The organism is Bradyrhizobium sp. USDA 4369, from assembly GCF_054056435.1.
The window spans coordinates 7,380,060-7,437,730 of record NZ_JBSRYH010000001.1 but is presented as its reverse complement, the minus strand read 5'-3'; the positions used below and the strand labels follow the sequence as shown (position 1 = coordinate 7,437,730).

Sequence of the window (57,671 nt, the reverse complement as noted above, 5' to 3'; positions counted from 1 at the left end):
CGGGTGCCGAGGCCATAGAGAAGATGGGCAAGCCGGTGATGGATGATCGCGGTCATGCCGGGATAGCCGATCAGGATCTCCGGGAAACTCTTGGCGGCGGGGTCGCCGACGAAGGCGGCGCGCAGGTCGCTGATCAGGATACCACGCAGAGCCGGCAACTCGGCTGCGAAGCGGCGGGTCAACTCCACGGCGTCGGGGTGCCGGAAGCCCGGGATCAGCTCATCGCCGACGAACAAGGCGGCGCGGTGGATCTGGTCGGACAGCAGGTCGAGCGCAACGCTGAGGCGATGGCCGACGAAGTAGTCGATGTTCTCGCCATCGAGATCATATTGGCCATAGTGGCGTGGGAACAGGGCCTCGGTCAACGCGGAGACGACCTGCGCCAGCTTCTCGCGCGATGGCGGCCGGTGGATGACGCCATCCTTGCGGATGCTGTGCGTCTCCTCCCGCGACACGCGCAGCTCCGTAACCAGCCGATCGAGGCCCCAGCGTTCGCCTGCAGAGGTGGAGTTGTCCGGACCTGATCCCGTGGTGGGGCGAGAGCTCATGCCGTTGTCTCCATGCGCATGCGCGTCATCACCGGACATGGGTCAAGGGCACGCTGACCTCGGCGAGCAGGTCGAGATCCGCATTGCGGTCGACCTCGACATACTGGTCGTTCCAATACAGCAGACTCGACAATTTGGGCGCAAGCTCGACGCTGTCGGGGCGGCCGACGATGATCGCATGCGCATAGCGCTCGATGATCTCGTCGACCTCGCACGCGATCGCGGCCTGGGCGTGCTGCAGCAGCGGGACGCCGGCCGGGCCGCGCGACCAGTCGATGCCCTCGAACTTCTGCTGTCCCGACAGATGCGGCGTGCTGAAGCGGTCAGCGAGTGCGAGCTGGTCCGAGCTGAGGATGTTGATGCCGAACCAGCCGTCGCGAGCGATCAGCGGGAACGCTGACGACCGATTGCCGAGACTGATCATGAGCCGCGGCGGCTCTGATGACAGCGAGATCAGCGAGGCGATTGTTACCCCGGTGATCTCCTCGCCGCGGCCCGCGGTGACGACGCTGACGCCGGCCGCGACACGGCGCAAGGCCGAGTGGAAGTGTTGCGGATCGAACGCGGTCTCAGATACGAGATGAAGGTCACGCTTGCTCATCCGTCGCCTCCTTCGGGCACGCGCCGTATTGGTCGTGTCCCTCGTCGCGGCAGCGCCGTCGGTCAGAAGAAGCCCTTGGCCGGAAGCGGTGTGCCGTTGATCAGATATTGCCCGATCGCCCGTTCCTTGTAGGTGACAGGATTGTGCGATGACAGCGTCCGCGCGTTGCGCCAGTGCCGATCGAAATTGGTGGCCTTCTTGGTCGATGAGGCGCCGCCGACATCGAAGATCAGGCCGCCATTGCGGATGGCGGCATCGTCGGCGATGATCTTGGCCTGTGCCGAGAGCAGGGCGGCGCGGTGCGCGAGCTCCTCGGCATCGGCTCGCCCGGCATCGAATGCGTCGGTCGCCGCATCGAGTGCTTCGGCCGCGACGAGGACGACCGTTTCGGCGGCATGCGCTGCGCTCGCGATCTTGCCGATCGTCTGCTGGAGCAGCGGGTCGTCGGTCGGCTTCTCGTGCGGAGCATAATAAAATGTGCGCTTGCGCGAGCGGACCAGCGCGATCGCGTCACGCAGGGCGGCGCGGCTGATGCCGGCAACGGCAGCGGTCAGAAACAGCTGCGCGAACGTATTAGAGTAGGGCACGCCGTAGCCGATGTCCGGGGCGTCGAACACGATCTCCTGCCGCTTGACCCTGACGTTGCGGAAATGGGTGGTGCCGGTCGCCGTCAGGCGCTGCCCCATGCCGTCCCAATCGTCGATCAGCTCGATGCCGTCGCGATCGAGCGGGATGATGGTGGCGCCCGGACGACCATCCGGATCGGCAGCGCGCGCCAGCACGAGATCGGAATAGAGCGTCCCGGTGCTGTAATATTTGGTGCCGTTGAGGAGGTAATCGTCGCCATCCGGCGTGAAGGTCGTGTTTGGCGTGATGTTGCCGACCTGCGGACTGTCCAGTTCGGTCGTGGCAAGTCCGATGATCGCGCCGCCGGCGACCGCCTTCTGCCATTCGCGTGCCTGATCATCGCGTGGATTGCGCACCAGCCGCTCGACCACACTGAAGTGGTTGCGCAGGATGTGCGCCACATTGGCATCCGCTTCGGCGAGCCGGATCACGATCGCGAACAGATCGCGGATCGAGCTGCCCCCACCACCCGCCGCGACGGGTAGCCGCAGCGCGCCGAGGCGGGCCTGCTTGATCAGCGCAATCTGCTGGTGCGGCAGGATGCGCTCACGCTCGCGTTCCGGCTCGCCGTCGGCGATCGCGGCCAGCAGCGCATCGAGCGCGCCCGGTGCGGGAGGAAGCGTGGTCTCGGCGGTGAGCGTCTTGGTCGAAAGCGGCTTGTTCATGATGGTCTCGATGATGCCAGGAGAGGCGGAACGGCTTCAGCGCTGCGGCGCCGGATCCTCGATCCGGGCGAGATGGTCGGCGACCTTGACCGGCTCGGGCAGCACCTTGCGCTCGGCCAGCCAGTCCGCCGCCTTTTGCAGGTCGGCGACGAACTGCTTGTCGTTGACGGAGAAATAGCGGTACTGCCGGTTCATCGCGATGAACTGATCGCGCACCTGGTCGCTGTATTTGCCCGCCTTCTGCGCGATATATTCCGCGTCCTTGCTGTTTTCCGAGATCCATTTGCCTTCGGCGCGGAAGGCGTCGTTAACCGCGCGGACCAGCGCCGGATTTTCGGAGGCGAACTTCCGGGTGGTCAAATACGAGGTGTAGTCGATCTGGAATTCGAGGTCGCGGCCTTCCAGGAAGATGTCGTGGGCCTTGTAGTCGAGACGGGCGATGTCGACGCCTGGGCTCCACATCGACCAGGCGTCGACCTTGCCGGAGGCCAGCGCCGGCGCCGCGTCCGGCGGATTGAGATAGACGAACTTGACCTTGGAGCGATCGACCTTGTGCTTCTCGAGCGCGGCGACGAGCAGGAATTCGCCAAGGCCCGAGCGATTGACGGCGACCGATTTGCCGACCAGGTCCTCGACCTTGTTGATGCCGGAATCGTCGCGCGCGATGATCGCCGTGGTGCGTGGCACGTAGACGATGAATTGCGTGAACACCAGCGGGGAGCCCGCGATGATCGCCGCCAGCGCCGGAGTCGTGGAGCCGCCGAACGAGAAATCGGCGGTCCCGCCGGTGACGGCCTGCAAGGTCGGCGCGTGGTTCGGGAACGGCCCGAGCCATTCGACCTTGATGCCGTCCCTGGCAAGCAGCTTCTCGAACTCGCCGCGCTCCTTGGCAATCAGGTTGAGACCCGACAATCCCCAGGTGAGGCGCACCGTGTCGGTGACGCGCCCTGGCGCCGACCAGGCATCGTCGGTCAAGGTCAGTCCGGCGAGCGCACCGATCCCGAAGGCGGCGGTGCCGAGGAACTGGCGGCGGGAGAAGTCATCCGAAGACATGATCGATCCTTCCAAGAATCAGGCGGGAGCGTGTGCGGCGAGCACACCGAGTTCAGCCAGCAGGTCGCCGCGTGCGACCGTGCCATCGCGATGAGCGCGGTGCGCGAAGGCGATCCGCCCGTCCCGCATCACCAGGATGCGGTCGGCGAGCGCAATCGCCTCATCGACGTCATGCGTCACCAGCAGGACGCCGGGCCGGTGCGTGGCGATGAGCTCGCGCACCAGCGCGTGCATGCGAATGCGGGTCAGCGCATCCAGCGCGGCGAAGGGTTCATCGAGCAGCAACAGCTCCGGCTGCTGCACCAGCGCGCGGGCAAGGGCGACGCGCTGCGCCTGGCCGCCGGAAAGATTGCGCGGCCAGTCGTCGAGCCGGTCGCCCAATCCGACCTCCGCCAGCGCGGCGGCCGCGCGCGCACGTGCGTCTGGACCGTCGAGACCGAGCGCGACGTTGCGCCAGAGACTGTCCCAGGGCAGCAGGCGGTGCTCCTGGAATACCACGGCCGGTCGCTTGGGAGCGATGATCCGGCCGCCCTGGATCGGGTCGAGACCGGCCAGCGCGCGCAGCAGTGTTGTCTTGCCGCAGCCGCTCTCGCCCAGCAGCGCCACGAACTCGCCGCGTTCGATACGAAGGTCGAGGCCTTGGATCACGGTCCGGTCGCCATAGGCGCGGCGGAGGCCGTTGACGATCACGGCTGGTTCGGTCGGACGCTGCGCCGCTGCAGCCTGATGGACGCTCATCGACCGGCTCCGTAGTTCGGATGCCAGGCGAGCAGCCGTCGCTCCAGCCATCGCGCGATCAGGTCGGCCAGGACGCCGATCAGCGCGTAGATGACGATCGTCAGCACGATCACATCGGTGCGCAGGAATTCGCGGGCGTCCATCGCGAGGAAGCCGAGGCCCGATTGCGCGCCGATGGTCTCGGCGACGACCAGCGCGAGCCAGGCGGTCGCCAGAGCATAGCGCACACCTGTGAGGATCGAGGGCAGGGCGCCGGGAAAAATGATGCGCCGGATCAGTGCGAGCGGCGAAAGGCCCTGCACGCGCGCGAGTTCGATCAGCTTCGGATCGACCTGCCGGATGCCGAGTGTCGTGTTGATGTAGATCGGAAAGGTGACGCCGAGCGCAACGAGGAAGACCTTTTCGGCCTCGCCGACGCCGAGCCACACGATCACCAGCGGCAGCACCGCCAGAAAGGGGATCGCGCGGATCATCTGAACGCTGCGATCGATGAGGGCTTCTGCGAGGCGGGAGAAGCCCACGAGCAGGCCGAGAACGAAGCCGACGGCGCCGCCGATCGCAAAGCCGGCAGCCGCCCGCAACAGGCTGACGCCGAGATCATTGAGCAAGGTCCCCTGCGTCGTCAGCTTGTAGGCCGTGCGCAGGATCTTGCTCGGAGCCGGCAGCACCTGCGGCGACAGGTACCCGCCTTGGGCCAGCGCTTCCCAGATCACGACCAGAAGCGCCGGCGCCAGCCAGGACAATGCCTGCAGCGCAGCCGGGCCGATCGAATGACGCCGATCCGCGCCGGTGAGATGTCCGTCGGTGGCCGCCTGGGTCAGTTCGATCGGTCCTGCAGTCTGGTCGATATTGCTCAAGGTCGTGCAGTCCTCGCGATGTCATGTGCGTCGGCGTCATGTGCGTCGGCACGCGTGGCCTTTGACGCGCCGGGCTCTTCAAACCAGCCGGCGCCGCCGCTTCATGCCGCCAAACTTTCCCACGAAACATCGCGGACCGGAATAGAGCGGTATTCCAATTGTCGTCGCGGTTGGAGGTTTTCGATTTCCGTCGTGAGCCAAAAGCGGCAAGAACTTCTTTTCTGATTTTGTTAGTAGGAGAGCTGGAGATCGTGCCTCGCCGCGGGGGAGCGATCCGGACGCATTCGCGAGGTTCGACCATGGTTCATCCGCTTCGTTTCGGCATCTGGGCGTCGGTGCATGGCCCGCGCGCGGCCCATCAGGATCCGGAGGAGCCCTATGATGCGTCGTGGGAGCGCAACCGCGATCTCGTGTTGAAGGCCGAACAGCTTGGCTACGATGCCACCCTGGTGGCCCAGCACACGATCAATCCGCACAAGGAGGATCTCGATCAGCTGGAGGCCTGGAGCGCGGCTGCGGCGCTCGCCGCGCTCACCAGCCGCATCGAGATCATCACCGCCATCAAGCCATATCTCTTCCATCCCGTGGTGCTCGCCAAGATGGCGCTCGGCATCGAGAACATCAGCCGCGGGCGCTTCGCGATCAATCTCGTCAATGCCTGGAACCGGCCGGAGCTGGCGCGCGCCGGCATCGGCTTTGCCGAGCACGACGAGCGTTACGCTTATGGCCGCGAATGGATCAGCGTGGTGTCGCGGTTGCTGCAGGGCGAGCGCCTGACCTACAAAGGCAAATATTTCGACGTGCAAGACTACGCGCTGCGGCCGAAGGATCTCTATCGTGCGCGGCCGCGCATCTATGTCGGCGGCGAATCGGAGCCGGCGCGGGCGCTTGTGGCAGATCATGGCGATGTCTGGTTCATCAATGGCCAGCCGCTCGCCGATGTTGCCGCCCTGATCGACGACGTCGCCTGCCGGTCGAGAGGCGCGGCCGCGCCGCTTCGCTTCGGCTTGGCGGCGTTCGTGATCGCGCGGTCGACCGCGGCGGACGCCGATGCGGCGCATGAACGTCTGCTGCGGCTGGCGGAGAAGGATGCGCCGATGAAGGCGATCCAGAAGCAGAACACCGACCCCAAGGTCGTGATGATGCAGACCATGCAGAAGAGCGCGCGGGTGGGCAGCAATGGCGGCACGGCCGCCGGGCTTGTCGGCAGCTATGACGAGGTGGCCGATCGCATCATCGATTTCCATGCCGCCGGCATCGAACTGTTCATGCTGCAATTTCAGCCCTTCGAGGCCGAGATGAAACGCTTTGCAGCGGAGGTGATTCCGCGCGTGCGGCGTCGGCAGCAGGACCGGGGACGTGCGGAACGCGATTCCAGCCGCAGGGTGGGATAATCCGGCTTCGGAGAGTTGACGACGAACTGATTGCTTTTCCGAAGGTCGTCCCGCGTGGAGATATTCGCTCGCAGCCGCGCCACATTCGAAATTCCATTTCATTGACGATGTGCACACGCGAAAGCATCATCGTTTCATCATTGGGGCGCTGACGACAGCGCATGTTCAACGACACATCGACGCATTCCGCGAGGGAGTGCAGGCGCGGCGTGCCTGCGCGTCGGCGGAGCTTTGTCGGCAGGAGAGGGCGATGGACGACGTGAAGACGGCTGCACTCAACAGGCGCAGGCTGCTGCAGGCGGGGGCGGGTGCCGCCTTGGTGGCGCCGTTCGGCGGGCTTGCGCAGGCTTTGTCGCTGCGAGCCGCCCCCGAGATCGGCCTCTCGCAGTTTCCGATCTGCAGGACGGCGGCGGAAGGTGCGGCCCTCACCGGCGCGCCGCGCAAGCTGAAGCTGTCCTGGAATGCCGGCGCGGTCTGCCTGACGCCGGTCCCGGTCGCGATCGATCAAGGCTTCTTCAAGAAGCAGAATCTCGACGTCGAACTGATCAACTACAGTGGTTCGACCGACCAGCTGCTGGAAGCCATCGCGACTGGCAAGAGCGATGCCGGCCTCGGCATGGCGCTGCGCTGGCTGAAGCCGCTGGAGCAGGGGTTTGATGTCAAGATCGCTGCCGGCACGCATGGTGGCTGCATGCGCGTGATGGTGCGCGCCGACTCTGGGATCACCAAGCTCGCAGACCTCAAGGGCAAGGCGGTCGCGGTCGGCGATCTCGGTGGTCCCGACAAGAACTTCTTCTCGATCCAGTTGGCGCGGCTCGGCATCGATCCGGTGAAGGACGTCGACTGGCGAGTCTATCCGGGGGCAGTGGTCAACGTTGCGGCCGACAAGGGCGAGACTCAGGCGTTCCTGGCCTCCGATCCGCTCGCTTATCTCTGGCTCAAGGATCCGGCCTACAAGGAGGTCGCCTCCAATCTCGATGGCGAGTATCAGAACCGCGTCTGCTGCATCCTCGGGCTGCGCGGCAGCCTTGTGCGCGACGAGCCCGCCGTGGGGCTCGCCATCACGCAGGCGCTGCTCGATGCCGCGATGTTCACGGCGCAGAATCCGACCGAGGCGGCGAAGTCGTACCAGCCCTACGCGCCGAAGCAGGCGACGCTGGCCGATCTCGAAGGCATGGTGCGCTACCACACCCATCATCACCACCGGCATGGTCCGGCGCTGAAGCAGGAGCTGAAGGCCTACGCCGACGACCTCAAGGTCGTCTCCGTGTTCAAGCCGAGCACTGACACCAACAAATTTGCTGAGCGAATCTATGTCGACATTTTCTCTGTCTGACACCGCCGCTGGCGGACTCGAACGCGGCACCGGTCTGGTTGACAGGCTGCGTGAACTCGCGCCGGGCGTTGCTGCAGCACTGGCCTGGGCGCTGTTTGGCGCGTCCTGCCTGGTGCGGGAAGATGTCGGCGATTGGTTACGTACGAGGGATCTCGCCGTCGCGGCCTTCGTGATCGCGGCGCTGGTGCTGGTCGCCGGTCTCACCGCGTCGCGGCTCGGCCGCGCCGGCGTGGCCTTGCGCAAGCGCAGCCCCTGGGTGATCACGCTCGGCGTCTTCCTGTCGGTGTGGGAACTCGCGACAGCCAAATTCGCCTGGCTGCCGCTGCCATTCTTTCCTCCGCCGCAGGCCATCATCGAGGTCTACACCGACGATCTCCCGAAGCTGCTCGACAGCGCATGGGCGTCGGTCAAGCTGCAGCTCGGCGGCTATGTCATCGGCGCCGCCATCGGCTTCATCACCGGCGTCTCGATCGGCTGGTCGACCAGGATCGGCTACTGGGTGCATCCGGTGTTGCGCTTCATCGGTCCGTTGCCCGCCACGGCGTGGCTACCGATCGCGTTCTTCACCTTTCCGACCAGCTGGAGCGCATCGACCTTCCTGATCGCGCTGGCCACGGGTTTCCCGGTGACGGTGCTCACTTGGTCCGGGGTCGCCTCCGTGCCGACCGCTTATTATGACGTCGCGCGCACGCTGGGCGCCAAGCCCTGGTTCCTGGTGCTGAAGGTCGCAATTCCCGCGGCGCTGCCTCATGTGTTCGTCGGCCTGTTCATGGGGCTCGGCGCCTCCTTCGCCGTGCTGGTCGTTGCCGAGATGATCGGCGTGAAGGCCGGGCTCGGCTGGTATCTGCAATGGGCGCAGGGCTGGGCCGCCTATGCCAACATGTATGCGGCGCTGCTGGTGATGTCGCTGCTCTGCTCGGGCGCGATCACGCTGCTGTTCAAGACCCGTGACCGCGTGCTGGTCTGGCAGAAAGGTGTCGTCAAATGGTAGCCGTCGCTGAAGCGACACGAGCGCAGTTTCCTGGTGCCGCGATCGACATTGCGCATGTCGATCACGCCTTCGACATCGACGGCGCGGAGCTCAAGGTGCTCGACGACGTCAGCCTGGTCGTCGAGCCCGGCGAGTTCGTGGCGCTGCTCGGGCCGTCGGGCTGCGGCAAGTCGACCTTGCTGCGCCTGATCGCCGGCCTCGACAAGCCGCGCAGCGGCGCGCTGCGCGAGGACGATGTCAGCATCAAGGGCCCGCATCCCTCGCGTGTCGTCGTGTTCCAGGATCCGACCTTGTTTCCCTGGCGCACGGTCTGGGACAACGTCGCGCTCGGCCTGGAGGCGCAGGGCATCCTGACGAAGCAGCGGCATCGCGTCGATGCTGCGCTCGATCTCGTCGGCCTGTCCGATTTCCGCAACGCCTACCCGCATCAACTGTCCGGCGGCATGGCGCAGCGCGTCGCGCTGGCGCGGGCGCTCGTCAACGATCCCAAGGTACTGGTGCTCGACGAGCCGCTCGGCAAGCTGGATTCGCTGACGCGCATCGCGATGCAGGCGGAGCTCGTGACGCTGTGGCAGCGCAAGGGATTCACGACGCTGCTAGTCACCCACGATGTCGAGGAGGCGCTCGTGCTCGCCAACCGCGTCGTCGTGCTCAGCGACCGCCCGGCGCGGATCAAGGCCGACATCGTCGTGGACAGGCCCTATCCGCGGCATCGCGGCGATCCGCATCTCGCCGATCTGCGCCGTCAGATCCTCGGTCTCCTCGGATTGGAGGCGACATGGTAGCCGCTGTGGAAAGCATCCTGCCGCGCCAGACCGCGGCGGCAAATGAGGACGAGGTGATCACACGTGCGCTCCGGCTGGTGCCGGCGTTTGCCGAACGCGCGCCGGTGCATGATCGGGACCGCAGCTTCCCATTCCAGAACTTCCAGGATCTGTTCGAGGCGGGTCTGCTGTCACTGACGGTGCCGACCGCACTCGGTGGACACGGGGCCGGGGCAGGTCTCACGGCGCGTGTGCTCGGGATCATCGCCGAAGCCGATCCGTCGACCGCGCTGGTGCTGGCCATGCACTACATCCAGCATTTCGTCATGGCGCGGCATCAGGAATATCCGACGCGGCTCGCGCGCAAGCTGGCGCGCGACTCGGTCGAGCGCGGCGCCCTCATCAACACGTTCCGCGTCGAGCCGGCGCTGGGCTCGCCGTCGCGTGGCGGCCTGCCCGAGACGATTGCGCGTCGGACTGAGACCAGCTGGCGGCTGAGTGGGCACAAGATCTATTCGACCGGCGCGCCGATCCTGTCCTGGTACTCGGTGTGGGCCAAGACGGATGAGGCCGAGCCGCGGCTCGGCCTGTTCCTCGTGCAGGCGGGACTGCCCGGCATCAGCATCGTGGAGACCTGGGACCATCTCGGCCTGCGCGCCAGCGGCAGCCATGATGTCGTGTTCGACGACGTCGTTGTTCCGCTCGACCACGAGATCGAGCTGCGCAAGCCGGAGGACTGGCGCGTGCAGAACCCGACCCAGGCGCTGGTGCATGCGGCCTTTGTCGGCGCGATCTATGACGGCGTCGCCCGCGCAGCCCGCAACTGGATCGTCGATTTTCTCAAGACACGGACGCCGTCGAGCCTCGGCGCGCCGCTGGCGACCTTGGCGCGGGCACAGGAGGTGCTCGGCGCGATCGAGGCGCGGCTGCAGGTGAATGCGCGGCTGATTCATAGCGTTGCGCGCGATTTCGACGAAGGCCGCGTGATCAGCCCCTTAGAAGGTAATGTGATCAAGCTCACCGTGACCAATAACGCGGTCGCCGCGGTCGAGGATGCGCTGTCGCTGTCGAGCAACCACGGGCTCAGCCGCGCCAATCCGCTCGAGCGGCACTACCGCGATGTGCTGTGCGGCCGCGTGCATACCCCGCAGGACGATGCGACGCGGATGGCTGCTGGCCGTCTGGCGCTTGGACTCTGAAATTTCAGGAGAAGGGACCCATGTCCGACATCGAATTCATCGGCTTCATTTCCAACAACAACTCGTCCGAGACGATCGTGCGGCAGGGCCCGGTGCTCGATCCCGTGCACATCGAGACGGTCGCGAAAGCGCATGAGAATGCCGGCTTCGACCGCGCGCTGCTGGCGTTCCACTCGACCTCGCCGGACAGCCTGCAGGTGGCGCAGCATGTGCTGGGCGTGACGTCCAGGCTCAATGTGCTGATTGCGCAGCGGCCGGGCTTCACTGCGCCGACCTTGCTGGCGCGGCAGTTTGCGGTGCTCGATCAATTCTCCAGGGGACGCGTGGCGCTGCACGTGATCACCGGCGGCAATGCCGCCGAGCTGCGCCAGGACGGCAATACGCTGGACGACAAGAGCGAGCGTTACGCCAGGACCAGCGAGTTCCTCGACATCGTCCGGTCGCAATGGACCAGCGAGAAGCCGTTCAGCTATGCCGGCAAGTACTATCAGGTCGAGAACGCGTTTGCGCAGGTCAAGCCGTATCGCAAGGAGGGCATCCGGATCTATTTCGGCGGCGCCTCGGATGCCGCGATCGACGTCGCCGGCCGCCATGCCGACACCTATGCGCTGTGGGGCGAGTCCTACGCCCAGGTGCGCGAGCAGGTCGCCCGCGTCAGCGCCGCGGCCGCCAAGCACGGCCGGCCGGCGCCGCGCTTCTCGCTGTCGGTGCGGCCGATCCTCGCCGAGACCGAGGAGAGGGCCTGGGCCAAGGCGCAGGCCGTTCTCGAGCGCGCCACCGCGTTGCAGGACCAGACCGGCTATCGCAAGCCGGCCGACGGCCATGCCACCGATGGCGCGAAGCGCCTGCTCGCGATCGCCGAGCAGGGCAAGCGCGTTGACAAGCGGCTGTGGACCGAGATTGCCAAGCTCACCGGCGCCAACAGCAACACCACGGCCCTGGTCGGCACGCCGGAGCAGGTCGCCGAGGTGTTCGGCGATTATTACGACCTTGGCATCAGCCACTTCCTGATCCGCGGCTTCGATCCGCTGATCGATGCCATCGAATATGGCCGCGAGCTGATCCCCGCGACGCGGCAATTGATCGCCGCCCGGCAGCGCGCCAAGGGAGTGGCGGCGGAATGAAGCGTGTTCTCGTTATTGCAGGCATCTTGCTCGCATTCACCGCATCGGCGCTCGCGCAAGTCAGCTTGCGTGTCGGCGACCAGAAGGGCAATTCGCGCGCCGTGATGGAGGGCGGGCGTGCTCAAGGACGTGCCTTATACGATCGAGTGGAAGGAGTTCGTCGCGGCGGCGCCGCTCCTGGAGGCGCTCAGCGCCGGCGCGATCGAGACCGGGCTGGTCGGCGACGCGCCGTTCACCTTCGCTGCGGCATCGGGCGTGCCGGTCAAGGCCATCGCGGCGATCCGGCAGACCCAAGAGGGGCTCGCAATCTTGGTGCCGGAGACCTCGCGCATCAGGAGCTTCGACGATCTCAAGGGCAAGACGATCGCGACCGGCCGCGGCTCGATCGGTCATCAGCTTGTGCTCGCCGCGCTGGGGTCGCGCGGCTGGACCACCAACGATATCCAGCTCGTGTTCCTTCCGCCGTCGGACGCCAAGGTCGCCTATACGCAAGGCTCGGTGGATGCTTGGTCGACATGGGAGCCGTATGTGAGCCAGGAGGAGGTGCTGTTCAAGTCACGCCGCATCATCACCGGCGAAGGATTGACGCCCGGCCTGAGCTTCCAGGTGGCAACGCCAGCGGCGATCAAGGACAAGCGCGCCGCACTTGAGGATTTCGTGCAGCGCCTCACCGCCGCGCGCGCCTGGTCGCTCGGCAATGTCGAGAGCTATGCCGAGACCTGGGGCCGGCTGATGAACATTCCGCCGGCGGTGCCGCTCAATTGGCTCAAGCGCGCCAAGGTACGGATCGCGCCGATCGACGACAGCGTGCTCAGCGACGAACAGCGGACGATCGACCTCTACACGCGCAGCGGCCTCATCAAGGAGCGGCTCGACGCCGCTGCCATTCTCGATCGTTCGTTCGCCGCAGCAATCGCGAAGGGGGCGGGGCTCTGACGCCGGTCCGTTCTCGACGCTCCCTGGTCTGATCTCGTTCCAGCTCCTTTTACCGCAGTAAGTCCCGGTGTCATGGTCCGGTTCCAGCCGCAGGGAACGCCCCGGAGGCCCGCTTTTTTGCGCTTGCAGGCCCTGGGCGTTCCCATTACCTGCCGTGCTGCGGTCGCGGTCTGACGCCGGGTGAAACTCCGGCGTGGTCCGCGGCTGTTCGGATCAAGAGTTCGGATCGGCTCCCAGGTGCCTGAACAGACTTCAAAATACGGCTCAGCCGGAATCGGACGCTTCTCCGTGGCGCCTATGATGGATTGGACAGAGAGCATTTTGAAATCAGATAGTTAGGTCAAGGGCGTGTGCAAATCCTGTGCACGCATGTTCTACTATTCTTTCGTTTTCGTTCTCACGAAATTGCCGCCGGCGCTCGCCAGAGACTGTCAGTCCTGCATTGAAGCTTTGTCGGAATGCTGCTCTTGGCCGTCTGGTGTCGCGGAAATGCCGAGTGGCCGGCGATGTGAGCGAACGCCTTGTTCGTCTACACATCCGTTTGCGACGGCGAGGAATCGCCGGAGGGATGGTTGTGCATGAGCGTAGCGCCGCAGCTAAATGATTGATGGATCGTAAATTTTTGGAAGTCTGCGATCAAATGGGGGCGGAGAGTGGGGACGGTAGTGCGCGACAAATCGTGATCATCACGCCTGATCAGGCCCCATCACCGGTGGCAGTGCGCCAGGACGACAAGCCACCATGTTTCGCTTGTCCCACGCATCGAGTTCACCAATCGGATATAGGACCGCCTTCCCAATTTTGACGAAGGTCGGCCCAACGCGCATCGCTCGCCAATTCCGGAGAGTCCCGACGCTCACTGCGCCACGGTAGCGATCCGAGACTTCCTCTGGCGTCAGGTACTTCCGATCGTCCATTGCTGCACTCCCGATCACGCGACCATGACTGCAGTAATTCACGGTCCTGACCGGTCTTGGAAGCCAGACGCATAGTCCATAGGGAAATAGAAAGCGAACGGCGATACAAAGGCCTCTCATCAACGTCAACCCACCGTAGCGATGCCCGATGTGCTTAAGAGACGACATCTCTTTCGACGAGTCTAATCGACAGCTTTAGGCCGATATTCGTCGTCAGCCCGCGCCGACAGCAGGTCATGATCGAACGATACCACGCGGAACACGATAATGCCTATTCCTCCTCGTCAGCTGAAAACTCCCCGGTTGTTGTTTCGGGCCTCAAGCGCTGCTGAGGCTGATCGAGCCTATGAAATTCAGAAGGATTGGGAGGTAACGCGCATGCTTTCGTTGGCGAGATATCCGCCCGACCGACAGGAAGTAGAACAATGGTTCGCAGATCACCAACGGCAATGGGAAGTGGGCCAAGCATATCGATTTGCGGTCGTTTTAGACGGCAGGATGCTTGGGCTTGTAGATATCGATGGAGTCTCCGCGCGTGAGGCCACACTGGGCTATTGGCTTGATCGTGCCGTGTGGGGACACGGCTATGCCTTTGAGGCTGCGCGCGCCGCGGTGGAATTTGCTTTTGAAGAGCTCGGCCTTCTCAAATTGAAGGCCGGGCACGCGCAAGACAATACGGCCTCTGGATGCATACTTAACAAGCTCGGGTTCAATCGCCTGGAGCCCATAAAGCTCTATTCGCGGTCACGTGGCGAGTATATTTCCCAATGTTGCTATCAAAAGATGTCTGATCGGATCGACGTCTGAGTTGGGTCAAAGGCGGCCTTCCCTCGGGTCCGGCGACTTGCTTTCGGTCGAACATCAGCAGCGGGCAACCCCGGTGCCGGCCAGAACGGTTAGGATGGGCCAGAAGCGGACTTCGCTGGGCCAGCTGGCGGCGCCTTAGACGGATCAGATGCGGACGACACTTTAGCTTCGCGAGAACGTGGGGAATTCAGGTGCAGTGAAGTGTTCCGTTAACCGCACCTAGGCGTTGCAGTATGTCTGCGTCACACTATTATTGCCGGCATGATGCCGAGCTACATATTCGTTCCCGGTCCGCCAGTGCGCGCAGCCAGTTGGCAGCCGACGGCTGAGCTGCTGCGACAAGCGGGATGTTCCGTACAGGTGCCGGACGTCCTGGCTCACTGCGCGGCTCCGCCGCGCTGGCGCGCCTGGACGGAGCACCTGCTTGCCTGCATCGATGCCCAGAGTGGTGCGATCGTGGTGGCGCACAGCTCCGCATGCGCGCTGGCAGCGGAGCTGACCAGCAAGATGGCCGTGGGCGGTTTGATCCTCGTCGATGGCGACATCCCGCCCACGCATGGATCTGTTCGGCCGGTCAGGCCCGCTTTGCTCAAGTTCATCGCAGCTCTGGCCGACGAACGCGGAACGCTGCCGGTCTGGTCGCGATGGTTCGAGGACGACCCCGCTCGCGCGCGCCTTGTCGGCATCGACATCTTCCAGCGCAATGGTGCGGCATTCAGCCGTTTCGAGCAGGGGCTGCCACGTCTCCGGCTTGACTGGTTCGACGACGCCCTCGAACTCGAGGGCTGGGATCATGTGCCTGCCGCCTACATTCAGGCATCGCCGATCTATGATCACGCAACGGCGGAAGCCGATCGACGAGGATGGCCGTTTGCAAGGCTCCATGGTAGCCACCTGGATCCGGTTCTACGGCCGGATGTGATGGCGAACGCCATCATGAAAATGACCGGCCGTCTGGAGCAGCGTGCCGCGTCAGGCGAGCGCGGCGGCTCCGTCACCCATATGCAATTGATCCGCATGCCTCCGCTGGAAAACAGACGCCGTGACGCGAAGGAGGAAGCTGGCACGAACTTTCAGTCCGAACTCGGAGAGCGGGTAACAGAGCTGGCGCGCGGCAGGGGCCTTGAGGCCCGAAGCGCTGCAGGACCGCTGATATCGTGGCCCTCGATCATCCCAATGCACTGTGTGACGCTGACGTTCGGAGACTACGAGATCGCGATTTTCGCAGATCGAGTCGATCTGCTCGGCAGTGGGCTGTTCAAGCGTTTTGAGATCGACGATTTCAATGATCCTGATCGGCTGCGAGAGGCCGTCCTGAGCCTCCTTGGTGCCTTGCTGGACATGGACCGCGCCACTCTAGAAGTTAGCATCAAGACTGTTGTCGAGCAGCGGCTCGGTCTGTCGATCAGGATACGAAATGAGAATCCTTTGCCGGGAGTGTTCGCAATCGAAAGCCTCTGCGGCAGCTTCCCGGATGAGATCGATTGGCAGACCATTGCGAGCGAACTCGCGCGCCAAACCGGACACGCCGTTCTTTTCGTCGGTTATCGCTCGGCACGTCGCCCTGATCATCCGGAGGCCTTCATGGCGTTCCACGTTCCACATCTTACAGACGGATATCTGGAGGACGCCCGAAACAGGATCGAGCCCGTTGGCCCGGATGGAATGGCTTTCAAGCGGAACTGACTTGCAGGCAGGATGGGCACCGCCTCACTTCCGTGGGCCATGAGCGGACAGGTTCGGAGCAGGCCGAAAGGTCTGAGATGGGCAAATTACGGTCATTGGAGCGCCGACTGACGGTTCTCGTTCGTCGGTCCGCATGCTAAAAAGTGGAAGCGTGCGCTCGCCCGTAAGAAGGCCGATAATAGTTGAAAAACCCCTCCGCTACCCGTAACGGACCGCAGCAAAGGCAAACCAAAGAGTGGCTGTGGTGGTAGTAAAGCGGAGGCAGGGGAGCGCACGCACCTGCCGCTGGTAAGCAAGACCAATGTCCGCATCGGTCAAAAGCGGCCCAGCCCTTCGGGCGCCCACGCCCGCTTGCACCTCGACATTAGACATCGGGGACGCTGAGTCGGTGGGGGCCGAGATGGGCCAGAAGGGGACATTCCGCTAACCGGCCGGCCGTCTTCGTTTGCCGTCACTTCTGGCGGTTGAGGTGGCGACGGTCGCGATAGCTCCAGGTCTGCGCATCTGCCTCACCTTGACGTTTACAAGGCCTACACTCCTCGGACGCCAAGCCTCTTTGCAACAGATCGGTTCTATGCCCCCTCTAACAAGTCGCGCAATTTTGCCTTCAATCCGCTACCCCCTGGCCCATCGCCGATCTTTTCGAGCGCGAACCGTGCGAACCCTTGCGCCTCCGCGTTCTTGCCTGCAGCTTTTCTCATATGTCCGAGTGCCCAGGCCATCAGAACGCCTGTGTTGCCGAACCCCTTGAAGTCGCAGGTTTGCTCCGCAAAGGCTTCCGGCGTCACTGTGTTCAGTGGCGACGTGGGCTGCGCCATGAAATCTAGTTGAGCTCTGCCGACCTGCTCATACATTGCGCATGCGTCGCGTGCTGCGGCGTCGATACTCAACTGGTTTGGCTCGTAGTCCCACCATTGATCACCCGGCTGCCTCGCAAGTCTCCTACGAAACAGGCAGTCCATTTCGCGCATGCGCTTAGGCTCAGGTGCTTCTCCCGAGAGGAGCGGTATGGACATCGGCTGAATGCCCATATTGACGGCGAACTTTCCGCCATACCGGCTCCCCTGAACTTCAACTACCTGACATTGGCCGCCAACCAGCCGCCAGTAGCGTTGGCTTGTGCCAGAGAACCCGTCCCGCCTGAGTGTTGGCGCGAACTGGCTCCGAATGGCTTTTGGCAGGGACGCTTTGAGATTGCTCACGAGCCAATCAAACGTTCGGTCGCAATCCCAGCTGCGCCGATGACTGGCATCTTTGGCTGCTGCGCGCACGCTTCAAGCCGCCAGCCAGCGGCCGCACCACCAGTAAGTTCACGCCGCCGCATATGACCTCCAATCGAAGCGAGCTTAGTGGTCCGCAGGATACAGCATTGGCGGGGATCGGTCAGCGGCTGCAAGAAAATTGCTTTGCAACCCGCCGAGACGAGAGGACCGCTTAGGGTCAAGGACTGAAAGTCTCATGTCGAGTAAGTCTCTTCTGTACAACCTCGAATAGCCGACATGGCACGGCCGTGACGGCTTTCTCTGCCGAGCCACCGGCTCTCCGTCCGAAATGGGTTGGCGCCATGGTCGGTGTATCCCAGATAATTGCCGACTTGCCGCAGTGCCGCAAGTCGGCAGCCATGGGCCAATTGCGGAAGTTCCTATTCGTGCATGCGGCCATTAGAGGAACAAGTATAGGATCGTTACTCGTGCATCGCTCAGGCGCTCATCGGCCTCAAATTCCAGGTCCACGACCCAATGGACGTAGCCAATGACGCTTTGAGCCTCCAACTGACAGTCCACCCATTCCTTGCTCGTCCGACTATCGTTCGGACTGCTCGCCAAGTGTTGACGCATCCAAGCGTCAGTAACAGACTGACAGCCAAGTCCTTCTTTGCTCAGCACAGCGATGGCTGCCTCTTTATTCGCTCCCGGTGGCATCATCTGCAAAAGCGCTTCGCGCGCCGGCCTGGAATCTCCACCGCCCGTCTTTTGCGCGGCGGCGCGCATTGCGCGCAACAAGGGCCGTTCTTGGTAGAAACTGTCAACTTGAGCAGTCTTGTACCAGACCCACGCGAATAATACGGCAGGAACGGTAGCCACCGACAGGCAAACGACAATCGATATTTTGACGAATTTCCGCATAGGATAACCCAATTCCCGACCGCGAAGACTAGCGGGCAACTGATTAACAGTCTTGCCAGTGGAGCCTGCGCAAATTCCGCTTTGGGTCAACAGCGGAAGTGACCATCGTGGAAATTGCGCTCTCTTCAGGCGCTAGATCCATCCAATCACAAGCGGCGAAAGCGCAGCTACTGCTGGAAGTTCCGCTTTAGTCGCGCATCCCGAACGGCATTGATGCGCTCGCGAATGCTTTGAGAGAACTCGCCGGCGTTGCGCAAGCCGACCTGGCGTATGAATTCCTCCAACAATGCGTCCGGCACGCGATCAAGATGTTGGGCGAAGAAAGCGCGTTCCTTGTCGTTCGGAGGAAAATACACGCGTTTAAATGCGATCGCGCGTCGGGCAAAAGCCTCGCTCGTGTCGTCCCAAAGGGATTCGAAGCGGCGCCGTTGCTCGTCGCGATATCCGTCATTACGGAATCCGAACGGGTCATTCATCGCGAGCCGTAAGGCCATTTCATATTGCCAGGGTTTCAGATCACGTCTGTTGGCAAAAATCGCCTCGGCTTGCGGCATGTAAGCCGTCAGCTGTTCGCGGCGCATTTGAATCTGCAATCTGGCCTGACTGTAGTCACCGCCGCCGGCGGTCGAGTCGCTGATCCGTACGATCACATCTTCGATGAATTTGCGCTTGTTGTTGCTGTCAAGACCTGACCAGAATCTATAAAGCTGCTGCTCGTATGGTGAATTGATGAACTGAGAAGCCACCCCAATCAGGACGTCATCCATGTAGCCCTTGCTTTCAGCCTGAAACGCGATATCGAGCGCAGCGAGACTATTGTTCGTTTGTGCCAGCTGCTTCGCGCGTTGGGAGAGCTCGGCGTCACTCACCTGGGCGAGTCTAGGCGGTGCCGCCCAGTCAATTCCGTAGATCGCGGCGGCTAAGTCCTGAGGTTTAAAAGCAGGCCCGCCGATTTCCACCAGTTGATGTGGCCCGACCTCGGCATATCGCCACAGAGGCGTTGCTGGGAAATTGCTTTTGAATAGCGGTAAATAACTCAGCACGGATTGTTGCCCGTAGCGCCATGTCGCCGCGAGGCGCTCTTTGCCATCCTGGCGGACGTTGATGGTTCCCACATTGCAGCAGCCGTGGCTAACGGATGTTGGCTTCATCAACTGCATACGGACGACAACGCCGTCGGGAATGGAATCAAGCGTCGTCCTCTTCAGGCACTGATCGGTTCGTCCGGACTGCTGCAATGGGGCGGACCGCCGCAACTCGTCGGCGTCGCAATCTTTGGCCTCTGAAAGTTGTGTCGACCGAATCGCAACCACGTGGCCCTGTTGATCGATCTGCACATGGACATATCGGTCGATGATCCGCTCGGCGAGCAGCGCGGTGCTTCCGCAGCACGGCTCTCCTCCTTCTGGGTAATCCAAAACCAGGGTAAGGGTTCGAAGGGTACGCAACTCTACCGGGATTGGGCGGTCGGAAAGCGATGGGTCTGTACTGTTGCCAAGCTCATAGCGATTCCACACCGACACACAGCACCATGCCGCAAAGAACACAAATGGAGCGGCGGTCAGCCCCGGAAGTCTCCGATATCCACCGATGATTACGATCCCGACAACGGCCGAGAACCAGATCAGAGGCAGCAATCCAGGGTAGAGAGCCTGAACCCAGATGAAAATAAAACCGATTCCCTCGCCTAATACAGAAGTAAGACTCGCCAAAAACGCATAGATGCCCGCAAGCACGGCGAGACCGAGAACAAGAGCTGAGATGTGACGGATCATGCTGGTTCTTGCTGGGACCGGCCGCAAACTCCCACAGGTTAGGACGAAAACTTTTGTTAATAGTAATCTTTAGTTGTTAAAATTTTACGGATCTGTCTTCCCGAACGAGAGCTTTCCAGGAAAAATGTTGTGCCGGACTCTCAATGCGCCGATCGCGCCGGCGAAGGCATTTCCCGTCGAGTTTTAGGGCTGTTAAGGGTCAAAAGCGGATATCCCCTGGTCCGGCTGCAAGCGCCCACTTTGGTTAAACGCGTCGCCTCGATTCGGCTTGGGCAGCTTCTGTTCTCCATCGGAGAGCTGACCTGCTGTGCTGCTTCGGCAAGGGGCTAAGCTAGCTGAGACCCGGTTGTCCGCTTCGCCGGTCACGCTGAAGGCGCGCGCCTTAGCTCGGCGCCGGTCGCCCTGCGGCGGCCTTTCGTGTGCTCACGGCTAGGTATGTCCTAAATCTGCGATCCAGTTCGCTACGCTGCGATTAGTGCCATTCGGGACATTGATCTCTCAAGCCTTTCCTATTCTAGCAACACTGTCTGCGTAGCAGCAGTGCCATACTGCGAGGAGTGAGCACAAGAACTTACGACCGCCGATTCTACGCCGCGGAGAGGCGCTTTTATCTTGCCGTCGAGCCCGCCCTACGTTCGCTCCTCTCCAATCACAGGCTGAACTGCGCTCAGACACCGCGCGGTAGCTACACGAGTGGTGAGTATCAGGCAGCATCTTTGCTGCAGCTCCGGGCGAACCATTGGCATCCGGGCGCAGGGTCTTAGCGACCTATCGAGAGAAACCAGATTGATCGAACTGCATTGGCGATGCTGTTCGTCCGCAGATCCGAGATGAAAAGTCGGACGGCCCGCCAGCATCAATTCAACACGGAACGGTCCAGCATCGAGGAAAACTGGTGTCATAGCTGCACGCAAATCGCCGATACGGATGGCTCAGATCGAGTGTCGATCGGCGGCAGATCGGCAGCAACGGCGCGCATCGTGGCCGTTAAGGGGAGGGCCATAGCGTGCGGCGTCGCGCAATTCGGTCGTTCCGCTCTGGCTCGGGACATGCCATCTTTGCGGGACACATGCGCAGGGCAGGGCTCGCGAGGCTTGATCCGCTTTCGCCAGCGGCCGGCAGAATCGCCCGCCATCCGGCACTACTACGCGCAGGGCCTCTCCGTATTCTCGCCACGGGGCGAGCAGGAGGGATGACCGATCCCGGTCTGGGCTGGCAGCTCCCCGTTTCGCCATTGAGGTCAGCGTCATCGTTTTGAAGCAGCCGGCCTTTCGCGCGCCTCCTATCTCGCGGGGCCGAGACACAAGGAGCAGCATCTGATCATGACCGAGTCCGTTCCGCCCCATCCATTTGATGACATGGAGGCGCTGGCCTGGCTGCGCTCCCAGCCCGAGGGACACGTGACGGTCAGCGCCGCTGAGCTCGGACGCCAATGGGGCTGGAATAGGATGCGGACCAGTCGTCGCCTGAAAGCCTGGGAGCGCGCGGGCCTGATCAACCGTAACGCTGAAGCGATCATTGTAACGAGGACCGTAACACCGACCGTTACAGATGGTACCGCCAACGTTACGGACGCGGCCGGCGTCACAGGGATGTCCGTAACGGAGAAAGCCCATCGTTCCCCGACCCGCGTCAAGCTCGCTGCTTTGATTGTGGCTCTGGCGCTGGCTTGTGTATCGGCTGCCTTTTCCATCGACGGCCTGACCGTAATCTTCGCCGGAGCCTTCTGGCCTGTCATCATCATGGGCGCTGTGCTGGAGGCCGGAAAGCTCGTGGCGACGGCCTGGCTGACGGAGAATTGGACCTCTGCGCCGTCCCTCCTGAGGTTCGTCCTTGTCCTGATGGTTGGCGTGTTGATGGGCCTGAACGCCGTTGGCGTATTCGGCTTTCTCACCCGCGCTCACCTCGACCATATAGCATCCATAGATCTCACGCTTGCCGACAGAACCGCAGACGTTGAGGCCCGCCTCGGGATGCAGAGCCGAGTGGTCACCGACATTGACCGGCGTATTGCCCAAATCGACGCGGCCATCGACGAGGCGACGCGCCTTGGCAGACCGGTCGGAGCGATGACGATTGCTGACCAGAGGCGTCGCGAACGTGCCGACATCGCGGCGGAACGCCAGCGTGAGTCCCAGGCTCTAGCCAATCTACAGATCGAAAAAGCCAAGATTGACGCGCAACGCAGGCGTGCCGAGGCGGAGGTCGGACCGATACGATATCTCGCCGAGCTGATTGGTATACCCGCCACGGACTTTGAGCGTGCGGTCCGGCTGCTCACCCTGGCGCTCGTTACCGTCCTTGATCCGATGGCAGTGGCGCTGCTGCTCGCTGCCGGCGTTCACACCAGGCGTGCGGGTTCATTCTGATGGGCGCTGGACCGCGCCAGAGTTTGTTTCGTGGTCAGTGGCGTGCGGAGGCCGTCGCGCACAGGTACAGTCGCAGTGCCTGCTCGCGAGAAGCTGCGGTTCGCATTCAGCCTGGCGCCCTGGGTGCGATCACGCTGGTCGGTACGGCCCACGCAACCGTGCGATAGCGCTGGCAGGTCCGAATTGAAAGCTGACCGCCTGATGGAGCGGTCTACTCGGCAAAGATGCTGTCGAGCAAATTCGCGAGCCGAACGCCCGCCTTCTGAAGCTGCTCCCTCACGCTCGGTTCGTTCGCGGCGAGATATTCGGTGCTGATGGTCACGCTGTCCGCGGGCTGGTCGCAGGAGGAGCCGTGCATCACGCAATAGCCCGTCTTCGCGGCTTCCGCGATTGCAAACGACTCGTTAGCCCAGTCACTCGGGTCCGACGAAGTCCACCTGGTCTTCATCCCAGGAGTGATGGCCTCAATGAGGTCGGAAGCCGCCTCATCGACATCGGGCCCGACCGCGTGTGTAACGAGGCAGCTGTCCCAGGTGCCGTGCAGATTGCCCGAGCACTCGCCGTTCACCCTGATATCGTTTCCTCCGCGGTCGTCCTCAAAGGACACATGGAGAGGCTGATGGATGTCGCCAACCCAGTGTCCAAGCGACTTGAGCGCGATAAGCCTGTCGGCCCGCTTGGCGTGCTTCGAGTTCACGATCTTCGAGTCATTGCGGATGGCCGTGAGAACACATTCTGGAGCGTTCGGGCAGTTGTCCCCTGTTACCCCCTGCGCGTCGCGGGGCAGATTGATGAAGTGCTCCGATCGGCGGATGCGCGGATGGTCGGGAAACACGCAGGAGTCGGCGAAGGTGTCGAACCTTTGGTCCGCCTGGATCAGCTTCCGTATGGCTGCGCGCGTATCCGGCTGGGCAAGCCGGTAGGCAATCTCGCAAACAATCCTGTGGCCTTCGTCGCCCCATGCCGAGGCGCTGGTGCAGAAAGCGAGGAGGAGAACAGCGGTTAATGAAAAACGCCGCATGCCAATACCTCACGCCAAGACAATATGGCTGGAGCTTATCACCCAAGGTTGCCGGAGAGAAGGACCTCACCGGCCTGCCTGGAGCGCCTTCAGGGTGGATATGACACTTCCGCGAGCAACGTAAAGTTGAACGCCGGTTCAGAGTGTGCATCAATAGGATTGGGAAGGAGACTTGGGAGGGGAAGCCCTTTGTTGCGGGCGGACTCTCATCGTCCGCCCGGTCATATTTCATTCAGCGATTTCCGGGGCATTTATGAGAGAGAACAGGACGAGGAACGGCTTGAAGGTCAACGCCGTTTCGGGAACTTACGTCGTCGTGCTGGGCTTCAATCTGCCCAGGCAGTCATGCAACGGACTGCGGGGGTTTGCGATTCACAGGGTGGATCACACGGCCGGGGAAACCGGATTCATGACCGGCATGAAGGCGTTCGCCGAGACCGACCCTGGCTTCCCGGCTCCGGCACACTACTCGACGCGGCAGCATCCCATTCAGAGCTTTCAATGGGCTGACTACACGGCGGAGCCCGGCCACGACTATACCTACACAGTGTCGGCACTGAATGGAGACCCAAAGGATCTTGAGGTGTTCCGGGAGGTCAGCGTCGACATCTCCACCGAAAGCCCGGAGGGGGGCGACGAGGACGTTTACTTCAACCGGGGCGTTGCCGGCTCCCAGGCCTATGTCGCCCGATTCGGCGACAAAAGTCCCAAGAACGTGCCCAATGGGCAGGCCTGGATCTGGCTATCCCGCGGGCTGTATGAGGCGATTGAGGCATTCGTCAACTCCTGCAAGAAGGGCGACGGGCTGCGCATCGCGGCCTACGAATTCCATTATCCCGATTTCCTCAAGCTGTTGAAAGTGCGGATTCCGATCGATGTCGCCCAGGATTCCGAGATGATCTCGCCCACCATTCCGATTTGAAGTCGCCCACCCGTTCCGAGATGATGTCGCCCACGATTCCGGGATGATGTCGCCCGGGTATCGCAAGAGCGAACCCGGGGTGACGAGACCTCTTCTGGCTCCCATAGGGTCAACCTTTCGGCTTTGCGAAGGGGGACCCTGGATGCCGACGGAGAGGCTTGCGATGCGCCGTGTGCGCGATGTGATCAGGATGAAGGCGGCTGGGCTGCCGAGCCGCGAGATTGCTCGGCGGATGGGCGCGGCGCCCTCGACAGTGCGGCTGACCATCCGGCGGTTCGAGGCCGCAGGCCTGAGCTGGCCGTTGCCCGACGAACTCACGGACGCGGCCCTGGAGGCCCGCCTGTTCGCCAAGACCGGCAACGGTAACCGGCAGGGTCATCGCCGCATCGCCGAGCCCGATTGGGCGGCGGTGCACCGCGAGCTCAAGCGCAAGCACGTGACGCTGTCGATCCTGTGGGAGGAGTACATCGGCGCCGAGCCCGGCGGATACCGGTACTCGCGCTTCTGCGAGCTTTACCGCGCCTGGGAGGGACGCCTGTCGGTGACGATGCGCCAGGCGCACGCGGCCGGTGACAAGCTGTTCGTCGACTACGCGGGCGACGGCGTGCCGGTGGTGGTCGACCGCCTCACCGGCGAGCGGAGGACGGCGCAGATCTTCGTCGCCGTGCTCGGCGCCTCGAGCTTCACCTACGCGCAGGCGACGTGGACGCAGGGGCTCGCCGACTGGATCAGCGCCCATGTTGGCGCCTTCGCGGCGATCGGCGGCGTCCCGGCGCTCCTGGTGCCTGACAACACCAAAGTCGCAGTCATCAAGGCGAGCCTCTACGACCCGCAGATCAATCGCACCTATGCGGAGATGGCCGCGCATTACGGCACGGCCGTCTTGCCGGCGCGACCTCGCAAGCCGCGCGACAAGGCCAAGGTCGAGCAGGCCGTCCTCATCATCGAGCGCTGGCTGCTCGGTCGCCTGCGCCACCGCGTCTTCTACAGCCTCGCCGAGGTCAACGCAGCGATCGGCGAGTTGCTCACCAGGCTCAACGAGGAGCGGCCGATCCGGCGGCTCGGCGTGACGCGCCGCCGGCTGCTCGAGGAGATCGACCGGCCGGCGCTCAAGCCGTTGCCGGCGAGCCCCTACGTGCTCGCCGAGTGGCGGATCCGCCGCGTCAGCCTCGACTACCACGTCGAGGTGGAGAAGCATTATTACAGCGTTCCGCATCGCTTCGCGCGTGCCGAGGTCGAGGTGCGGTTCACCGCCCGCACCGTCGAGATCTTCCACAAGGGCGAGCGGATTGCCGCGCATCAGCGCATGAGTGGCAATCACAAGCACACCACCGTGCCGGAGCACATGGCCTCCAGCCATCGGCGCTACGCCGGCTGGACTATCGGGCGTATCCGTCAGGACGCCGCCGCGATCGGGCCGGCAACCAGCGCATTGTGCGACCTCATTCTCGACGAGCGCTCGCACCCCGAACAAGGCTTCCGCGCCTGCCTCGGCATCCTCAGGCTCGCCGCCTCCTATGGGCGCGAACGGCTGGACGCGGCGGCTGCGCGGGCGATCGACATCGGCGCGCGCACCTATGGCTCGGTCAAGTCGATCCTCGCCAACAATCTCGATCGGCGTCCCGCTCACCAGCGCTCCGCGGACGATGCGCCGATCCTGCATGCCAACATCCGCGGACCGCGCTACTACAATTAGGAGACCGTCCCTTGCTCACCCATCCGACCCTCGACCGCCTCAACGCCCTCGGCCTCCACGGCATGGCCAAGGCCTTCGCCGACATCGAAGCCGCCGGTGAGGCTGGCAGCCTCGGTCACGCCGAATGGCTTGCTCTGCTGCTCGAACGTGAAGCCTCGCTGCGGCACGACAAACGGCTCGCCACTCGCCTGCGCTACGCCAAGCTGCGCCAGCAGGCATGCGTCGAGGACATCGACTACCGCACCCCGCGCGGTCTCGACCGCCCGCTGTTCGCCAAGCTTGTCGAGGGCCGTTGGATCGACGACCACGTCAATCTCCTGATCTGCGGCCCGGCAGGCGTCGGCAAGAGTTGGCTCGCCTCGGCGCTCGGCCACAAGGCCTGTCGCGACAATCGCTCCGTGCTCTATCAACGCGTCCCGCGCCTGTTCGACGATCTGGCGCTCGCCCGCGGCGACGGTCGTCACCCACGCCTGTTGCGCGGCCTTGGCCGTGTCGATCTGCTGATCCTCGATGATTGGGGGCTCGAGCCGCTCGATGCCGGCGCCCGTCACGACCTCCTGGAAATCCTCGAAGATCGCTACGGTCATCGCTCCACCATCGTCACCAGCCAGCTCCCCGTGGACCAGTGGCATCTGCTCATTGGAGATCCCACCTATGCCGACGCCGTGCTCGATCGCCTCGTCCACAATGCCCATCGGCTCGACCTCACCGGTGAGAGCCTGCGCCGAACTCGGCAATCCGCCCGAAAGACCTGAGCGCCGTGGACATGCCGCTGCGCTTGGACAACGCAATCGCGTTGTCCACATGCCCACAGCAACCGCAGAAGAAGAAAAAAGGTTGAAGTCGCGATTCCAGATTGACCGCGCGGCTTGACCGATGCCAGAGAACCAGCCGGCCAGAACGCCTCGCCGCTGGGCGAGATCAAATCGGAAAGGTGGGCGACATCGTCTCGGAATCCACGGGCGACTTCATATCGGTACGCCTGGGCGACTTCGTCGGAATCCGCAGTTGAAAGTTGCAAAGAAGCGCGGGGTCGACGTCAAGGTGGTTTACGACAAGCGGGGAGCAAAACCCGGTAGGAAGAACCAACAAGCGATCAAGACGGCAGGAATCGGCGCGTTCTGCATCCCTCGCACCGAGGGCAAGTCATACATCTCGCATAACAAGTTCATGGTGCGGCTGCACAACAAGAAGCCGGTCTCCGTGTGGACCGGGCGGCGCCAATTTCTCGGACGGCGGCATCTTCGGCCATTCGAACGTAGGCCATCTGGTCGAGGACAAGGATGTCGCGGCCAAATTCCTGGAGTATTGGGAGTTGCTGGCGACGGACCCGGAAACGCCGGCCGAGCGGAACGAGGTCGAGTTGATGACCCCGCTTCCCAAGGGGAATCTGCCCAAGGGCGTGATGCCTGTGTTCAGCCCCCGAAACGACCTGTCGGCGCTTCAGTGGTACGCCACACTGGCAAAAAGCGCAAAGGAAGGGCTCATGATGACCTTTGCTTTCGGCATGAACAAGATCTGGAAGGAGGTGTACCGCGAGAACAATGCCCAGTTCAGGCTCGCGCTGCTGGAGAAGGCCACGCGGCCCATGAAGGATGGCCCCGAGAAAACCAAGGAGATGAAGGACATCCAGGCGCTGAGGGCGATGCCGGAGAACACGTTTGCCATCGGCGATTTCATCCGCTCCAACAAATACGATGGCTGGGTGAAGGAGCGGCTGACCGGCCTCAACACCAACGTTCGCTACGTTCACAACAAGTTCATGCTCGTCGATCCTTTGACCGACGACCCCATCGTGGTCGCGGGTTCGGCCAACTTCAGCGACGCCTCCACGACGGACAACGACGAGAACATGCTGGTGATCCGGGGTAATACGCGCGTGGCCGACATCTATCTCGGTGAGTTCATGAGGCTGTACACCCACCACGCATTCCGGGAGTCGCTCAAGTGGCGCAAGACGCCGCCGAAACCGCTTGAGACCGGTGACTGGTGGCGCGACTACTTTGGCAACACCGAACGTTCCATCCGTCGAAGGTTCTTCGCTCGGACGTCGGACTAGCCAACACTCAGCGCCGGTAAATAGAACTACGAACCGGGCAATGCGAGGATGCTGACCGGGAAAGGCAACGAAAAGCAGAAAGTAAGGTTCAGGGAAGAGAAGGAAGGGTTTTTCACACCCTATCCACCTTTGGTGCTGACGCTTCCCGGGCCGCGCGCGGCTATCTCATTGGGGTGAAATAAAAAGGTCTCATCGATCAATGTTTACACAAGCGGGCGCGAATGAGTACGACGGTCTTGCCCAACGACCGACAGATGAAGGCTTGCCAATAACTTACCGGGCGTTTGGGCGCGTATACGAATGAAAACTCTGGACTAGCCTCGTTCCATGAGTGGTGCTTCGGTCTAGTGTCTCCCAAAGCCGTGCGTTCTCGAGATCTGAAGTTGACTTTCGCAGATCGCTTTCCGAGGTGCGCAGAGCGATTGGGAAATGCGCGGTGGCTCGTAGCCGCCAATCCCGTTGTGCGGTCCAGCGGCCGCTGCAGATGGAGAAGGTAACCTTCAATTTGCCTTTCCCAGCTTTCGGTCAATCCCGCTCATGCTCACGGCAGCGGAGCTTCATCCTCACGCCAGACATGCCGGCCGGTCGGTTCAACGTGCGGAAGACTTAGCCGAGGCGAGAGTCGAGTTTAGCGGCGGTTTGGTGCTGGTTTGGCCTAGCTGCTGCCAAAGCTGCCGGCGCTGAAAGTCGAGCGACCGCAAGCCGGCTTGATCACGCCCTCAATGGACCCCATGTGAGTGCGGCCGCTGGTCGCGTGGATGTGATCCCGACCCCTGTCGAGATCAAAACCAACGCCTTGGCCTCGGCTTGCCAATGGCTGGTAAGTTCGCTCAGCTTGGCATCGCGCTTGGGGCGGCGCGTGCGCAAGATCGCGAGCTCCATGCCTTTGGCGTGCTGTAGCCTTGGACGTTAGCGAGCGCTCAGACGAAATCTCACGAGCCTCCGCGAAGACGTCGCTACCAATCTATGATCGTCATACGTCAGCGCCCACGCGCGAAGCCGGGGGTGAAGGCCTTCCTCGCCCTCGATCGGCCGCGTGAGGAAGGCCTTCACCTTGTCGTCGATCTCGGCACACAGCCGCGACACCTGGCTCTTGGAGATGCCGCTGATGCCCATGGCCTGCACCAGATCGTCGACCGAACGGGTGGAGACGCCCTGCACATAAGCCTCCTGCACCACCGCCGTGAGCGCCTTCTCCGCCATCCGCCGTGGTTCGAGGGAGCCCGGGAAATAGGAGCCCTTGCGCAGCTTGGGAATGCGCAGTTCGACAGTGCCGGCGCGGGTCTCCCAGGTCGGGTCACGGTAGCCGTTGCGCTGGACTTGGCGCTCCTGGCTCTTCTCTCCATAAGCTGCGCCCGTCAGCCCCTCGACCTACAGCTCCATCAGCCGGTGGGCGGCAAAGCCGATCATCTCGCGCAAAAGATCCGCATCTGTAGCGCGACGATCAGGATGAGAACTGGGCGTCAATCTGGATGAGAAGATTGGGGCCGGGATCCTGGGATCATTGTCGCGGACGTCCGGCTTGGCAAGTGCTGATTGACGCTGGGCGACAATCAGCGGTGCGGCAGCGTCAATCAGCGGAGCTTTGAACCTCCTTCGGCGTAGCATGGACTGGTGGCCGGCTGGCGCCGCGCTTGCGGCCGAGGGCGGCCTTGCGGCGGTAGCTCTCGACGTTCATCTCGATGATCGTGGCGTGGTGGACGAGGCGGTCGACGGCGGCGAGCGTCATGGCCTGATCGGGGAAGATGCGGCCCCACTCGCCGAACGGCTGGTTGGCGGTGATCAGGAGCGAGCGCCGCTCGTAGCGGGTGGCTATCAGCTCGAACAGCACGCTGGTCTCGGCCTGATCCTTGGAGACGTAGGTGATGTCGTCGAGGATCAGCAGGTCATAGCGATCAAGCTTGGCGATCGCGGATTCCAGAGCCAGTTCACGCCGCGCCACCTGCAGCTGCTGCACGAGGTCCGTCGTGCGCGTGAACAGGACGCGCCAGCCGTTCTCGACGAGGGCAAGCCCGATCGCCGCGCTGAGATGGCTCTTGCCGCCGCCGGGCGGACCGAACAGCAACAGATTGGCCCCGGTCTCGAGCCAGACGTCACCTGCGGCGAGTGCCATCACCTGCGCCTTGGACAGCGTCGGCACGCTCTCGAAGTCGAATGTCGCGAGCGTCTTGCCCGCAGGCAGGCGTGCCTCCGTCATGTGCCGCTCGATGCGGCGACGGCCACGATCGGCCACCTCGTGTTCGGCGAGCGTGGCGAGGAAGCGCGCCGCGGGCCAGCCTTCCTTGTCAGATTGCGCGGCGAGCTTTGGCCAGATCGCCTTGACGCTCGGCAAGCGCAACTCTGTGAGAAGGAGTTCGACACGCGCGGCATCGATGGATGTGGTCGTGCTGGTCATGCTGCATCTCCCGTATTCGAGGTTGCCGGCACGAAGCCGATGGACGCCAGTTCGTCGTAGGCGGCGAGCGGTGCGAGCTCGACGGCGACGTGCGGGATCGCGGCCTGCTCCGGGCGAAAGCGGATGCGCAACGCGGCAAGGTCAGGCAGCCGTCCCGCATCGAGATCTCTGGCGACGATCTCGGCAAGCTCTGCCTCGCAGGCCCGCTCGTGAGCGAGGGCGAGAAGCTCGACCGTCACCTTGCAGGCATGACGATCGTCATATCGTTCCTGCAGAGTCTCGAACGCGCGTCGATAGGCGGCCCGTGGGAACAGCTGATCGCGATAGACGAGATTGGCGAGCGCCATCGGCTTGCGCCGCAGGGCGTGGATGACGTGCCGATAGTCGACGACATGTCCGCCCTTTTTGTCCGACACCGGACGACCACGACGCAGCGTCGCGACCTGCGTGGTGCCTATGAAGCATTCGAGGCGATCATCGTAGATGCGCACGCGCAGACGATGACCGATCAGCTTCGACGGCACCGTGTAGAACACGCGGCGCAGGATGAAGCCGCCCGACGAGGTCACGTGGATCACCTTCTCCTCGAAGTCACTGCTGCGACCTCTCGGCAGTGGCGCCAGCGTCTCCTTCTCGATTGCGATCCGCTTGACGAGATGGGCGTTGCGCCGGCCGACGACCATGTCGACGAAGGCGCGATAGGCATCGAGGTCGGCGAAGTCGCGCGTCCCCCGCAAAAGCAGCGCGTCCTCCAGCGTCTTCTTGAGATGGCCATGTGGGCTCTCGATCGAACCGTTCTCATGCGCGATGCCGGCATTGTTGCGGGTCGCCACCATGCCGTAATGCCGCATCAGTTCGTCGTAGCGTTGCGTGATGTCCTCGCGCGCATCGATCGTGAGGTTGCGGAACGCTGCCGACAGGCTGTCGCTGCGATGCTCTCTGGGGACGCCGCCGAGCGCCCACAGCGCATTCTGCAGGCCTTCGGCCAATGCGACGAAGCTCTCGCCACCGAGCACGACATGGGCGTGCGCGAAGCCGGAGAACGCCAACCGGAAGTGATAGAGCCGGTGGTCGAGCGCCACGCCCGCGATGGTGATACCCAGCACGCCGGCATCGGTGAAGTCCGACAGGCCGAGCCGCCCGGGCTCATGCTCCTGGCGGAAGATGACGTCCTGCTCGGGCCCATTGAAGGCGCGCCAGGCCGTGATGCGCCGCTCCAGCGTGCGGCGGATGTTGGGATTGAGATCGGGATGGCGCCGGCGCAGCTCCTCCAGCACACCGACCGCCCGGATACCCGGTGCGGCCTTCAGGATCGGCTCGATCTCGGCGTCCCAATAGGGCGCCAGCGGATCAGGCCGCCGCCGGCCACGCGGCTCCTGCTTCTGCGACGGCAGCCGCGGATCGGCCTCGATCCGGTAGGCACTCGCCGTCGAAAACCCGGCTTTGGCCGCCGCGGCCTCGGCCGATAACGTCAATCGGTAACTCATGTATAGCCTCATCTGGTGGTCGGTGATGTGGAGGCCAGGCAAGCCGTCGATCCTCTCTTGTCGAGACGAATCAACAGCTTGCGCTAACCACACCCGGCCGCCAGACGGCCTGAAAGGGACGCGCCGCCGGCGGGAGCGGTCCTCCGGTCGGGCTACGCCCTCCCTTCGTCCCGCTCCCGCCGGCACTCTCTCATCCTGATTGTCGCTGGGTTCTCACCTTGATTGTCGTCGCGCACGCATCGGGGCTTTTCTCTACGAGGGCGCGCAGGTTCATCATGTCATCGGTCATCGGTGGTTCCTCGAATGAGGTTGGTGTCGCAATCCAAACTTACCGACGAATCATCGGTGACCACCCGCAAAGCCGATCGCTCGCTACGGCGCTATTGCGGAGCGCGCTTCGCGAGCGGCTTTGCTAACCAGCTACACCACCTCCCCGGACACGACCGGCACGATCCATTTAGCCTCACCTGCGCTGAATTCTCGCTTGCGGGATCACCGCGTTCACTCTCATTCAACGCGAGCCGTTCTCGTCTGGGACCCCGCAACGAGCTGGATGAACGACAGAACAAAGCGGGATGAAAACGACCCTCATATTGAAAAATCAACAGCTTAGAAGATGCGCTCCGTGTTTGGAACGTGGGAAGAGCCCGGTTTGGACGCCAGCACGAGCGAACGTTGCTAAATTGCAAATAAACCGACCTTCAGAGTGCCCGCCTGGGCCATTTCGTCCATACGTTCGCGCCTCCCAGGCCAAGCATCTGATATTCGGCTGGCCCGCTGAAGCCGATACAACCTACCAACCTTGGTAGTTCCTCCAAGTTGCAATTGGTGGTAAAAAGGTATTGACATATCGCTTGTAATGCTGGTGCAGAAATGACGCGATGGACTCGGGGATGGTCTCCAAAAGGTTTGTGCAGAGCGTCGAACACTCGTGCCAACCGACTACAATTGGCATCGCTACTCTCCCGGAAAGCTGACCCGCCGCGAAGTGCTGAACTGAGCCGGCCGTCTGAGCTCGCCTTCAAGGCTGTTTAAGCCGGCATCTATCTTCTTTCCCACGCAACCGAAATCCCTCCGACTCGCTGGAATCCCCCGAGGGCTCGATCCTTCGACGCAGGCTTAGAGTCGCTTTTCGGCACCATCCGAGACACCGAGATAACTGCACGGATCGACTTCGAGCAATTGCCGCGAAAACAAAGCGAAAGAGGTAGGCTCCTATGGCATACAGCGTACTCGCGGAGGGCGTGTTTGGTGATTTTCACCCTGAGGTCTCCGTTCTGTCGTTGACAATGCGCCCAGCACGCCAGCTTCACGGGTTATCGTCCGATTTAGGTAGTGCTGGAGGCCCTCAAGCTGGGGGCGCGCGTGCTGGCGCAGAAACAGCTGCCATGATCCTCCGCGAACAACTGGCCGCCGACCAGAAGGAGCTCTTGGACCGCTTTGCGAGGAATGAAGTGACCGTCTTAATTGTTAACGGAATGATAGAGGTGTCTGATGACGTTATCCCTCCAGCGTTGCCTTCTAAAGAAGTTTTGAAAGACGACCTCAGGTGCCTCACCATTGCGTCTCGAAGTCAAATACTACTCGCGCTTGCAGCGAATAGGACGTTTGCTTACGATTTGGACTATAATGAAGTAGTTAGATTAGTAGCTAATTTCAAAGGTGGCGGAAAGAACAAACTCGAAAATGAACCTCCACCGGACCAAGTCGAACTTTCGTCACATTCTGGGCTGGCCCTCGGCGCGCACACTGAGCCTCCCTACTACTGCTCGTTCAAACCAAGCGACGGACATTCACCGCCGCCATCGACCCTGATTTTGTCTGCGAGATGGAACCCGTCACGTGAACCAACTATCGTCATTCCCTTAACCGCTGTGCTCAAGGCTATCGGCCCAAATGCCTGCGAAGAACTCACTCGAAAGACCTTCAACTTTTCGAGACCAGACTCTTATGTCGCCGGGGAAGAGGACGGAAGAGCCGTGTCGATATTGGATTATGATGAGACAGGGGACTTCGCAGTTCGGTTCAACGCATACAGATTCACGACACCAGCCGATGCGACACCGCAAGCTCGTGAAGCGTTGGCTTTGTTGAAACGCGAGGTCGGCCGTGCAGCGCAGGTCAAGGTGCCGCTAGATTCGACCGTCGCAATCTTGATCAACAACACCAAAGCGTTGCACTGTCGCGATATCATTCAGGACAATCGGCGATTGTTGGTCCGTCTCTTTGGCTACAGTCGGTCTACTTCTGCTATTGAGCTTTCATCGGACCCGCTGCTTGTAAAGGGGTGACGTCAACATGATCTGCAACTTGGATCACCTCTCGATCATTGCTCCTACCCTCGCGGAAGGAGTGAAGCACGTGAGAGAGAGCCTGGACGTGGATATACCCTTCGGTCGGAAACACGATTACATGGGTACCCACAACCATCTACTCTCGCTGGGCGGAGGCATATATCTCGAGGTTATAGCCGTCGATCCGCATGCCAGTGCCCCCGTGCTTCCGCGATGGTTTGGCCTCGACGATTCAGGCTCTGTGCGTGAAGCCTGGGATCGGGGACAGCGACTTCGGGGTTGGGTAGCGAATACGCGCAACATCGACCAACATCTCGAAAAATACGGATCGCTGCTGGGAGAAAAGCGCTGCCTTTTCGCAGGCGGATCCGAATTCTTCTTTTCGGTTCCTTGTGATGGCTCGCTTCCCATGGGAGGTGCGGCGCCTTCGCTCATTGATAGGCGCGGGCGCGAGCCCTCAATTCCGCCCACCGCGCAGCTGGGCTGCAAGCTAATATCGGTCCGATTAGAACATCCTCAGGTAGAAGTTCTCGGATCCCTTTTTGCCGATCTGGGCGTGAACGACGCGGTAGATCTCGCGCCTGCCGAGTGCTTCAGAATGGCTTTGGTCGTGGACACCCCATCCGGAAGGAGAAGCCTTTGCTAAGCACACAAGCACACGACCTCGCTTCGTCTGGTCCGTATTCGAGAGCGACGGCTCAAGGGGGCATTGTACTCAGTAAGCACGAGCAGACGATTGAGGAGATACTCGAAAACCTGGACGAGGCGGGGTCATTGGAGATTCGCGAATATCAGCGCAAGCTGAAGGAGGTCACCATTGCTGACGGCCTGCAACTCGATACCGACCATCCCTACCCAGTGAGCCTACGCCCCACGGTCATAGACCTAGCGTGGGCCGACGGGCTTAAAGTCGCCGGCGAAAGACTTGTGACGCTCTTCGATCAGGTCCTGGAGTTGTATCGCCACGATCCTGAGATCCGCCTCTTGTATAGCGCCTATGAGGGAGTGCGCGATTTCATTCTTCGGGCTCCTCATTTCAGGCCTCTTACCCGAATCTGTCGGTTCGACGGGTTGGTATCTCAAGACGGCAGATATTTGGTGCTAGAGACAAACACCGATTGTCCCGCGCATCTCTTTGCGGCCGGGCAGGCGACACGAATTTGGCGCTCTCTGCCGAACCCGATTGTCAGTCGGCTAGATCCTCCCCTTACCCACGCGCCACAACCGATTCTCGATCAACCTGACTTCTTCATCACGGAACTGCTGAGTGTCTGCAATAACGTATTGGGACGCGATCCCGTGGAAGTGCGTGTTGTCAACTACAGGGGGAGGTTCACTGCCGAGGCGGATCGTGTTGTCAAAGGGTTCCTCGCTCTCGGGATCAATTGCGAATTCGTGGATCTCCGCGAGCTTAAGCGGGCCGGGGGGAGGGTGACGCACCGCGGTGCTCAGCTTGACCTTGTCTACAACAAGTGGGACTTGCGCGATCTAGTGAATTGCCCTGAGGCTGAACCATTTCTTGAAGCAGTTGCGCGAGCAGAGGTGCTCAACGTAAATCCTCTGGTGTGTCAGTGGCTTTACGCGGACAAGCTGATGTTGGCATTGCTCAGTGACCCGAAGTACAACCACAACTTTTCTTCGGCAGATCGTGCGTTGATTCAATCACACATTCCGTGGACGAGAGCGTTGCTCTCAGAAATGTCCACCAGCAAAGAAGGCGAGCGCATCGACTTAGTGCAGTATGTAAAAGCCCGTCGAACAAACCTAATTTTGAAACCAACCAACGCGACATGGGGGGATGGTGTGTTGATCGGAGATTTGGTGGACGATGCCAGCTGGCGCACGTCTGTCGAAAACTCAATCGGAAAAGGATTTGTCGTACAGGAGTACGTCAAAGGACATATAGTCATGTGCCCAGATCCCGTTACAGGGAAGATCGAATCAAGGATCGCAGATCTCAACACCTTCATCTTTGGGGGGAAGGTAGTTGGCTTCCTGTCTAGGGCCAACAGAAGTCCGATCATGAGTATGTATAAGGGCGGTGTCATGCTGCCGGTGGCAATTGCTGAGCCGTTACAGGCAAAAATCTGAGACCTTTGGATACGGACTGGCACGCATGACCTCAGAAGCGCAGGTGAACAACGATGCCGAAGGCTTACTTCGCTTATGGGCACATGTTCTTACGATCTCCCTGTTGGTAGGCGTCTTTGCGATTGCTGTCGGCGGCACGCCCGTTTTGTTGAGCGTGTCGATGGCTAGGAGCGGATGGTCAGATGCCGCTATCGGACTATCTGCTGCCAGCAGTCCCCTGGGAATCGTTGTCGCATCTCTTTTTGCGCCCACTATTGCCGAGCGTGCGGGTGCAGTCTTAATAGCCGTATCCAGCTGCGTTCTTGGATTGCTAGCATCTGTCCTAATGGCAACGAGCAGCGATTTTGTTGTCTGGACGTGCGCAAGAGTGCTTTGGGGCTTTTCTGTTGGAACGTTCTATATCTTAAATAAGGTCTGGCTAAGTCAGATTGTTCACATGATCATCAGGGGCCGTGTATTCGGTATTTACAATTCACTGCTTTCGGCAGGCTTTTCCATTGGCCCATTGGTTGTTTCGCTCGTTGATTTTAATGTTCGGACTGGACTCTCGATCTTTGGTTTTACGTTCCTTTTTTGCGCGTTGGGAGTTCTGATGTCTCGCAGGTGGCTTCCTAAGTTCGAGCCCGGCGCAACGGCATCATCCGCTTTGAGCATACTGCCTATTTTGCCGGTTGCGCTCCTCTGCGGCGGTGTCTTCGGAGCGTTCGATCACATGACGTTATCCTTTCTTCCCACGCTGGGGCCCACCTACGGGCAAAGCTTGGCGGCGATGAGTGTAGGGTTGAGTGTTCTCAATGCAGGAAATATTTTGCTACAAACCCCAATCGGCTGGGCCTCGGACTACTTTGGGCGGCGAGCCATTCTAGTTGTTTGTGCATTGTCCGCAGCGGCTGGAGCGGTACTACTTCCACTGTTTATTACCAGCACGTTTCTTTACGTCTTTCTCTTCTTCTGGGGTTCCTTGGCTTACGGCGTCGTGACGATTTCGCTGGCAGCAATTGGAGACCGATTCGCGGGCTCTGATTTGCTGCGGGCTAATGCTTTAATGACCATGACGGTCGGCGTAGGTGGCGTAATTGGTCCATCGCTCGCCGGTGTTCTGGTATCCTTTGCGAGCCTCAATGGCCTATCGGGTCTGATTGCCGCAATGTATTCCGCGCTCGCTATATTAGCGCTGAGATTTAACATCATGAATGCGCGAAGGTGAGAGTGATGGCTTAGTTCAGCTGAAAGAGCAACCATGTGGTTCAACAGGCAGGTAAAAATGAATCTGAGTCCCGGAAGCGTTGATCTCTTTCAGCTTCGAAAAATCTACGAGGGCAACGTCACTATTTCCTTAGACAAGGCTTCGCGCCTCGAAATGGAGAAGTCGTTGGCCGCAATTCAGCACGTCATCGATTCTAAGCGGGTGGCTTACGGCGTCAACACGGGCTTTGGCAGAATGGCTCAGACGGCTATTTCTCCTGACAAGCTAGCGGAGCTTCAGTTGAAGCTCATACTTTCCCACAGCGTGGGTGTAGGCGGCCTTATCTCCCCAGGGGTGGTGCGGCTGGCAATGGCGATGAAGGTCATCAGCTTGGCCCGTGGCTGCTCGGGCGTGCGGCCAGCGTTGGCCGAGGCTTTGATCGCGTTGTTCAATGCCGGCTTGCTTCCAGAGATACCAGCCAAAGGCTCGGTGGGCGCCTCGGGCGATTTGGCGCCGCTATCGCACATGGCGTGCGTACTCATAGGCGAGGGTACAGTTAAGTCCCACGACGGCGAAGTGATGACTGGACGCGAAGCCTTGCAGCGCGTCGGATTGGATCCCTTTGTTCTCGGTCCGAAGGAGGGGCTAGCGCTTATCAATGGAACTCAGGTTTCTACTGCATTTGCCCTTGCGGGACTGTTCGGGGCGGAGAACCTTTTCTGTTCGGCGCTGGTCTCTGCCGCAATGACCCTGGAAGCAGTGAATGGAGCAGAGGATCCATTCGATCCAAGAATCCACGAGGTTCGCGGGCAAATCGGCCAGGTCGCGGTTGCCGATGCAACGCGAGCGATTTTGAACGGTCGAAGCAATTCGGGAGATCCGATACCTGGACAGCGTGTGCAGGACCCTTACTCGATTCGATGTGTGCCGCAGGTTATGGGAGCATGTCTGGACAATCTTGTGCACAGTGCGGGTGTTCTTTGTATCGAGGCTAATGCGGCCTCTGATAATCCCTTGGTTTTCAGGAATGGTGACATTGTTTCCGGTGGGAACTTTCATGCGGAGCCTGTTGCATTCGCGGCCGACATCATTGCATTGGCGATCAGTGAAATTGGTGCAATATCAGAGCGCCGACTAGCGCTGATGCTGGACAGCAGCCTCTCAGGTCTTCCGCCATTTCTGATCGCAAATGGCGGGCTGAACTCTGGATTCATGATCGCTCAAGTGACCGCTGCTGCTCTTGCTTCGGAAAACAAGTCGTTGGCGCATCCAGCAAGTGTGGATAGCTTGCCGACGTCGGCGAATCAGGAAGATCATGTTTCGATGGCGACCTTTGCTGGGCGCCGTTTACAGGAAATGGTGAATAATACGGCGGTGATCATTGGTATCGAAGCGTTTGCTGCGTGCCAAGGTATCGAGTTGCGGCGTGGTGCGCTGCACAGTGCGGGTAGCCAGCTCAAACTGTCACCGTTTTTGCAGAGCGAGTTTCGGGACATCCGCTCAAGAGTAAAGTTTCTCCCGGAGGACCGCTATCTAGCTGATGACATTCGCTCAATGCAGGAATGGGCTCATCAGGGTGCCAAGCCAGGTTGGCCGAATGCCGTAATCTCTATCTTTCCGAGCTTGTCCGGCAATAGGACGGATCATGTGGAGGGGCTTGCGCTCAACGACGAAGAGTGGGCTGGGAGCGCTGCGTCGCTATCAGACAGCCCGCATCTCATCCCCGGAGGGGCTGCCAACCCGGCCTAGCAGTGGGGGAGCGGGCGGACCCGGAAATTTGCCATTTGCCATCAAGGCGCTCGAACAGCCATTGAAGGGCATAAGCAATTGATCCTGTTCTTCGCTTTCGCGCTCGTGGTGCCACGGACGATGGGAAGTCGCTGTCCAGGCCCGGATTTTGGACTCGGTTTGGATCAGAGATAGGCGACAGAGGGAATCGCCTTAGGCAGCTTTTCTTTCCCTCCGGATGACGATGAAGAGTACGCATCCGGTGAGGACCGCAGGCGGAGTAGCCCGCGTGGATGGACGATTGATCGGAGCGATCAGGCAGCGGCGGGGATGGCGGTGTGCTTCCAGCTCCAGGGCAGCAGGTCTGCGATCCTGCTGGCCGGATGATCGGGCAGCCTGGCGAGGACGTCGGCAAGCCACGCCTGCGGGTCGACGTTGTTGAGCTTGGCGGTCTGGATCAGGGTGTAGATGGCGGCGGCCCGGCGGCCGCCATCGTCGGAGCCGGCAAAGGTCCAGTTCTTGCGGCCGACGGCCACGGCGCGCAACTCGCGTTCGGCCGCGTTGTTGGTCATGCACAGCCGGCCATCGTCGATGAAGCGCGTGAACACCTCCCGGCGCTTAAGGCTGTAGTCGATCGCCTTGGCGGTCTCGCTCTTGTCGGAGAGCTTGGCGCGGCGCTCGGTAAGCATCCGGCGTAGGGTACGCATCCGGTGAAGACCGCAGGCGGAGTAGCCCGCGCGGATGGACGATTGATCGGAGCGATCAGGCAGCGGCAGGGATGGCGGTGTGCTTCCAGCTCCAGGGCAGCAGGTCTGCGATCCTGCTGGCCGGATGATCGGGCAACCTGGCGAGGACGTCGGCAAGCCACGCCTGCGGGTCGAGGTTGTTGAGCTTGGCGGTCTGGATCAGGGTGTAGATGGCGGCAGCACGGCGGCCGCCATCGTCGGAGCCGGCGAAGGTCCAGTTCTTGCGGCCCGACGGCCACGGCGCGCAGCTCGCGTTCGGCCGCGTTGTTGGTCATGCACAGCCGGCCATCGTCGATGAAGCGCGTGAACACCTCCCAGCGCTTGAGGCTGTAGTCGATCGCCTTGGCGGTCTCGCTCTTGCCGGAGAGCTTGGTGCGGCGCTCGTGCAGGAAGGCATGAAGCTCATCGACCAGCGGGCGGCTGCGCGCATGGCGCGCGGCTTTGCGCTCTTGGGCCGGCAGACCGTTGATCTCGCGCTCGATCGCAAACAGAGCGTCGATCTTCGCGATCGCTTCGATCGCGATCGGCGCCTTCTTCAGCCGTGCGATCTCGAAGAACTTGCGCCGTGCATGCGCCCAGCAGCCGACCTCGATGATCGGGCCCGGCTTCCGCGATGGATCGTAGAGCCTGTTGAAGCCGGCATAGGCATCCGCCTGCATCGGTCCAGCATAGGTCGCAAGATGCGCCTCTGGATGGGTGCCGGAGCGGTCGGGCGAGTAGAAGAACAAGGCGGCCGGCGGCGCGTGCCCGGCGAAGGGCCGATCGTCGCGCACATAGGTCCAGACGCGCCCCGTGCGCGTCTCGCCCTTGGCCAGAACCGGCACCGTGGTGTCGTCGGCATGGATGCGCTCGGCAGCGAGGACATGCGCCTTGATCGCATCGACCAGCGGCATCAATGTCGCCGCCGCCGCGCCGACCCAGTCGGCCAGCGTGGAGACGTCCAGCATCACACCTTCGTGCGCATACGTCGTGCTCTGCCGGTTGAGGGGCAGGTGCAAGCCGTATTTGGCGAATAGGATGTGCGCGAGCAGACGCGGTCCAGCGCGCCCGCGCGAGATCGGATGGAACGGCGCCGGCGGCTGGCTGATCGCCTCGCAGGCGCGGCAGGAGAACTTCTCACGCACATGCTGGATCACCTTCCACTGCCGCGGCACGAGCTCCAGCGTCTCGGTCACGTCCTCGCCGATCTTGCGCAACCTGTCCCCGCCACAGCATGGACAATTGGCCGGCGCGGGATGAACGACGCGCTCCCGCGGCAGGTCTTCGGGCAGCGGCCGCCGCGCCGGACGCCGCCGCTCGAATGGCTGCACGTCTATCTTCGCGGCCTTAGCGCGTTCGCCTGCCAGCTGCGCATCGGCTTCGGCCTCCGATGCATCCTCCTCGAGGTCGGCGAGTTCCAGCTCGAGCTGATCGAGCACCGAGGCGCGCTCGGAGGATTGGCCGTGCTGTTCGTGCTTGAGCTTGGCGATCGTGAACTTCATCTGCTCGATCAGCAGCGTGCGGGCGCGGACCTCGGCTTCGAGATTGCGTGCCTTGGCTTCCGCCGCAAGCTTGGCCGCCTGGCCGGCGAGCACCAGCGCCTTCAGCGTCGCGACATCATCAGGGAGCGAATCGGCTGTGATCATCACAGAAGATGGAATCACAGCTCCGCCCGGCACGCATCAGTGCCGTGACGTTCGAGCCCTCAACCAACAGCTTCCGGGCGCCACGTCCGCTGCGGATGCCGCCAGTCGATGCCTTCGAGCAGATAGCCGAGCTGGGCCGGCGTGATCGTCACCGCTCCGTCAACAGCCTGTGGCCAGATGAAGCGGCCGCGCTCCAGCCGCTTGGCGAACAGGCACATGCCCTGGCCGTCGTGCCACAGCACCTTGATCAGCCCGCCGCTGCGGCCGCGGAACACGAACAGATGGCCGCCATGCGGATCGCGCTTCAAGGTCTCCTGGACCAGCAGCCCCAGGCCGTCGAAGCCCTTGCGCATGTCGGTATGGCCGGTCGCCAGCCAGACCTGTGTGCCGGAAGGGATCGGGATCGTCATCGCGAGCCCGCCCGGAGCGCCGTGATCACCGCCGTCACCGTCGCGGCATCCGCCGCGCCGCTGATCCGGATCTTGGTCTCAGTCCCGATCTCGACTTCGATCAGCCCCTGAGGCGGAGCTGCCGCTGCGTGAAGATCGGGATCGGCTGCAATCGTCACAGCGGCGAAGCCGGGCACGGCAGTCTCCTCGCCGCACAGCTGCTGGCGCCAGCGGAACACCTGGCTGGAATGCACACCAAACGCGCGCGCCACGCCCAGGATCGTCGCACCCGGCTGCAACGCTGCAGCGACGATGCGCTCCTTGTCAGCCCGCGACCAATGCCGCCGTCGCCGCTCCGACGTGATCACTTCAACTTCCGCTTTGGCCATAGGACTAGCTCCAGGACTAGTCCTATGGCTTCGCGAAGCCTCACTGCCGACGCAAGGTGGCCGTCACCGGGGGCTTACGGCGTAGGCCGCAGGCTGGTTGGATTACTCGGATTGCTGGCGCCTGAGCAGTTCGGGCCGCTCCTTGTGCATCCGGACCAACCCGATCAGAGTTTCGACGCCTTGGTCCGTGAAGGCCTGGACGCCATCTTCTCCGATGCCATAGACCCAGATCGCGCCGTCCTCGATCTCCATCTCGTTGGCGACGTCGCTCAGCCAGCCTGACCTTGCCCCCAAGTTTTATCCAGGTCTTGACCTGCCACCGAAGTTTCATCCAGCAGCTTTTAGAGTCCGAGTGGGTTGTGAAGTGCTCCCCGAAACTAGGCCAACTGAGGCTGGAATTTTCCGGGGTTAGGCTCATGCCGGCGGGGGCGCCGATGAGCCATTCAACAGCGAAATCGGCGCCTTGTTGCCGATCGCGCTATGTGGCCGGACCTCATTGTAGTCTCTACGCCAATCCTCCATTTTCTGCCGGGCATCGTCAAGGCTCAGGAACCAGTGCGTGTTCAGGCACTCGTTTCGGAACTTGCCATTGAAGGATTCGATGAAGCTGTTGTCGGTCGGCTTGCCTGGCCTGGAGAAGTCGAGAATGACATTCTTCTGGTAAGCCCAGATGTCGAGATCGCGGGAGATGAACTCCGACCCCTGATCGACGCGAATAGTCTTGGGGTAGCCGACGGCCTTGCAGACGCGTTCCAAAGTCAGCACGACATCCTCGCCTCGATAGCTGAAGCGCGGATCGACGGCTGGTGAGAAGCGACTGAAGGTATCGACGATCGTAAGAACCCGGATCTTGCGGCCGGTAGCGAGCTGATCGTGAACGAAATCCATCGCCCAAGTCTCATTGATCTGAGATGCGTCGGTACGATCCTCGCGCAGCTTGGCCTTGACGCGACGTCTCGGCGTTTTATTGCGCAATTGCAGGCCTAATTCCCTGTAGAGACGATAGACGCGCTTAACGTTGACGGCCCAACCGTCACGTTGCAGCAGGACATGGACCCGGCGATATCCGTATCTCACCCGCGTCTGGCAGACGTCCTTGATCCGATTTTTAAGGGCGGCCTGGTCGCCGCGCTTCGACTTGTAGACGTACAGTGCGCGATCGATCCGAAGCGTCGAACAGGCCCGCCTGATCGAGACCTTCCAGTCGCTCCGCACCTTGTCGACAAGCTCCCGCTTGCGGCCAGGCTTCAGAGCTTTTTTGAGAGCACATCCTGCAGCATGGCCTTGTCGAGCGACAAGTCCGCAACGATCCGCTTGAGCTTGGCGTTCTCCTCCTCGAGTTGGCGCAGCCGCTTCATCTCCGATGGCATCAGACCGGCATACTTCTTCTTCCAATTGAAATACGTCGCCTGGCTGATCCCGGCCTTGCGGCAAACCTCCGCAACCGCCGTACCGTCCTCAGCCTGCTTCAGAACAAATGCGATCTGAGCCTCCGAAAACTTCGATGCCTTCATGGAACTCTCCTCTGTCCCGGGTGGGATCATAAGTGGAAAATTCCAGTTCAAACTGGCCTAATTTGGCGGGGGCACGTCACGGCCCCCCGCCAGCTGTTGCTTTGAACTTCTGCTCATGATTTCTTCTGTTCAAGGCGGCTATCCGTTATCAGGCAGAAATTCGACTTATCGCGTTGTTCAGATTTCCGGGACCGGCCCCCTCATGTTGGTTCGTAGGCGCCGTTCCGGCAAAAATTCACCGTCTCCAGGCCAAGGATGAGCGGGCGAGGCGACGACATGGGGCCCTCGCTCGATTCGGACAAGCGGGGAAAGCCATGCCGGTTCAATAGCGCTTAGAGCTGTCTTTTGTCCGAATGCGCCTTGAAAATACTCATCCGGCGAAACCCTTCCAAGCTGAATACGAGGGTTCGATTCTTTCCAACTCCAGTTGAGCTCTTCACTTCTCCAATGGTCTCGGTGCCTGTCAAGCAACCCGCACCGAACGGATGGAGTGGAGTGTTTCTGGCTTTAGGTGCGTGTAGCGGCGCAGCATTTTCCAATCCTTGTGCCCGGTGACAAGTGCGACCTGTTCGATGGAAAATCCAGCTTCGAAAAGGCGACTCGTGCCTTCGTGACGCAAATCGTGAAAATGAAGGTCATGGATTTTCAATTGCCGACACTGGCGACGAAATGCTGTTCCAACGGATCGTCCGTTGTAAGGAAAAATCCGACCTTCGCGAATATTCGAGAACCGACCTTGCTCCTCAATGATCTTGCATGCGTCATAGCCTGTTACATCCAGCAAGGGAATTCGCTGATCGTTGCCCTTCTTCTTTCGGGGATCTTTCCGATTGCGAATGAGGAGCATTCGGCTGCCGGCGTCGAAGTCGCGCCATTCGACTCTTGCAATTTCGTCTTGCCGCATAGCCGTTGCGACCGCAAATCGGATCACACGACCAACTGGGATCTGTTGCCGATCGTTTGACTCCAACGCTGAGATAATACGATCGAGTTCGTCTTGCGTGGGACGGCGATTGCGCTCATTGCCTTTTCCGACGAGCCCGAGACGTCCTAGAGCGATCCGGGCGAGATCGATTGGTTCAGTTGACGCAACAATGCCGTGTACCGCGGCGGCGTGAGACAGAATCGTCTTTATATATCCAAGGTCGATCCCGACCGTCACGGGGCCTGCTCCCTCAAGCGCGCGCTCTTTTCCGAATTTGATAAGCCGCTCTCGATCAAGCTCTGGAAGACGAAGATGGCCAAGTCTTTCGTCCAAGAAGATGAGGCTGGCATTTTTGGAACGACCGATGTGCTTCCCGACCTCTTCCAAGTCTTGACGATGAAGCGTGATGAGATCGCCGAAGAGCTGGACATCGCGGGATTTGTGCGTCGTTGTCGGTTCTTGGCGATCAATCCGCCGCTCGATATCGATGGCCCATTCTTCGGCGTCCTTTCGGCGGAGAAATGTCTCGTTGACATATTTCCCCTTTCGTCGGACTTGGGCTCTCCAAGAGCCGGATTTCAGTCTGGTGATAGTTGCCACGCGTGTGCGCTCCGTGTGCACTGAGGCGTCGAAAAGCCGGAAAAAACGTCGCATCATGGCGTAGAATAGAGTGCACACGACGCGACCTAACGAATTGAATTTACTAAAAAAATGCAGACAAATCAACGACATAGATTTGCCGTGGCGCCTATGATGGATTGGACCGACCGGCACTGCCGGGTGTTCCACCGTCTGCTGTCGCAGCGGGCGCTGCTTTATACCGAGATGGTCACCACCGGCGCCGTCATTCATGGCGATCGGAAGCGGCTGCTCGGCTTCGATGCGAGCGAGCATCCGGTGGCGCTGCAGCTCGGCGGCTCCGATCCGGCCGATCTCGCGACCTCGGCGCGGATCGGCGAAGACTTCGGCTATGATGAAATCAATCTCAATGTCGGCTGTCCTTCCGACCGGGTCAAGGATGGCCGCTTCGGCGCCTGCCTGATGGCGGAGCCTGAGCTCGTCGCCGCCTGCGTCGCAGCGATGAAGCGCGTCGTGCGCATTCCCGTCACGGTGAAGTGCCGCATCGGGATCGATGACCAGGATCCGGAGCTCGCGCTCGATGCGCTGGCGGATGCGGTGGTCGACGCAGGCGCCGACGCGCTGATCGTGCATGCGCGCAAGGCCTGGCTGAACGGCCTGTCGCCCAAGGAGAACCGCGACATCCCGCCGCTCGACTACGGCCGGGTCTACCGGCTGAAGGCGAGGCTGCCGAACGTGCCGGTCATCATCAATGGCGGCATCGCCAGCATCGCGGCGGCGCAAGCGCATCTCGCTCATGTCGATGGCGTGATGCTCGGGCGCGCCGCCTATCAGGAACCGTGGCAGTTGCTCGACGTCGATCCCATGCTGTTCGGCGCCGCCGCGCCGCATCGGAGCATGAAAGACGCGTTGGCGGCGCTCGAGCCCTATATCGAACGCCAGATCGCGCAGGGCTCGCGGCTGCATGCCATCACGCGGCATCTGGTCGGCGCCTATCACGCGGTCCCGGGCGCGCGCGCCTTCCGCCGTCATCTCGCCGAGCGCGGCGTCAAGCCCGACGCCGGCATCGAGGTGCTGCGCGAGGCGGTGGCGATGGTCGAGGAGCGCGCGCCGGCTGCGGCATTCGCCTGACTCATCCGCTGGTCGGCAACAGCTCCGCCACGGCCTGCCGCGCGATCGCGTTTTCGTCCGGCAGCCCGATCGAGATGCGCAGCCAATTGTCGAATTGCGGCTGCGCGCGGCCGATGATGATGCCGCGGGCGGCGAGCGCCGCCGCAGCCTCGGCATGTGGCCGGCCACAATCGAAGAACACGAAATTGGCCTGGGAGGCGCTGAAGCGGCGCCCGCGAGCGCGCAGCAGCGCATGCCAGGCCTCGCGCTCGGCCGCGACCTCGGCGCGCACCGAAGCGACGTAATCGTGATCACCGAGGCTCGCGGTGGCAGCGACCAGGCTCAGCCGGCTCAGTCCGAAAAATGCGCCGATGCCCATCTGCTTCAGCGCAGCCGCCAGCGGCTTCGGAGCCAGCGTGTAGCCGATCGCGAGACTCGCCAGTCCGAAGATCTTGGAGAATGTCCGGAACACGGCGACATTGCCGCCCTCGCGCACCAGCGGCGCAACGCTGCGGGCGGCGAAATCCGGCATGAATTCGAGATAGGCTTCGTCGACGATCACGAGCGTGCGTGCGGACACGTCGCGCACCGCCGCGATGAAAGCGGCGGTGTCACTGACCGTGCCCGACGGGTTGTGCGGATTGACGAGATAGACCGCGCGCGTGCTACCGTCGACCGCCGCCGCGATGGCCGGCAGGTCGTTCTCCAGCCCGGCGTTCAGCGGCACGCCGACCACGCGGCCGCCAGCCGGTGCCACTGCGTCGACCAGCGCCGTGTAGCCCGGTTCGGAGTAGACGAACGTGCCGCCGTGTCCGCCGCGTGCGGACAGATACAGTCCGAGCACGTTGAGGTTCTCGCCGAGCACGATCTGCTCCGGCGCGATGTTTTCGCGCGTGGCAATGGCGGCTGTGAGATCGTCCACTTCCCGGCCGGTGTAGCGGGCGAGGCCGGCGAGATCGGCCTTGATGGCGTCGATGGCCGCAGGCGATGGCCCGAGCGGATTTTCGTTGAGGGCCAGTCGGATCGATGGTGGGGGCAGGGCATCGGCCATGGCCGGAATCTAGGCCGAGACCTGCCGCCGGCGCAAGGGAACGGACCGCCCGCCGCGACGGCCTCAGCTGCGCTCGGGATAGCCGTGCAGCATCAGCCGGTCGGAGCGCACCTCCCAGCGTTCGAGCCGGTCGAGGAAGCTCATGCCGAGCAGATTCGTTTTCATCTGGCCCTGCGGCACCACCAGCGCCGGCACGGAGCGCTCCACCAGCCGGCCGATCGCCAGCCGATCGAGCGTCAGCCGCGCCGCCTTGGTGTGGCCGCCGGCGGTCTCGACATCGACATCGTAGTTGAGCAGCTCGAGCGGCAGGCCTGCCGCCTTGGCGGTCTCATAGGTCAGCACCACCGATGTCGCCCCGGTGTCGACCACCATCGGCGCGGCGACGCCGTTGATCTTGGCGCGCAGCGCGAATTCGCCGCCGCGGGTGCGCTCGATTTCGACCGCGTTGGTCGGTGCGCTTGCCTTGGCTCTGAAGGCGCGGCTGCGCAGCATCTCCGAAACGGTGTCGCTCGCCAGCGCAGCCTGTTCGGGATCCTTGTAGACGATCACGGCGCTTGCGGTGGTCACCATGGTGACCAGGACGAGCACGACCTTGTTCATGCCACGCCTCCCGTCGATAACCCGTCGCTCAGTCGCGGCGGCGTCCCATCGCGGCCAAGCCGGCGTCGTGCATCCGCGCGGCGAGCCCGTCCATCACCGCCAGCCGCTCGTCGGCTGACATGCGCCCCCAGCGGGCGATCTCCGGCAAGGTGCGGCCGCAGCCGAAGCAGAGCTTGGTCTTGGGATCGATCATGCAGACAGCGATGCATGGTGTATCTTGGCTCATCATGCGAATGTGAAAGCTTCCGGCACTGTTTTGCAAGTGCAATCATCTCACAGGCCCGTTCCGGCATTCATGATCGGTTTGCGAAGCAGCCGGCGTTTCTCCTGGGCAGGAGGGGCGACCGGCTCGGGCTGCAGCGGCGGCGCCTCGTCCGACAACGGGGCGAGCGCCGACATCACTCGCTCGGGCGGGAACGTGACGATCACCTCGGTGCCGATGCGGACCTTCGACTTCAACGTGAAGGTGCCGCCATGCATCTCGATGAGGTTCTTGGCGATGGGGAGGCCGAGGCCTGCGCCCTGTTCGGCCGATTTGATCGAGTTCGAGCCCTGGCCGAACGAGGCGAGCACGATCGGGATCTCGTTTTCGGGGATGCCGGAGCCGGTGTCCTTGACGCTGAGATATTGGCCGCCCGAGGCGGTCCAGCCCGCCTTCAGCCAGATGTCGCCCCCCTGCGGCGTGAACTTGATGGCGTTGGAGAGCAGGTTGAGCACGACCTGGCGGATCGCCCGCTCGTCGGCCCACAAGCGCGGCATGTTCTGCTCGAACACTTCATGGATGGTCAGGCCGCGGCTGGACGCCCGCAGCTTCAACAGATGATGGCAGTCGGCCACCACATGCACCAATGCCACGGCTTCCTCATTGAGCTCGTAGCGGCCGGCCTCGATGCGCGAGAGGTCGAGGATCTCGTTGATCAGGTTCAGCAGGTGGACGCCGGAATTGTGGATGTCGGCGGAGTATTCCTTGTACACCGGCACTGCATGCGCGCCGAAGATCTCGCTCTTCATGACCTCGGAGAAGCCGAGAATGGCGTTCAGCGGCGTGCGCAGCTCATGGCTCATCTGGGCGAGAAAGCGCGACTTCGCCACGTTGGCGGCTTCGGCGCGATAGCGCGCCTCGTCGGAGATCGCCTTGGCCTGTTCGAGCTCGCCAATCAGAGCATCCTTCTCGGCGCGTGCCTCGAGGGTCGCGAGCGTGGTCGAATGCAGTTGATGGGCGAGCAGAACGAAATAGCCTTCGGCCGCGACCGCGAACGCGGCGAGCAGGTAATTGTCGAACGTCCCCGACAGCGCCAGGCTGAGCGTGATCGCGACCGTCACCGGCGCGGTGACGGCGACGGCGGCGACGGGCAGATTGGCGGCGAGCATGCTGGAGACGGCGATCACCAGCAGCATCAGGAACATCATCAGCGTGCCCGACACCTCCGCGAGCGCGGGATGGATCAGGATCGCCATCCAGCAGACGCCGTAGAGCAGGTCGAGCAGCACGAAGCGCGTGCGCCAGCGCCGGGTCGCCGCCATCGACGGCTGGTCGGCCAGGAAATTCGAGCAGTTGCGCACGATCGCGGCATGGATGCAGAGCACGCCGCAGGTCCAGGCGCCGGCCGCCAGCGCATGCAGCCAGACGCTGAGCATCAGCCCGGTCGCCACGACCAGCAGCATCACGATGTAGGATGCGGAGATGCGGGTCTGCGCATATTGGCGCAGCAATTCGCGATCGAAGGCCGGCCGCGTTCCCGATGTCGATGTCAACCGATCGCGCGCCTCGCGCACCCGCTGCTGCGCGGCCCGACGCTGGCTTGCCGGTGCAAGCGCCGGCGTATCGGCCGGAAGCTCGACGACTTCGGGCTTTTCAGCGGGTCTACTCATCAACAACACGAATCCTGCCCGTGGCCATACGGGCTGCTTTCTGCATCTTCTATAACTGGCTCTAAATCCTTAAGACGGATTATAGACAACGAAAAATTTGCGTTAACACTGCGTTAAGAGGCCGGCTTCCGCCGCGGGCCGATGCCGAGAAAACGCAGCCTCCGCCAGCCGATCACGATGCCGGTGATGCTGAAGGCGAAGCCGCAGACGCAGAGGCCGACGATGACAAACGTGCGCAGCGTCGGGTGGGCCAGCAGGCTGGGGAAGTCCAGCGTGTGCAGCGCCTGATAGAGCCAGCGATAGGCACGCCGGGAGGAGTCGAGCTTCTCGAGCAGGGCGCCCGAGGCGGCATCGACATGATGCCAGGCGTCGCCGCAGACGATGCGATAAACGGGGGCTCCCGGTACATCGGAGGCGAAAGGATAATCGTCGCCCGCTTCGACCTCGGTCGCGCGCCCGCAACGGCCGCCGAGGTGATCCGCCGTGGCATTGATATCGGCGGGCTGCAGGAAGCGGCCGACCGGTCGCCAGGTCGCGCCGTCGCGCACCGAGATCTGCTGCTGGCCGAGGGCCCGCCGTGCGCGCTGATGCAGGCGGCCGCCGAACGCGAACCATTCGATCTCGCGGACGTCGCCAGACAGGCCCGTCGGAGGGATGGTGGTCAGAGCCGTCCAGTCGAGGGCGCCGGTGAGGACGGCGTCTTCCGACGCCGTGAGCTGTCCGGTCGCGAACAATCGGCCATGATCCATCGACAGCCAGCCGCTGACGATCCAGGTCAGGACGAACTGCATGCAGATCAGGCCGGCCCAGTGATGCCACAGGTGCCAGCTGCGGTAGCGCGACGACAATCGCGCTTTGCGCAGCCGCAGCCGGAGCGGACCAAGCAGGGCGCCGGTGACGGCGGCAAGTACCGCCGCGAGGGCCAGTGACCAGACCGTCACGTTCCAGGCCGCCCAGTCCCTGCGCAGCACGGTCGGATAGATCCAGTGGACCACGCTGCCGGCATAGTTCCAGGCACGTTCGAAGCGCGTCGTGTCGAGCACGACCTCCCCGGTGCGGGAGGAGACATAGAGCTCGGTGCCGTCGGCATCGTTCAGCGCGATGCGATGCAGCGGGCGGTGCGCATCGAACCGGTTCGGCACCGTCCATTGATCATAATCGCCGAGCTCCGCCATCGCGGCGCCCGCGGCGTCGAGCCCGCGCCGCTGTGCGGCGGCGCGCGCGATCGCCAAAGCGAGGCCGGGATCGGTGACGTCGGCTGCAGCAAGGCTGTCGGCATGGATCGCCACATGGCGGCCCGGCGTGGCGATGACGTAGACCGCGCCATCGACGCGCTGCATCAGCCGTATGCGGCGGGCAGGTGGGCTGCCAGGCATGGCGAGCGCCTCCGCCGGGGCGTGCAGCGGCGCAGCGAGATCGAGCGGCGCAAGTCCTGCGAACCGCTCGCCCTCCGTCTGCGCCGGGAACGGCACGAAATGCATCACGATGCCGGTCGCGAACCACAGCACGAACAGCGGACTGAGCAGGATGCTGAGCCAGCGATGCGTGAGGATCAGCGCCCGGATCATGCGGCCCTAGAACTTGAACGAGGCTTCGACCTCGTAGGTGCGGGGTGCGCCGAGGAAGATCTGGTCGGGGTAGAATGGATCACTCCAGGCCGCATAGCGCTTGTCAGTGACGTTGCGGACGCGGAAGGCGAGGCGCGTGCTGGTCGCGGTGGCGAACAGCGGCACCTTCGGCAGGTCGATGAAGGCGAACAAGTCGGCGGTGGTGTAGGCGAGCAGCTTCACCGTGTTGGCATCGGTGCTCGAGCGGTCGCCGACATGGCGCACGGAGAAACCGAGTTCGACCGGCCACCAGCCCGGATTGAGGAAGCGGTAGGAGCCGCCGCCATTGACGATCACGGCCGGAATGTTCGGCGGGGTGTTGCCGGAGAACGAGCCGCCATTGGCGAGATCATAGTCGGCGTAGCGCGCGCGCACATAGGCGACGTTGCCCCACAGCCTGGTCTCCGGTGTCGGCCGCACGGCGGCGGCCAGCTCGATGCCCTGGGACTTCACCTTGCCGGCGAGGTTGAGCTGCTGGCCGGCCTGGGCGCTGTAGACGTTGTTGCGCTCGATGTCGAACGCCGAGAAGGTCCACTCCGCGCGGCCGTTCCAGGCGAGCTGCTTGACGCCGGTCTCGTAGCTGCGGGAATCCGACAAGGTCAGCTTCTGCGTCGGACTCAGCAGAAAGATGCTGTCGGCCGAGAGGTCGCTCGCAGTTGCATATTGGCTGTAGAAGGTCGTCCCCGGCAGCGCCTCCCACGTATAGCCGATGCGGCCGGTGACCGGCTGCCAGCTCTTGGAATAGGGGAAGCCGGGCCGCTCGGCGCCGTTCCGGATCCAGTTGCGGTCGAGCGTGAACGGATTGTAGCGCAGGCCGCCGACCAGCGCGAACGTGTCCGTCAGCTTCAGCCGGTCCTCGAGATTGAGCGCGACGCTGTCGATGGTGGCGGTCTGCAATTGTGTCGTCAGCAGGCCATAGGTGCCGCGATCGAAGCCGACCAGCGGGACCGACTCGCCGGGAAAGTTGGCCGCGCCGGGCCGCGTGAAGTCGGTGTGCGAGCTCTCGACCGCGGTGACCAGGCGGTTGGCGAAACCGAAGATGTTGCCGTTCCAGGTGACATCGGTGACGTTGCCGACGATATTGTGGTTGTGGTGGACGAAGAACCGCTCGCGGTCGACCAGGTTGGTCCCGGCGTTGAACGCCGACACCTCATTGTTGTACCAGTCGCGGCTGGCATTGTAATTGTAGATCTGGCTGCGCAGCTTGACGGCGTTGTTCAAGTCCCATTCGAAGCCGCTGCGGACCCACGACTCCTTGATGGTCTTGTGGCCGTCGATCACATTGTAGTTGGTCGACAGCGTGCGGCCATCGATCGTGACGGCGCCGAGATTGGTGCCGTTGTAGTCGGACACTTTGGTGCCGGAGACGATGCCGCTGGTCGCGTTCGCGCCACTGAAGGCCACCGGCACCAGCGGCGTGCCCTCATAAGGCTTGGCCTTGTAGTCCTTGAACTCGGCGGCAAAGAAGGTCCTGAAGCTGTCGGACAGGCGATAGTTCAACTGGCCGGAGACGTGGACGTTCTTGAACTCGGTGTCGTCGATGAAGCCGATCTCTTTGGTCCGGCTGATGTCGAAGCGATAGTCGAGTCCCTGGATCGTTGTGCTGCCGCCCGAGCCGAAGCCGCTGCGGAACGTGCCGCGCTGGTCGAAGCCGACGAAGGCCTCGCTCTCGACCGGGCCGGTGTGCGGCGCCTTGGTTACGAAGTTGATGGTGCCGCCGACCGCGCCCTGGCCAGATATCAGCGAGGAGGGGCCCTTGAGAAACTCGACGCGATCGAGATTGAAGGTCTCCATCGTCAGCGCGGTGAAGCCGGTCGGCCCGATGTTGATGCCGTTGTAGAGCACGTTGATCTGGTTGCCCTGGAAGCCGCGCATCGCGAAGCCGACATCGTTCGGCGCATCGCCCGCGCTGACGCCGGTGGCGCCCCTCACCGCATCGACAGTCGTGTGATAGCCCTGCTCGCGCAGCGTCTCGGCGCCGATCACCTCAACGGTTGCCGGGACTTCGCGCGCCGTCAGGCCGAGCCGGCTGCCGCTGGCCGGCGTCGCGTTGCCATTGAGTGGGGTGGGCGGCGGTGGTGCCGGAGGGGGCGGATGATGAGGCTGCTGCCGGGGAGGACGCCGGCGGACGTCGCGGCGCAGAACGCGCGGTCTGCGCGGTGGTCGGCCGCGCGGAGGGGGCGCGACCGTCGATCGGTCGCGGGCGTGGTGCATCGACCGTGACGCCGGGCAGAACGGTTTCCGCCGCCGGCTTTCCCGACGAATGGGAGGCCTGCTGCGCATGCGCCATGGGCGCGGCCGCCCCGCCTGCTGCTGCAACCAGCCCCGCCAGCGATATCGAACCCCAGACGTCCCGCGCGCTCATTCCAATCCCCACCGCGGGTCGGCTGTGCCGGCGTCCCGCGTCCCCAAGCCATGCGTTCATGATGACGGAGACGAGTTAGCCGAAAACCGGACAAATGTAATGTTATAACATTACATTTCCTTCTTTCCGACGCAGTCTGTCTCGTTTCGGCAACAGTTGCGAACGACTGGCGATTGCAATCGGTAACAGCGAGTCGCGATGCGCACAATGGCGATGCGACCATCGCGCGTGGCTCGGCGCACTGGGGGAGCGAGCGAGGAGGAGCGAGGGAGAGAGAGGAGGCCCGCCATCGGGCGAGGCGAGCGCTCTGCCGCGCACGCAAGGCGGCGGCAGAGCCGGATCGACATTCGTCTTTTTACTTCTCCAGCCGGGCCAGCAGGCTGGACGTATCCCAACGCTTGCCGCCGAGCTTCTCGACCTCGGAGTAGAACTGGTCAACGAGCGCGGTCACCGGCAGATGGGCGCCGTTGCGGCGCGCTTCGTTGAGGCAGATCGACAGGTCCTTGCGCATCCATTCCACTGCAAAACCAAAATCATATTTGCCGTCGTTCATGGTCTTGTAGCGGTTCTCCATCTGCCAGGACTGTGCAGCGCCCTTGGAGATGGTCTCGATCACGGCTGCGACGTCGAGGCCCGACTTCTTCGCGAAATGGATGCCTTCGGACAGGCCCTGCACGAGGCCGGCGATGCAGATCTGGTTGACCATCTTGGTCAGCTGGCCGCTGCCGGCCGGTCCGAGCAGCTTGCACATCCTCGCATAGGCCGCGATGACCGGCTCCGCGCCGGCATAGGCGTCTGCGGTGCCGCCGCACATCACGGTGAGAACGCCGTTCTCGGCACCGGCCTGGCCGCCGGACACCGGCGCGTCGATGAATTTGAAGCCGGCCTTGGTGGCTGCAGCGTCCAGCTCACGCGCCACTTCAGCAGAGGCGGTGGTGTGGTCGACGAAGGTCGCGCCCTTGGTCATGCCGGCGAAGGCGCCGTCGGCGCCGATCGTCACCGAGCGCAGGTCGTGGTCATTGCCGACGCAGCACATCACGAAGTCCTGGCCCTCGGCGGCCTGCTTGGGCGTTGCGGCGGTCTTGCCGCCGAACTTGTCGGCCCATTCCTTCGCCTTGGCCGCGGTGCGGTTATAGACCGTGACCTCGTGACCACCCTTCTTCACGAGATGTCCTGCCATGGGGAAACCCATGACGCCGAGACCGATGAAAGCGACTTTAGCCATATGAGCTACCTTGACCTTGGGTTCTGCCGACAGCCTTGAGAGGGCCGGGCTGTTCTTGGAAGGAACACATCAGCCCCCCGCGCGGCTCGCGGCGGCGTGCTGGACGCCGCACCATAACGGCTTGCGAGGCGGGGGCAACGGCTTCGTGACGGATGCGAAAGCGGGACTGTGTGCTAAACAGGCCTGATCATGACGGCTTGCAAAGCCGTCATCCGGCTACGAAATCCGAATAACCAACGAACCAGCCAGGGAGTGTCCCGCATGGGCGTCAGCGTCGGCGTGCTCGATCATTTCAACATCCGGACCCGCAACCTTGCCGAGACGGTCCGCTTCTATGAGGACGTGCTCGGGCTCGAAAACGGCGCCCGGCCGAACTTCGCGTTTCCGGGCGCCTGGATGTACAGCGAGGGCCGGGCGGTGGTGCATCTGGTCGATATCTCGTCGACGTCAGAGGCACAAAAGCCGGACTCCGGGGTCGTCCATCACGTCGCCTTCGTCAGCCGTGGCTTCGCCGCCATGAAGGCGCGGCTCGCGGCCAAGGGCATGCCGTTCGAAGCCCGGCAGGTTCCGGGTGGTGAGCTGTGGCAGATCTTCGTGCGCGATCCGAACGGCGTGATGATCGAGCTCAATTACGAGGCAGCCAGGGAGCAGGCCGGGGATGCGCCGGTGGAGACCGCATCCGACATCGGAACCATGGTGGCGTTTTGAGCCGACCGGCATTATGAAGCAGCCCAACAGGAGGCCGGGCGGATGCTGTCGGCAACGACGGAAGATCATGTCCGGCCAAGACGATAGGGCGCGACGATGTGGCGCGTTCTGAACTTCTTCAGGAGACGCGCCGTGAGCGTGACGCAGCAGCAGGTTCTCGAGGCACTCAAGCGGGTCCGCTCGCCACGCGGCGTGGCGCTGACCGACGCCGGGGTGCTGTCGCCGATCACGGCCAATGACGGCAAGGTGTTCTTCTCGATCAATGTCGAGGCCAGCGAGGCGCGCGGCTGGGAGGATACCCGCGCCCAGGCCGAGGCGGCCGTGCGCGCCATTCCCGGCGTGACCATGGCCATGATCGCATTGACCGCCGAGCGCAAGCCGGGGGCTGCCCCCCCACCGCCACGGACCTCCGGCGTGCAGCCCGTCTCGGCGCATCGTCCCCACCAGCACCAGCATCCGGCGGACTCGCCGATGTCGCGGCAGGCTGCGATTCCCGGCATCGGCGCGGTGATCGCGGTGGCCTCCGGCAAGGGCGGCGTCGGCAAGTCGACCACCGCAATCAACCTTGCGCTCGGCCTGCGCGATCTCGGGCTCAAGGTCGGGCTGCTCGATGCCGACATCTACGGACCGTCGGTGCCCAAGCTGACCGGCCTGCACGAGAAGCCGCAGCTCACGCCCGACAAGAAGATGATCCCGCTGTCGCGCTTCGGCCTTGCGATCATGTCGATCGGCTTCCTGGTCGAGGAGGACAGCCCGATGATCTGGCGCGGCCCGATGGTGATGTCGGCGATCAACCAGATGCTGCGCGAGGTCGCCTGGGGGACGCTCGACGTTCTGGTGGTTGACATGCCGCCGGGCACCGGCGATGCGCAGCTCACCTTGGCGCAGAACGTGCCGTTGAAGGGCGCGGTGATCGTGTCGACGCCGCAGGATCTGTCGCTGATCGACGCCCGCCGGGGCTTGGCGATGTTCCGCAAAGTCAACGTGCCCGTGCTCGGCATCATCGAGAACATGAGCTACTTCCAGTGCCCGCAATGCGGCACGCGCTCGGACATTTTCGGCCATGGCGGCGCCCGCCACGAGGCCGAGCGGCTCGGCGTGCCCTTCCTCGGCGAGATCCCACTGCACATGGACATCCGCTCGACCTCCGACGCCGGCACTCCGGTGGTCGAGAGCGACCCCAGTGGGCCGCATGCGGCGATCTACCGGACCATTGCTGCGTCGGTTCGGGATCAGCTCAAGGGCGCCATTGCTGCGGCGTGATGCGCCGCAGCAATTTGCGTGCGACTATTGGACGGCCTGTCATTCCAACGTCGCGTTTTCGCTGACCCGGTTCCGTGCTAAAGCCCCGGCCGGATCGTACTCGACTCGATGCGGCCAATCGCATCGGCGGACAAATAGTTCTCACGGGAAACGCCCCCAACAAGGAGATGCCTTAATATGAAGCGTCGTGATTTTCTGAAGGTTTCGGCCGCTGGTGCCGCGGCGACGGGCGCCATTGCCTCGCCGGCGATTGCGCAGTCCTCGCCCGAGATCAAGTGGCGGTTGACCTCCAGCTTCCCGAAGTCGCTCGA

At 62.5% G+C, this 57,671-nt stretch carries 47 protein-coding genes and 4 pseudogenes (2 of these 51 cut by a window edge); 23 read left to right on the top strand and 28 right to left on the bottom strand.

What is annotated here, in order from left to right:
• From epsC to ACVIJ6_RS33770, 6 genes are all read right to left on the bottom strand, one after another.
• Nucleotides 1–548 carry the 5' portion of a serine O-acetyltransferase EpsC gene (epsC, locus tag ACVIJ6_RS33795; protein WP_456776259.1) on the bottom strand. 412 nt of this gene lie to the left of the window's left edge, so 548 of the gene's 960 nt are visible here — the first part of the coding sequence; the start codon lies at nt 546–548; its stop codon lies beyond the left edge, outside the window.
• Between the two features lie 28 nt (nt 549–576).
• Nucleotides 577–1,149 (bottom strand): flavin reductase family protein, encoded by a 573-nt coding sequence (locus ACVIJ6_RS33790; protein WP_456776258.1) that lies wholly within the window; start codon nt 1,147–1,149, stop codon nt 577–579.
• Nucleotides 1,150–1,211: 62 nt separating this feature from the next.
• On the bottom strand, nt 1,212–2,441 hold the full coding sequence (locus tag ACVIJ6_RS33785) for an acyl-CoA dehydrogenase family protein (RefSeq protein WP_456776257.1): 1,230 nt from the start codon (nt 2,439–2,441) through the stop codon (nt 1,212–1,214).
• Nucleotides 2,442–2,477: 36 nt separating this feature from the next.
• A complete protein-coding gene (locus ACVIJ6_RS33780; protein ID WP_456776256.1) occupies nt 2,478–3,494 on the bottom strand; it encodes an NrtA/SsuA/CpmA family ABC transporter substrate-binding protein in 1,017 nt (338 codons plus the stop codon).
• A gap of 18 nt (nt 3,495–3,512) precedes the next feature.
• On the bottom strand, nt 3,513–4,232 hold the full coding sequence (locus ACVIJ6_RS33775; RefSeq protein WP_456776255.1) for an ABC transporter ATP-binding protein: 720 nt from the start codon (nt 4,230–4,232) through the stop codon (nt 3,513–3,515).
• Nucleotides 4,229–5,089: an ABC transporter permease subunit gene (locus ACVIJ6_RS33770; protein WP_456776254.1), complete on the bottom strand. Its 861-nt coding sequence runs from the start codon at nt 5,087–5,089 to the stop codon at nt 4,229–4,231. The genes ACVIJ6_RS33775 and ACVIJ6_RS33770 overlap by 4 nt, the downstream gene beginning before the upstream one ends.
• A 299-nt stretch (nt 5,090–5,388) precedes the next feature.
• Here ACVIJ6_RS33770 and ACVIJ6_RS33765 point away from each other — a divergent pair, with 299 nt between their 5' ends.
• The 7 genes and pseudogenes from ACVIJ6_RS33765 (at nt 5,389) to ACVIJ6_RS33735 (ending at nt 12,833) form a co-directional block, all read left to right on the top strand.
• Nucleotides 5,389–6,483 (top strand): LLM class flavin-dependent oxidoreductase, encoded by a 1,095-nt coding sequence (locus ACVIJ6_RS33765; protein ID WP_456776253.1) that lies wholly within the window; start codon nt 5,389–5,391, stop codon nt 6,481–6,483.
• 250 nt (nt 6,484–6,733) lie between these two features.
• On the top strand, nt 6,734–7,819 hold the full coding sequence (locus ACVIJ6_RS33760) for an ABC transporter substrate-binding protein (protein ID WP_456776252.1): 1,086 nt from the start codon (nt 6,734–6,736) through the stop codon (nt 7,817–7,819).
• Nucleotides 7,797–8,810: an ABC transporter permease gene (locus tag ACVIJ6_RS33755; protein WP_456776251.1), complete on the top strand. Its 1,014-nt coding sequence runs from the start codon at nt 7,797–7,799 to the stop codon at nt 8,808–8,810. The genes ACVIJ6_RS33760 and ACVIJ6_RS33755 overlap by 23 nt, the downstream gene beginning before the upstream one ends.
• Complete coding sequence (locus tag ACVIJ6_RS33750; RefSeq protein ID WP_456776250.1) at nt 8,804–9,595, top strand: ABC transporter ATP-binding protein; 792 nt, start codon at nt 8,804–8,806, stop codon at nt 9,593–9,595. Before ACVIJ6_RS33755 ends, ACVIJ6_RS33750 begins: the two co-directional genes overlap by 7 nt.
• On the top strand, nt 9,589–10,773 hold the full coding sequence (locus tag ACVIJ6_RS33745; protein ID WP_456776249.1) for an acyl-CoA dehydrogenase family protein: 1,185 nt from the start codon (nt 9,589–9,591) through the stop codon (nt 10,771–10,773). The genes ACVIJ6_RS33750 and ACVIJ6_RS33745 overlap by 7 nt, the downstream gene beginning before the upstream one ends.
• Nucleotides 10,774–10,793: 20 nt before the next feature.
• Complete coding sequence (locus tag ACVIJ6_RS33740) at nt 10,794–11,897, top strand: LLM class flavin-dependent oxidoreductase (protein ID WP_456776248.1); 1,104 nt, start codon at nt 10,794–10,796, stop codon at nt 11,895–11,897.
• A pseudogene (locus ACVIJ6_RS33735) lies at nt 11,894–12,833 on the top strand (ABC transporter substrate-binding protein). Before ACVIJ6_RS33740 ends, ACVIJ6_RS33735 begins: the two are co-directional and overlap by 4 nt.
• Nucleotides 12,834–13,519: 686 nt before the next feature.
• Here the strand turns inward: ACVIJ6_RS33735 and ACVIJ6_RS33730 are convergent.
• Nucleotides 13,520–13,750, bottom strand: a complete 231-nt coding sequence (locus ACVIJ6_RS33730; protein WP_456776247.1) for a helix-turn-helix domain-containing protein — start codon at nt 13,748–13,750, stop codon at nt 13,520–13,522.
• A 267-nt stretch (nt 13,751–14,017) separates the two neighbouring features.
• Between ACVIJ6_RS33730 and ACVIJ6_RS33725 the strand changes: the two genes are divergently transcribed.
• Nucleotides 14,018–14,557 (top strand): GNAT family N-acetyltransferase, encoded by a 540-nt coding sequence (locus ACVIJ6_RS33725; protein WP_456776246.1) that lies wholly within the window; start codon nt 14,018–14,020, stop codon nt 14,555–14,557.
• Nucleotides 14,558–14,917: 360 nt separating this feature from the next.
• On the top strand, nt 14,918–16,243 hold the full coding sequence (locus ACVIJ6_RS33720; RefSeq protein ID WP_456776245.1) for an alpha/beta hydrolase: 1,326 nt from the start codon (nt 14,918–14,920) through the stop codon (nt 16,241–16,243).
• Nucleotides 16,244–16,815: 572 nt separating this feature from the next.
• On the opposite strand, the gene ACVIJ6_RS33715 is transcribed toward ACVIJ6_RS33720, so the two are convergent.
• From ACVIJ6_RS33715 to ACVIJ6_RS33705, 3 genes are all read right to left on the bottom strand, one after another.
• Nucleotides 16,816–17,445 carry a DUF4304 domain-containing protein gene (locus ACVIJ6_RS33715; RefSeq protein ID WP_456776244.1) on the bottom strand — a complete coding sequence of 210 codons (630 nt, stop codon included), beginning with the start codon at nt 17,443–17,445 and terminating at the stop codon, nt 16,816–16,818.
• A 459-nt stretch (nt 17,446–17,904) separates the two neighbouring features.
• Nucleotides 17,905–18,369: a hypothetical protein gene (locus ACVIJ6_RS33710; RefSeq protein WP_456776243.1), complete on the bottom strand. Its 465-nt coding sequence runs from the start codon at nt 18,367–18,369 to the stop codon at nt 17,905–17,907.
• A gap of 167 nt (nt 18,370–18,536) precedes the next feature.
• Nucleotides 18,537–20,144: a hypothetical protein gene (locus ACVIJ6_RS33705; protein ID WP_456776242.1), complete on the bottom strand. Its 1,608-nt coding sequence runs from the start codon at nt 20,142–20,144 to the stop codon at nt 18,537–18,539.
• Nucleotides 20,145–21,466: 1,322 nt separating this feature from the next.
• Here ACVIJ6_RS33705 and ACVIJ6_RS33700 point away from each other — a divergent pair.
• Complete coding sequence (locus tag ACVIJ6_RS33700) at nt 21,467–22,513, top strand: hypothetical protein (protein ID WP_456776241.1); 1,047 nt, start codon at nt 21,467–21,469, stop codon at nt 22,511–22,513.
• Between the two features lie 211 nt (nt 22,514–22,724).
• On the opposite strand, the gene ACVIJ6_RS33695 is transcribed toward ACVIJ6_RS33700, so the two are convergent.
• Entirely contained in the window at nt 22,725–23,534 is an 810-nt protein-coding gene (locus tag ACVIJ6_RS33695) for a S1/P1 nuclease (RefSeq protein WP_456776240.1), read from the bottom strand.
• Between the two features lie 280 nt (nt 23,535–23,814).
• Between ACVIJ6_RS33695 and ACVIJ6_RS33690 the strand changes: the two genes are divergently transcribed.
• From ACVIJ6_RS33690 to ACVIJ6_RS33675, 4 genes are all read left to right on the top strand, one after another.
• Entirely contained in the window at nt 23,815–24,456 is a 642-nt protein-coding gene (locus ACVIJ6_RS33690) for a hypothetical protein (RefSeq protein WP_456776239.1), read from the top strand.
• Between the two features lie 163 nt (nt 24,457–24,619).
• Nucleotides 24,620–26,152 carry an IS21 family transposase gene (gene istA / locus ACVIJ6_RS33685; protein WP_083780767.1) on the top strand — a complete coding sequence of 511 codons (1,533 nt, stop codon included), beginning with the start codon at nt 24,620–24,622 and terminating at the stop codon, nt 26,150–26,152.
• Between the two features lie 11 nt (nt 26,153–26,163).
• Nucleotides 26,164–26,907: an IS21-like element helper ATPase IstB gene (gene istB / locus ACVIJ6_RS33680; protein WP_012041725.1), complete on the top strand. Its 744-nt coding sequence runs from the start codon at nt 26,164–26,166 to the stop codon at nt 26,905–26,907.
• A 560-nt stretch (nt 26,908–27,467) separates the two neighbouring features.
• Nucleotides 27,468–28,211: a phospholipase D-like domain-containing protein gene (locus ACVIJ6_RS33675; RefSeq protein WP_456776238.1), complete on the top strand. Its 744-nt coding sequence runs from the start codon at nt 27,468–27,470 to the stop codon at nt 28,209–28,211.
• A 1,017-nt stretch (nt 28,212–29,228) separates the two neighbouring features.
• Here the strand turns inward: ACVIJ6_RS33675 and ACVIJ6_RS33670 are convergent.
• From ACVIJ6_RS33670 to istA (ACVIJ6_RS33660), 3 genes and pseudogenes are all read right to left on the bottom strand, one after another.
• Nucleotides 29,229–29,678, bottom strand: a pseudogene (locus ACVIJ6_RS33670) (transposase); the annotation flags it as partial.
• Nucleotides 29,679–29,781: 103 nt separating this feature from the next.
• On the bottom strand, nt 29,782–30,606 hold the full coding sequence (gene istB, locus ACVIJ6_RS33665) for an IS21-like element helper ATPase IstB (protein ID WP_456771792.1): 825 nt from the start codon (nt 30,604–30,606) through the stop codon (nt 29,782–29,784).
• Complete coding sequence (istA, locus tag ACVIJ6_RS33660; RefSeq protein WP_456771791.1) at nt 30,603–32,135, bottom strand: IS21 family transposase; 1,533 nt, start codon at nt 32,133–32,135, stop codon at nt 30,603–30,605. The genes istB (ACVIJ6_RS33665) and istA (ACVIJ6_RS33660) overlap by 4 nt, the downstream gene beginning before the upstream one ends.
• 1,175 nt (nt 32,136–33,310) lie before the next feature.
• Here istA (ACVIJ6_RS33660) and ACVIJ6_RS33655 point away from each other — a divergent pair.
• From ACVIJ6_RS33655 to hutH, 5 genes are read left to right on the top strand one after another with little or no spacing between them, the layout of a single operon-like run.
• On the top strand, nt 33,311–34,384 hold the full coding sequence (locus ACVIJ6_RS33655) for a hypothetical protein (RefSeq protein WP_456776237.1): 1,074 nt from the start codon (nt 33,311–33,313) through the stop codon (nt 34,382–34,384).
• A gap of 7 nt (nt 34,385–34,391) precedes the next feature.
• Nucleotides 34,392–35,033 carry a VOC family protein gene (locus tag ACVIJ6_RS33650; RefSeq protein ID WP_456776236.1) on the top strand — a complete coding sequence of 214 codons (642 nt, stop codon included), beginning with the start codon at nt 34,392–34,394 and terminating at the stop codon, nt 35,031–35,033.
• Nucleotides 35,027–36,478, top strand: coding sequence for a hypothetical protein (locus ACVIJ6_RS33645; RefSeq protein ID WP_456776235.1), 1,452 nt, complete (start codon nt 35,027–35,029; stop codon nt 36,476–36,478). The genes ACVIJ6_RS33650 and ACVIJ6_RS33645 overlap by 7 nt, the downstream gene beginning before the upstream one ends.
• A 25-nt stretch (nt 36,479–36,503) precedes the next feature.
• Entirely contained in the window at nt 36,504–37,685 is a 1,182-nt protein-coding gene (locus ACVIJ6_RS33640; protein ID WP_456776234.1) for an MFS transporter, read from the top strand.
• 33 nt (nt 37,686–37,718) lie between these two features.
• Nucleotides 37,719–39,413 carry a histidine ammonia-lyase gene (gene hutH / locus ACVIJ6_RS33635; RefSeq protein WP_456776233.1) on the top strand — a complete coding sequence of 565 codons (1,695 nt, stop codon included), beginning with the start codon at nt 37,719–37,721 and terminating at the stop codon, nt 39,411–39,413.
• Nucleotides 39,414–39,706: 293 nt separating this feature from the next.
• Here hutH and ACVIJ6_RS33630 read toward each other — a convergent pair.
• The 7 genes and pseudogenes from ACVIJ6_RS33630 to ACVIJ6_RS33600 form a co-directional block, all read right to left on the bottom strand.
• Nucleotides 39,707–40,042, bottom strand: a pseudogene (locus ACVIJ6_RS33630) (transposase domain-containing protein); the annotation flags it as partial.
• 112 nt (nt 40,043–40,154) lie between these two features.
• A protein-coding gene (tnpC, locus tag ACVIJ6_RS33625) for an IS66 family transposase (RefSeq protein ID WP_456772119.1) occupies nt 40,155–41,763 on the bottom strand; the annotation gives its coding sequence in 2 pieces (ribosomal slippage) (nt 40,155–40,367 and nt 40,369–41,763; 1,608 coding nt in all).
• Between the two features lie 59 nt (nt 41,764–41,822).
• Nucleotides 41,823–42,173 carry an IS66 family insertion sequence element accessory protein TnpB gene (tnpB, locus tag ACVIJ6_RS33620; protein WP_456772120.1) on the bottom strand — a complete coding sequence of 117 codons (351 nt, stop codon included), beginning with the start codon at nt 42,171–42,173 and terminating at the stop codon, nt 41,823–41,825.
• Nucleotides 42,170–42,541 (bottom strand): IS66-like element accessory protein TnpA, encoded by a 372-nt coding sequence (tnpA, locus tag ACVIJ6_RS33615; RefSeq protein WP_039187448.1) that lies wholly within the window; start codon nt 42,539–42,541, stop codon nt 42,170–42,172. The genes tnpB and tnpA overlap by 4 nt, the downstream gene beginning before the upstream one ends.
• Nucleotides 42,542–42,643: 102 nt before the next feature.
• Complete coding sequence (locus ACVIJ6_RS33610; RefSeq protein ID WP_456776232.1) at nt 42,644–42,835, bottom strand: hypothetical protein; 192 nt, start codon at nt 42,833–42,835, stop codon at nt 42,644–42,646.
• A 120-nt stretch (nt 42,836–42,955) separates the two neighbouring features.
• A protein-coding gene (locus ACVIJ6_RS33605; protein ID WP_456771799.1) for an IS3 family transposase occupies nt 42,956–44,055 on the bottom strand; the annotation gives its coding sequence in 2 pieces (ribosomal slippage) (nt 42,956–43,803 and nt 43,803–44,055; 1,101 coding nt in all).
• Nucleotides 44,056–44,518: 463 nt separating this feature from the next.
• Nucleotides 44,519–45,580: a site-specific integrase gene (locus ACVIJ6_RS33600; protein ID WP_456776231.1), complete on the bottom strand. Its 1,062-nt coding sequence runs from the start codon at nt 45,578–45,580 to the stop codon at nt 44,519–44,521.
• A 111-nt stretch (nt 45,581–45,691) separates the two neighbouring features.
• Between ACVIJ6_RS33600 and dusA the strand changes: the two genes are divergently transcribed.
• Complete coding sequence (dusA, locus tag ACVIJ6_RS33595) at nt 45,692–46,690, top strand: tRNA dihydrouridine(20/20a) synthase DusA (protein ID WP_456776230.1); 999 nt, start codon at nt 45,692–45,694, stop codon at nt 46,688–46,690.
• 1 nt (nt 46,691) lies between these two features.
• On the opposite strand, the gene ACVIJ6_RS33590 is transcribed toward dusA, so the two are convergent.
• The 7 genes from ACVIJ6_RS33590 to ACVIJ6_RS33560 all read right to left on the bottom strand — a co-directional run bounded on the left by ACVIJ6_RS33590 (nt 46,692) and on the right by ACVIJ6_RS33560 (nt 55,422).
• A complete protein-coding gene (locus tag ACVIJ6_RS33590; RefSeq protein WP_456776229.1) occupies nt 46,692–47,720 on the bottom strand; it encodes a pyridoxal phosphate-dependent aminotransferase in 1,029 nt (342 codons plus the stop codon).
• Nucleotides 47,721–47,783: 63 nt separating this feature from the next.
• Nucleotides 47,784–48,320 carry a TIGR02281 family clan AA aspartic protease gene (locus ACVIJ6_RS33585; protein ID WP_456776228.1) on the bottom strand — a complete coding sequence of 179 codons (537 nt, stop codon included), beginning with the start codon at nt 48,318–48,320 and terminating at the stop codon, nt 47,784–47,786.
• Between the two features lie 28 nt (nt 48,321–48,348).
• Nucleotides 48,349–48,546, bottom strand: a complete 198-nt coding sequence (locus ACVIJ6_RS33580; protein ID WP_456776227.1) for a DUF1289 domain-containing protein — start codon at nt 48,544–48,546, stop codon at nt 48,349–48,351.
• Nucleotides 48,547–48,593: 47 nt separating this feature from the next.
• Nucleotides 48,594–50,192 (bottom strand): sensor histidine kinase, encoded by a 1,599-nt coding sequence (locus ACVIJ6_RS33575; protein ID WP_456776226.1) that lies wholly within the window; start codon nt 50,190–50,192, stop codon nt 48,594–48,596.
• Between the two features lie 113 nt (nt 50,193–50,305).
• Nucleotides 50,306–51,760 (bottom strand): PepSY domain-containing protein, encoded by a 1,455-nt coding sequence (locus ACVIJ6_RS33570; protein WP_456776225.1) that lies wholly within the window; start codon nt 51,758–51,760, stop codon nt 50,306–50,308.
• 6 nt (nt 51,761–51,766) lie between these two features.
• A complete protein-coding gene (locus tag ACVIJ6_RS33565) occupies nt 51,767–53,785 on the bottom strand; it encodes a TonB-dependent receptor (RefSeq protein ID WP_456776224.1) in 2,019 nt (672 codons plus the stop codon).
• Between the two features lie 734 nt (nt 53,786–54,519).
• Complete coding sequence (locus ACVIJ6_RS33560; protein ID WP_456777139.1) at nt 54,520–55,422, bottom strand: NAD(P)-dependent oxidoreductase; 903 nt, start codon at nt 55,420–55,422, stop codon at nt 54,520–54,522.
• Between the two features lie 228 nt (nt 55,423–55,650).
• On the opposite strand from ACVIJ6_RS33560, the gene ACVIJ6_RS33555 reads away from it, so the two are divergent.
• The 3 genes and pseudogenes from ACVIJ6_RS33555 to ACVIJ6_RS33545 form a co-directional block, all read left to right on the top strand.
• A complete protein-coding gene (locus tag ACVIJ6_RS33555; RefSeq protein WP_456776223.1) occupies nt 55,651–56,097 on the top strand; it encodes a VOC family protein in 447 nt (148 codons plus the stop codon).
• A 132-nt stretch (nt 56,098–56,229) separates the two neighbouring features.
• Nucleotides 56,230–57,360: an Mrp/NBP35 family ATP-binding protein gene (locus tag ACVIJ6_RS33550; protein ID WP_456776222.1), complete on the top strand. Its 1,131-nt coding sequence runs from the start codon at nt 56,230–56,232 to the stop codon at nt 57,358–57,360.
• A 174-nt stretch (nt 57,361–57,534) separates the two neighbouring features.
• A pseudogene (locus ACVIJ6_RS33545) lies at nt 57,535–57,671 on the top strand (TRAP transporter substrate-binding protein) (its annotated part continues 958 nt past the right edge of the window); the annotation flags it as partial.

Coding starts and splice junctions, on each gene's coding strand:
- ACVIJ6_RS33790 (WP_456776258.1), bottom strand. CDS start 1,149: ATGAGCAAGCGTGACCTTCATCTCGTATCTGAGACCGCGTTCGATCCG.
- ACVIJ6_RS33785 (WP_456776257.1), bottom strand. CDS start 2,441: ATGAACAAGCCGCTTTCGACCAAGACGCTCACCGCCGAGACCACGCTT.
- ACVIJ6_RS33780 (WP_456776256.1), bottom strand. CDS start 3,494: ATGTCTTCGGATGACTTCTCCCGCCGCCAGTTCCTCGGCACCGCCGCC.
- ACVIJ6_RS33775 (WP_456776255.1), bottom strand. CDS start 4,232: ATGAGCGTCCATCAGGCTGCAGCGGCGCAGCGTCCGACCGAACCAGCC.
- ACVIJ6_RS33765 (WP_456776253.1), top strand. CDS start 5,389: ATGGTTCATCCGCTTCGTTTCGGCATCTGGGCGTCGGTGCATGGCCCG.
- ACVIJ6_RS33760 (WP_456776252.1), top strand. CDS start 6,734: ATGGACGACGTGAAGACGGCTGCACTCAACAGGCGCAGGCTGCTGCAG.
- ACVIJ6_RS33755 (WP_456776251.1), top strand. CDS start 7,797: ATGTCGACATTTTCTCTGTCTGACACCGCCGCTGGCGGACTCGAACGC.
- ACVIJ6_RS33750 (WP_456776250.1), top strand. CDS start 8,804: ATGGTAGCCGTCGCTGAAGCGACACGAGCGCAGTTTCCTGGTGCCGCG.
- ACVIJ6_RS33745 (WP_456776249.1), top strand. CDS start 9,589: ATGGTAGCCGCTGTGGAAAGCATCCTGCCGCGCCAGACCGCGGCGGCA.
- ACVIJ6_RS33740 (WP_456776248.1), top strand. CDS start 10,794: ATGTCCGACATCGAATTCATCGGCTTCATTTCCAACAACAACTCGTCC.
- ACVIJ6_RS33730 (WP_456776247.1), bottom strand. CDS start 13,750: ATGGACGATCGGAAGTACCTGACGCCAGAGGAAGTCTCGGATCGCTAC.
- ACVIJ6_RS33725 (WP_456776246.1), top strand. CDS start 14,018: ATGCCTATTCCTCCTCGTCAGCTGAAAACTCCCCGGTTGTTGTTTCGG.
- ACVIJ6_RS33710 (WP_456776243.1), bottom strand. CDS start 18,369: ATGCGGAAATTCGTCAAAATATCGATTGTCGTTTGCCTGTCGGTGGCT.
- ACVIJ6_RS33705 (WP_456776242.1), bottom strand. CDS start 20,144: ATGATCCGTCACATCTCAGCTCTTGTTCTCGGTCTCGCCGTGCTTGCG.
- ACVIJ6_RS33700 (WP_456776241.1), top strand. CDS start 21,467: ATGACCGAGTCCGTTCCGCCCCATCCATTTGATGACATGGAGGCGCTG.
- ACVIJ6_RS33695 (WP_456776240.1), bottom strand. CDS start 23,534: ATGCGGCGTTTTTCATTAACCGCTGTTCTCCTCCTCGCTTTCTGCACC.
- istA (WP_083780767.1), top strand. CDS start 24,620: ATGCGCCGTGTGCGCGATGTGATCAGGATGAAGGCGGCTGGGCTGCCG.
- istB (WP_456771792.1), bottom strand. CDS start 30,606: ATGACCAGCACGACCACATCCATCGATGCCGCGCGTGTCGAACTCCTT.
- ACVIJ6_RS33655 (WP_456776237.1), top strand. CDS start 33,311: ATGGCATACAGCGTACTCGCGGAGGGCGTGTTTGGTGATTTTCACCCT.
- ACVIJ6_RS33650 (WP_456776236.1), top strand. CDS start 34,392: ATGATCTGCAACTTGGATCACCTCTCGATCATTGCTCCTACCCTCGCG.
- ACVIJ6_RS33640 (WP_456776234.1), top strand. CDS start 36,504: ATGACCTCAGAAGCGCAGGTGAACAACGATGCCGAAGGCTTACTTCGC.
- hutH (WP_456776233.1), top strand. CDS start 37,719: ATGTGGTTCAACAGGCAGGTAAAAATGAATCTGAGTCCCGGAAGCGTT.
- tnpB (WP_456772120.1), bottom strand. CDS start 42,173: ATGACGATCCCGATCCCTTCCGGCACACAGGTCTGGCTGGCGACCGGC.
- tnpA (WP_039187448.1), bottom strand. CDS start 42,541: ATGGCCAAAGCGGAAGTTGAAGTGATCACGTCGGAGCGGCGACGGCGG.
- dusA (WP_456776230.1), top strand. CDS start 45,692: ATGCAGACAAATCAACGACATAGATTTGCCGTGGCGCCTATGATGGAT.
- ACVIJ6_RS33590 (WP_456776229.1), bottom strand. CDS start 47,720: ATGGCCGATGCCCTGCCCCCACCATCGATCCGACTGGCCCTCAACGAA.
- ACVIJ6_RS33585 (WP_456776228.1), bottom strand. CDS start 48,320: ATGAACAAGGTCGTGCTCGTCCTGGTCACCATGGTGACCACCGCAAGC.
- ACVIJ6_RS33580 (WP_456776227.1), bottom strand. CDS start 48,546: ATGAGCCAAGATACACCATGCATCGCTGTCTGCATGATCGATCCCAAG.
- ACVIJ6_RS33575 (WP_456776226.1), bottom strand. CDS start 50,192: ATGAGTAGACCCGCTGAAAAGCCCGAAGTCGTCGAGCTTCCGGCCGAT.
- ACVIJ6_RS33570 (WP_456776225.1), bottom strand. CDS start 51,760: ATGATCCGGGCGCTGATCCTCACGCATCGCTGGCTCAGCATCCTGCTC.
- ACVIJ6_RS33555 (WP_456776223.1), top strand. CDS start 55,651: ATGGGCGTCAGCGTCGGCGTGCTCGATCATTTCAACATCCGGACCCGC.